Origin of the sequence: Alloalcanivorax marinus (genome assembly GCF_016906305.1) — a bacterium.
Taxonomy (GTDB): Bacteria; Pseudomonadota; Gammaproteobacteria; order Pseudomonadales; family Alcanivoracaceae; genus Alloalcanivorax; species Alloalcanivorax marinus.
The window spans coordinates 227,577-285,247 of record NZ_JADDOL010000002.1 but is presented as its reverse complement, the minus strand read 5'-3'; the positions used below and the strand labels follow the sequence as shown (position 1 = coordinate 285,247).

The following is a 57,671-nucleotide window of genomic DNA, read 5'->3' as shown; positions in this document are numbered from 1 at the left end:
GTCGATGGCGATGTCTTTTAGACTGTTTTCGTCAATATCCGACAGAGCCAAATGGCAGCCTTTTTTAGCCAGCAGCATGGCGGTCGCTCGACCTATGCCTGAACCGGCACCAGTAATCGCAGCGACTTTCCCGTAAAAACGTTTCATAATATGCTCCAACAGGTAGGCGGATCAGGCACTCAGTAACTTGCGAAATACGCTGTTCCTTCCGCGCTTGATGCTACTTCCCTCAAAACGAAGGTGGCCATCCTCGAGATTGCCATAGCGTAATGCGGGCAGGTCACGCAAATAGTCATCAAGATTCTGCCAGGGGGTCCTGCTGCCCTGACGAGGGAGGCGGTCGTTGGCGCGAAGAACATATCCGGAACGTAAATTAAGAAAGTTCATCTGGGTCTTGCTCCCTTGTCCATCGACGGGTGTGACCACCCGGGCGCCAATATCGCGCATGTGATTCAGGAGGCGGCAGACGAATTCAGAGGCGATGTCGGCCTTCAGCGTCCAAGAAGCGTTGGTGTAACCGAACACCAGGGCCATATTTGGTACCCCTTCGAGCATCAGTCCCTTGTACATCAGGGCGTCCGCCACATGAACCTCACGGCCGTCGACTTCCAACCTCGCGCCACCGAATAGCTGCAAATCAAGGCCAGTGGCTGTGATCAGAACATCAGCGTCGATATGAGCGCCGGACTTCAATTGGATCCCGGTTTCGGTGACCGCTTCGATGTGGTCGGTGACCACGGAGGCCTGGCCTTCGCGGATAACCTTGAAGAGATCACCCTTGGGAACGGCGCACATGCGTTCTTCCCAGGGATTGTAATGGGGTTGGAAATGCCGCATATCGACCTCCGGGCCGAGCTGCCGGCGCGCTGTCGCCAAAAGCAGGCGTCGCATCGCCTTGGGCTTACTCAGAGAAAGTCGATATACCGCTCTTTGCAACAGAATATTGCGGGTCCGGGCCAGCCGGTAAACGGCCATCTCCGGCAGAATGCGGCGCAGGTTCCTGGATATCAGATCCTGCTCCGGCACGGTGGCTACATAGGTGGGCGAGCGCTGCAGCATCACTACATGATCCGCCTTGTCGGCCATAGCCGGAACCAGCGTCACGGCAGTGGCGCCACTGCCAATAACCACCACCCGTTTGCCAGTGTAATCGTAGTTTTCCGGCCAGTGTTGCGGATGGATTACGTCACCGCGGAATTGGTTGATCCCCGGAATCTCCGGTGTGTAGCCGGAGTCGTATTTGTAGTATCCGGTGCAATGGAATACAAAGCCGGTGCTGAACTGGTGCTCTTCATCGGTTGCTTCGTCGATGGCTTTGACGATCCAGTGTTTTTTTTCGCTATGCCAGGATTGCGAGATCACTTTCAGACCGAACTGGATTCGGCGTTTCACATCGTATTCGCGTGCGGTGTCGTCAATATACCGACGGATAGAAGGGCCGTCGGCAAGCATCTTGGTATCGGTCCAGGGCCGAAAGTTATAACCCAGGGTAAACATGTCGGAATCGGAGCGGATGCCGGGATAGCGGAATAAATCCCAGGTGCCTCCGATCCGTTTGCGTCGTTCAACGATTCCAAAACGGACGTTGGGGCATTTTTCCTTTAAGTGACACGCCGCGCCAATTCCCGACAGGCCCGCACCGACGATCAGAACATCAAGATAAGGGTGTTTCATGGTGTTGCTCCGTAGTGGCAGTGCGGCACGATTCCGGCTCAGTGGCGGCTGGCCGTTCTTTCAGAAATTGCAGTACCGCCTCGGTAAAAACACTGTTACGGTCTCCCGCGACCATATGGCCGGCCTGTTTCAGAACGACATAACGTGCCTCTGGTATTAGAGTGAGCAGCTCTGTTGCGCCCCGGTCACTAAGAACATCGCTGTAGTAGCCACGTATCAAAAGCACCGGTACGTCCAACTGGCGGGCCGCCAGCTCCAGCCTTGCTCGGTCGAACATGCTCCCGGCTTTGGTTGGCGCGTTCGCGTGGTTGAGAAAAGCTGGGTCCCAGTGCCAGTAAAACCGGCCATTACCGTGTTGACGCAGGTTTTTGCGTAGCCCGGAGAGGTCTTTTGATGGCGGGCGGCGCGGGTTGTAGGCGGTGATAGCATCGCGTACCTGCTCCAGCGTCTCGAATCCGTCCTGATGATGACGCATGAATTCGATGATCCGGCGGACGCCCCGAGGTTCCAATCTTGGCGCCACGTCGACCAGTACCAGTGCCTCGCAATCCAGGGAGGTGTCTTCGCCAAGCGTGAGCAAAGCGGTCAGGCCACCCATGGACGCGCCGACGATAACCGGCCGGGCCGGTAGCGAGCGAATCACCGCGCTGAGGTCCGCTGCAAGGGCTCGGGCACTGTAGTCGCCTTCTCGAGACCAGTCGCTTTCGCCGTGGCCTCGTGCGTCCAGGCTAAACGCGCAGTAGCCGGCATCGGCCAGTGCGATCGCCGTGTCGGACCAGGCATGGCGGGTCTGCCCGCCGCCGTGCAGGAGCAATACGGGGGGCGCCGTGTCTTCACCATGGCGGCTGGCCCACAGATTCAACCCCTCACTGCCAGTGAATCGCACCCGAACACTGCGTCGAAGGCCGCAATGCGCGGACGATGTCGTCGTCTGAGAGTCAGTCATAGTCAACTCTTCCGGCAATACATTTGGTCGTCCAACCAATATTACAGATTGAATATATCAACGGCAATGCTTCTCCAGCCCCTTTCAGATCAGTTTGTAACGGCCGGGGTATAACACGTTAAAAATCCTTCACCGGAAGGAACGTGAAGGTCAGGTCCACTCCCAAGGGAGGTGCTTCAAGTTCAACCGACGCCAGACCGATGCCGATCAGGTCGATGTTGGCGGGAATGGTCAGCGGGTCGGGATTGGAGACCTTGAGTATCAGTCTGCCATCGTCGACGAACCGAAGCGGTCCTTCGAGAGTGACGTTGTTAACCCGTTTGCTGCGAATATCGTGCCCAAGTTCAATAATCAGCCTGGGTTCCAGTTCAGGCGCGTCTATCAACAGGTCGAAGGTGGTGCTGAACCAGGGACCGTCCTCTGTCTCGGTGATGTAGCCTTCAATAAACGGTGAATCGCCCTCGGGTAGTAAACGCAGAACCAAGGGACCTGTCTCGAGACCAATGGTGATGAGGCCTAACGCTCTGGCTTCGAGAAAGACCTCCGTGGTGGTCAGCGTAGTTGGAAAGACGGAAACACGAACAGCGCCCGTGGTCCGATCATCCGTGTCCGGGTTATCGTCAATCAGTCTACGGTTGATGGAGACGGCGGAGTCGTATTCCCGGGGGCCGGCCTGCAACGCGCCGGTACTGACGAACGCGAAGCGTTTCTCCGGACAGTCCTCGCCAATTGAGCAGCCCAGGTTGGCGTTGGTAATCACGCCCCCGGTGTCCCGCAGCTCCAACCGCAGGTGGTTGGCGGGCGCCTTGATGACACCATTGTCGTCGGTGGCACCTTGTTCTGAATTGTCGACCTGTAGATTGGCATTTACGTCGACCGTCGGTAGGGAACGCAGGGATACGAGGGTATAACGCTGATCGTCACCGGTCACGACAAAGTGGTTTACCATATCGGGACCTCCCTCGCGCGGCGCTGGAGCCGTGTCGCTGCTCTGTGACAGTTGGCGTGTTTGCAAGGCAGCACCGTCCAGTGTGCAGATGGCGTTGTTTCCGCAGTCGGGACTGGTGGGCTCCGAGCGCAACGTATAGCGATATAGCTGACCGTCTCGCCAAGGGCTGTCAGGGAAAAACTCAACCCGTTGCGCCAGCACGTCGAGGTGGCCCGGCACCGGTTGCCAATCCCCACCGGCATCGCGACGCTCGACGAAAAAAGTGTCGCCGTTGACTGTTGCCGGATCTATACGGCGGTTGAAGATGACCCGTATAGGGTACTCTCGAAAAAGCCCGACCACGGGGAACAGGGGGTCGCTTCCCTGGCCGCCCTGGCAGCGTCCGTTACGCCATTGTGATCTTTCACCGATTAGCCGGGCGTCGGTCAGAGCACAGGGGTATCCGGGGAAAACAGCGGCTACCAAGGGCGCACGAAGGCTGTCGCGGTTGTCATTCGGCAAAAACAGATCGTCAAGGCGCATATCAAGGGTGTAATCCTTGCTCAGAGGGTTGCCCGCCGTGTCCCGTAGCTGGCTGGTCAGTATGATTTCGACGTCCTGGTTGTGCTCCACGATTCCGGTGCCTTCGAGGATGACGGTGGCGCCGTCGACACGCATCGAGACGTTTTCAGGTGGTAGCGAAGTGCCGTTAACCTGGACGTTGATAGCGCCATCAAGAAACGCCGACGCGGGATCAATCGCCTTGTTAAAGTTCAGAATGACCGGATCCCCCGGGCGTGTGTTGGCCTGGAAGTCCTCACCCGGCGACCAGGATTGTAATTCCAGAGGGCGTAGATCCGGCTCAGGCATTGGCGGGTTTCGCTGCCCGGCGAAGGACTCCATGCGGAAAGATAATTGGGCACCAGCCTTTTCAAGGCCGAGAATGTCGGGGTCGACCACGGAGATCGCATCCAGCACCAGCTTGCCATCCTCGACAATGGCGAGACCGACGACCTGGATATTGAGCAGATTCTGACTGAGGGCGGCATTGGCGATGGTTCCCTCCGCGGTCATGGCCGCATCCATTCTCAGCAGTGCATAGCGAGGCGCCGTCGCCTCGGTACTGAAGGGATTGGGAATCAGATAGCCGTTGGCGTCACTGAGAAGGGTAATTTGCAGGTCGCCGGTATCGATACCGGCGGGGATTTCCCCCAGAATGTTGACATCGACCGGCGCGCCTCGCAGTACCGTGCCGGCCGGCACCCGGAGGGGGACGGCATCGGCAAAGTCTGGGACAAAGCCCAGGTCCGCGGCCAGCGAGCCCGTCAGTTCGGTAACGGCGCTGTCACCGATGATAAAGCTGTCCAATGGCACCTGATTGACCGGTCTTCCCGTCAGCTGGGATTGCAGGTCCGGCTGTTGCTCGCCTAGGGAACCGACCTTGATGACCGTGGTTTCGCGCGGCTGTGTGCCCATGGGTGTGAACTGGCGTTCGACTTCCGGAAGTAGAGAACCATCACGACTGCGGAGCCCCGATAATGCTAACGTGTATTCCACCGAGTCCAGGTCCTGGCGCGGATCCAGTATCAAATAGCGCCCCTGCAGTAGCACGGAGGCGTCGATCAGCTGGCCCTGGTCGTCGACAAGCGTGATCTGCTTGCCATAAACGGTGGTGGCCGGGTCGAGCGGCCGGTTGAAGACCATGCGTAGCGTGCTCATATCATTTATTCTGGCATCCTCGATGCCGGCCAGCAGTGGATCGGGATCCAGAGGTGTGATGCCAAGTATCTTAAAGCCGTCACTGCCGACGGCGTCGGCGAACCCCGCATGGGCGCCCATCGTGTGAAATTGAAAATTTTTGAATACGGTATCGTCGATACGCCCCAGGCCCGCCTCGCTGACACTCAGCCGATAATGCGTATTGGGCGACAGTGAAGTCCGTGGTTTCAGTACCAGCCCCCGGCCGCCATCGATCACTTCGGGGGTAAAGGGCACGGCGTTTCCGGCGTCGTCGGCGAGCCGCAGACGGTCCTCGACATCGCCGCTCACCTCGTCACTCAGTGTGGTTGAGAAACGCAGCACGACATTGCCGCTCGTCGGCACCTCCTGCTGGCCAGGGTAGGGGTAAGCGAACACCAGTGTGTCCGAAGCGCGCCATGGATTGACGACTTTGCCTTCGTCATCGCCGCACGCACTGATCAACATCAGCCCGAACACCCAAAGGGCAAACGAAACGTACCGCGGCCGAATGTTTATTTGTTTATTCATCTCTACTCTCCTGAATTCAGCTCCGCCATCGCGGTCTAGAATTTGAGTGACAGGGAACCCGAGATGACGTGTATGTCGCCATCCACGCGAACGGTCTCGTAGGGGTTGGGATTGGTTGGCGAGTTGATGGATGTGAGGTTGAACTCTCTTTCATCAAGCTGCTGGTATTGATAAGCCAGGGACATCACAAGGGGCATATTGATTATAGGCGCGCGTTTCAGGCGGTAATCGGCGCCAACACCGACCACGATACGGTCGCTGTCGAGAAAGTTGACATCCTGGGACCGGGTCGATTGAAGTGGGGAATCCTCGACGGCCACACCCCCATAAAGTTTAAGAGCGTCCGACCATGTGTAGCGGACGCCGATGCGGGGAACGGTGGTGTCATTAAAGCGCAGTCCAGCCTGGTCCCTGACCGTGTCACCGGCGAATTCACTCTCCAGATCGGACCAATACTGGCGCTCTACAGCCGCAACCAGCTCGAATTTACCTAAAGGCACCAGCAATCCGATTCCGTACACCTGGGGCTGGAACGTGTCGAGAGTCGCCAGTGCAAGATCAAGGCCCGGCTCGGGTATGACGCCAGGAATCACCACGTTGGCGTCCACGCTGACGTCGTACTCCGATTCCCCTCGATAGAACAACGCCAGCTCCGGTTTAAGCGCGAAAGGCAGGCAGGCGCTCGAACCGCACAGCGTGTCGCTCAAATTGACGTTAATGCCCAGCGAGGGCGTCAATGTCGGTTCGGCTTCCAGGGAGAGCTCTTCGGAGTCGGTATTGCCGGACAGATCGGAGACCGCTTCAAGGCGGGCCTGGGCCGCCAGCGTGAGTCTTGCCGAGGCACCGATATCAACGCCGCGCAGGACGTTGCCAACCGCACCGCCAAAAGCGAGATACAGGGGTTGCGACTCAAAACGCAGGAACTGGCCTTCCTGGCTGGTATTGGCCGCGAAAGGCAGTGCGTTGGAGGCATACTCATCCACGCCGACGTTAATACCAAGATAAATCGGTGTGTCCAAGTCCGCCGCGCCGGCGACACGGGTCTTGATACCAAGAAGCAGCAACTCCGAACTCTGGTCCGTGAGCACATCGTTTTCGCGATCGAATGGTGCGGCTCCGCCGAGTGATTCGGCACGCAACTCCTGGTCACCGTGCTGAAAGACCACTGTGAGTTCACCTTCCGGCGAGCGCGCAAGTGCCGCCGGGTTGTAGTAGGTGGCCCAAGCACCGCTGTGGAAAGCGCTGAATGCCTGGGCCGAGCCGGCGTGAATGGGGCCCAGGCCGTAGGTGCTTGCTGCATCGCCCGCTCCGGCCATTACCTCGCATGGGAGCAGCACGACTATCAGAACGGCCAAGGCACGACGGACCCGAAGACCCGCGTTGGGGAGGAAAAGATATCTGCGGGACTGATGGTGAGACCTGATTATCGTCATAGGGAATCATCCTTTTTGTTATTCGGGGGTGGCATTTGGCATGCTTTGTTTGGTCGAACAAACAATGCGCTGGACTTGTTTTTGAGGCAATACGAAAAATTTCTTATCAGTCAATGAAAATTTAAGGTTTTACGGTGTTGTCGTCGTCAGCCGCCTTCCGCTCCAGCGAAAAAGTCGCGCAGTTCGGTGCGTATGATGCGCTTCTGGCCTTGCCGGTCCCGGTGCGGGGGAAGTCCTCGTGGATCTGGGCCACTTTCGGCACCTTGGAGCTGCCCGGCCACTGGCGGCGTGATGCTCCGGTTTCGCGAGCAGCACACGGGCTCGGGACATCGCGCGGAGAGTGGTCCTTGACCGCTCTGGGGCGGCTCTTGTTCTTGCCTATCGAAGTTAAAGAAGGATAGGGTCTTGAGCAAGCGCTTGGTTAGGAAGCAACATCGCGGGGCCTCCAGTGCGCTCAAAAATACTATTTTGTTCTGTCGACTGTTGCGGTTCCGAATACGCCATCCGACAGAAACCGCCAGAGAAAATCGACTGATTGAGGAGAGACAGATGCGTGGATTAATGATGGACCGGCCTTTGATGATTTCCCAGATCATCGAGTACGCGGCCGCCAGCTATCCAGAGCAGGAGATCGTGTCCCGGACTCCGGAAGGCGGCCTGCACCGTTACAACTACGAAGATGCGGCCAAGCGTAGCCGCCAGTTGGCCAACGCGCTCAAGTCGCTGGGCGTCCAGGCCGGGGATCGCATCGCGACGGTGGCCTGGAACACCTATCGGCACTTGGAGCTGTATTACGCGGTCTCCGGCATTGGAGCGATCTGTCACACAATCAATCCGCGTCTGCCGGTCGAGCAGTTCGGCTACATCGTCAATCACGCCAAGGATCAGTACATTTTCCTTGATCTGACCTTCGTTCCATTGCTGGAGAAGTTGCAAGGTCTGTTTGAAGGCGTGAAGGGCTACGTCGTCATGACCGACCGCGCTCATATGCCCGAAACCTCGCTGCCCAACGTGATGTGCTACGAGGAATTGGTCGGCGAGCAGTCCGATGAAATGGCCTGGCCGGAGTTCGACGAGCATACCGCTTCGTCGCTCTGCTATACCTCCGGCACCACCGGCAATCCCAAGGGGGTGCTGTACTCGCACCGCTCGACGCTGCTGCACGCCTTCTCGGTGTTGACCATCCCCGGAATGAATCTGGGCGAGGAGAGTGCCGTGCTGCCGGTGGTGCCGATGTTCCACGTTAACGCCTGGGGCGTCCCCTACTTCGCGCCAATGGTGGGCGCGAAGATCGTCTTCCCGGGGCCGAAGCTCGATGGCGAGAGCCTGGCCGAGCTGATTAATAACGAGGGCGTCACCGAGGCCTGGGGCGTGCCCACCGTGTGGCTCGGGCTTCTTGGTCATATGCGTAAGACCGAGCAGAAGTTCACCTCTCTCAAGCGTGTTCTTATCGGCGGCTCGGCCGCGCCACGGGCGATGATGCGCGAATTCCAGGAGAAGTACGGCGTCGAAGGCCAGCAGGGCTGGGGCATGACCGAGATGAGTCCGATCGGCACGGTTTCGATGATCCGTCCCAAGGACGCCGATCTGCCGCTTGATCGGCAGTTCGACATCAAGGCCAAGCAGGGGCGTGCGGTGTTCGGGGTGGAGATGAAGATCGTCAACGACGACGGTCAAGCGCTGCCGCGGGACGGCAAGTCCTTCGGTGAGCTGCTGGTGCGCGGCCCGGCGATCATCAGCGGCTACTACGAAAACCCTGAAGCCAGCGCCAAGGCCTTCGACAGCGAGGGCTGGTTTCGCACCGGCGATGTTTCCAAGATCGACCCCGAAGGCTACATGGAGATCGTCGACCGCACCAAGGACGTGATCAAGTCCGGTGGCGAGTGGATCAGTTCCATCGATCTTGAGAACGAAGCGGTGGGGCATCCCGAGATCGCCGAGGCAGCGGTCATCGCGGTGCATCATCCGAAATGGGACGAGCGGCCGCTTCTGGTGGTGGTGCGCGAGCCGGACAGCCAGCTCGACAAGCAGGGCGTGATCGACTATCTGAGCCAGCGGGTCGCGAAATGGTGGCTGCCGGATGACGTGGTATTCGTCGACGAACTGCCGCACGGGGCGACCGGCAAGCTGCAGAAGGCCAAATTGCGCGAGCAGTTCAAGGACTATTCGTTCCCAGAGGTTGGCGGTTAAAAAAGGCCTCGATCCGCGCCTCGTCGGCGGAGTGAGCTCGCGGTACGCCAACCGGCGTTGGCTCAGGTCTTTGAACACAGCTGGAGTAGTGGAATGAAAAGCGTGCAAATCTCCAACTATCCCCACCGGATGGGTGGGCACTGCGGCTCGGGCGCACTGCGCGACCTGTTGGAATGGGCCGGGCTTGGCTGGGACGGGCCGCCGGGCGAGGGGCTCGTGTTCGGCCTCGGCGGCGGACTGTCCTTTATGTATATGAGAGTATCCGAACTCACGCCTCCCATCTACCTGGTAGGGCGCAACGGTGACATGGAGCTCGACTTCTGCCACCGCCTCGGCATTGAAACCGAGCGTCGCCAAACCGACGATCCGGACGAGGGTTGGCGCTGGGTCGCCGACGAAATCGACGCCGGCCGTCCCGTGATGATCTGGGCTGACATCGCCGAGCTGCCGTATCTCAGGGTACGTTTATCCAACACCCGTCATGACATCGTCGTCATCGGCTACGACGAGAGGCGCGGCGTCGCCCGGGTGGTGGACAACGATCGCGAGGAGGTGCAGGAAGTCCCCCTAAAAGCTCTGGCGCGAGCTCGTGCCTCCCATGGCTTTCCCGATCCCAATCGCCACGCGACTTACCCGATACGCTTTCCTGATCGGCTGCCTGAGCTACTGCCGGTGGCGCGCGATGCAGCGGCAAGCGCGGCGCGCAATATGCGCGGCACGGATGCGACGCTGTTCGATCCGGCGGACCTGCCCGCCGATGGTGTGGTCGCCTCCGGCCTGAAGGGCGTCAATATCTTCGTCGACGATCTGGCCACCTGGGGAGATAGCCTGACTGATGACCAGCTTAACGCATCGCTAAGGGTCTTACCGGTCTTCGTCGAGAAAGCCGGCACAGGCGGTGGCTTGTTCCGCCGCCTCGAAGCGGAATTCTGCGCCGAGGTTGCCCGCCTCACTGGCGATCGATCCTTTGCCCGTGCCGCCGACGTCCTGCTCGACTGCGCCAACGCCTGGAGCCGTCTTGCTACATATGCCGCCGCCGATCAGCTTGACTGGCGGGCGCTCGTCGTCCATGCCGAACAACTCCCGTCATCCGAGCAACGCGCGGTGCAGGCGCTGGAGGAGGCGGCAAGCCCGTAGAGTCGGCGGTGAGCGCCGGCGAGACCCGACCCGCCGCTCGCGGATGCCAGCCATGAACCACAAGGCGGTAAGGCGCAGCGAGCGCGGACTCGGTTGGGGCCAATAAGCTTGGAGGAATAGGGTAAATGATCTTACACGAACCTGAACTGATCGAGGAATACTCCGATAAAGGCTACTGGGGTGACAGAACCCTGCTGGATCGCTTTGCCGCCAATCGTGCCGCCTACCCGGACCGGGAAGCGGTGGTGGATCCACCCAATCGTGACGAGCTGGTCGGCACACCGCCCCAGCGGCTCAGCTGGGCCGAGTTTGGTCGGGCCGTGGACGCCACCGCCGCCGAGCTGGCACGCCGGGGCTTCGGCAAGGACGACCTACTGGTGGCGCAGTTGCCGAACATCTGGGAGCTGGCCATGCTCTATCTGGCGGCGGCCAAGGCCGGCGGTCTGCTTTCCGCGTTGCCCCTGCAATGGCGAAGCAAGGATGTGGGCTATGTGAAAGAGATCACCGGCGCCAGATTCTACGCCTCGGTGGAAAGCTTCCACGGCTTTGATTACCGGGCCCTGGGGCAGGAGCTGGGCTTCGAGCACTACATTGGCCTGGCGGCGCTGACCGATATCGCCCATGGAGATCCGGGCCGGGTCCCGGAGGTGCCGGTGGATGCCAATGACATCTTCACCCTGTGCTGGACTTCGGGCACTGAGTCAAACCCCAAGGGCTGCCCCATGAGCCACAACAACTGGGAGTACATGACCAACCTGGTGTTCACCACCTGTGGCCTGCGCGAGGGTGACCGTATCCTGTGTGTGGCACCGCTGGTGAACATGACGGCGGTAGGGGTGAACTACCTCCCCTGGCTGGCGGCGAGGGGCACCCTGGTGCTGCATCATCCGATTACGCCGGAAATCCTGTTGCGCCAGCTGACCGAGGAGAGTATCCAGTACACCATCTTGGTGCCGGCAATGCTGAACATGATTGTCAAGCTGCCCAACGTGGACCAGCTGGATCTCTCCAGCGTGCGAACCATCACCACCGGTTCGGCGCCCCCCTCGGCCTGGTCGATGCAGGAGTTCAAGCGCCGCTGGGGCATCGAGATCGTCAACATCTGGGGCCAGAACGAGGGCACCAGTCTGGTAGCCGGCCCGGCCGATGTGCCGGACCTGGAGATGCGGGTGGATCACCTGCCCTGGTGGGGCAAGGCAGGAGTCCAATGGCCTTCCGGCGTCAGCGGGGTCGAGCTGAAAATTCTCGGCGATGAGGATGAGGAGATAACCGAACCAGGTGGCATCGGCGAGCTTTGCTATCGCAGCCCGGGTGTGTTCGCGGGCTACTTTCAGCGCCCGGATATTACCGCGGCTTCGTTCACTTATGACGGCTTTTTCCGCACCGGCGACCTTTTCATCGTGCGGGATGACAGGCACCTAGGGTTCTATGACCGCAAGAAGGACATCGTGATTCGGGGTGGTTACAATATCTCCAGTGTGGAGGTGGAGAACGCGGTGCTGGGCTTCGGCAAGGTACGGGACGTCGCGGTCATACCCCAACCGGACGAGATCATGGGCGAGCGGATCTGTATCTGCGTGGTGCCTGTTGACGAGGATAACCCACCGACCCTGGAGGAAATCAACGACTACTTGAGGGAGCAGGGCATGAGTGTCTACAAGCTGCCGGAAAAGATGAAACTGATCAACGCCATTCCCCGCAATCCGGTGGGCAAGATTCTGAAGAAGGAATTGCGAGCCCTGTAGCCGGTTCGCCGTCATGCCTCTCATTGGGTGTCTCCAAATGACCCCGTATTGTCAAAAAATGACCTCGATAGGCTGCTGTCACACAACCATGGTCGGGAACAGATGGTGCTGCTGAAACTTCCACCGTTGCATAGACAGCCGGCTGGCCGAATTGCAACTGCGCATCCTGTGGGAGGAACTTTTAAGCGTTTCGACAACACCGGAATCGTCGACGAGTTTGAACGGGTTGCGGTCCAGCTTAGCGCGCGTCCGGTTCGGTGGAAACCACGGAAACGGGCGGGTTACCAACCCCGTCTCGCGCCTGCCATAACAACATAACACCAGCCAGGAGATCTTCGAAATGTCCGCTATAGCCCAGCTGAAAGCAATGCCCGAGGCCCGTGCGGCCCTCAGGGAGATTTTGGGCCAGTTTGGTTGGGGCGCGTTGGCGATTGGTGGCGTCCGGGCCGCGTGGCGTAGCCGGCTTAAGCGACAGGAGCTTCCGCGGCAATTCCTGCTTGCGCTATGGGAGCATTGGGGAGATCGTGAGGCGATTGTCGACGGTGATCGTCGGGTCACCTTCGGTCAATTCAGGGATCGAGTTCTCCGCCTGGCCAATGGCCTGCACCGGCTGGGTATCGGCGAAGGCGAGGCGGTGGCCGAGGTGATGCACAACGGCGCGCCATGGTTCGAATTGATGCTGGCTTGTACGCTCAGGGACAATCCCATGCCGATGCTCAATTGGCATCTTCAGCCCAAGGAGTTGGCGGAATGCATCAACAAGGCCTCGCCAAAGGCCCTGGTATTGGGGGGCGCCTTTGTGGAAGCGGTACAGTCGGTTCGTGATCAGTTGACCACCGTCGAACACTTCATCGTGGTTGATGCTGACGAGTTGCCCGAGGGTATGATCGCCTACGAGTCACTGATCCGGGACAGCCGGTCCATACTCCCAAGCGGCAAGCTGGGCATGGCCCCAAAGACCTACAGCGGCGGTACCACAGGGACGCCGAAATACATCAACATCGACCGGGACCGGCTGACATCGGATTCGGCCGAGGCGCGGCGGGGCGCCTCCAAGGAGGAGGTGACCCGGTTGGGGTTGATGCAGATATCGGCCTTTCATTTCTACAAGATCGGCAAAATCCGGGATCCGATCAGCAACAACATCCGCACGCTGATTCCGGGGCCGCTGTATCATGCCGGGGTACAGATCGCGGTGTTGCCGTTCTTTCTCGGCGGCACCGCGGTGCCCATGAGCAAGTTCGATCCCGAGCTCATGCTTAAACTTATTCAGGACGAGCGTATCAACTGGACCTTCGTCGCCCCGACCATGCTCGAGCGCATCCTGGCACTGCCCGAGGCTCTGAAGTCCCAATACGACCTTTCCAGCATGCGGGTAATCATTTGCGCGGCGGCGCCTTGTCCGCCCAAGGTCAAGCGCGAGATCAACACGCTGTTCCGCCGCCAGGGAGCGTCGGATGATGTCTTCCATGAATACTACGGCGCTTCGGAGAGCGGCCTGATCAGCGTTCTCGCCAGCGAGGACTACCAGGAGAACCCAAAGCGCTACGACAGCGTTGGCAAGCTGCGGGCGGCGGAATGCCGGATCTATGACGAGGAGACCGGCACCTGGACCCCACCCGGCAAGGAAGGGAAGGTGCTCGTGCGCTCCCCGATGGCCCTTGCGCTGAACTACGTCGGCCTCAGCGAAGAGAAGATGAAGGAGAATTATATCGGGGTCGAGGGCAAGCTCTGGTACGACGATGGTCTGATTGGTTATGTGGACGAGGATGGTTTTCTGTACCTGACTTCGCGGATCAAGGAAATGATCATCTCCGGCGGGGTGAATCTTTTCCCCAATGAGATCGAGACGGTTATCAAGCGGCATCCGGCGGTTCTTGACGTTGCCGTGGTGCGGGCGCCGGACAAGGACCTGGGCGAGGTGCCGGCGGCGGTAATTGAGCTCAAAGAGCACCAGCAGGCCACTCGCAAGGAGATCATCGAGCACTGCAAGACGGAGGGGTTGTACGGTTTCAAGCTGCCAAAGATCGTGGACTTTGGCGAGCTGCCCCGCAACTTGGCCGGCAAGCTACCGAAAAAGCAGCTTGAGGAGAAATACTGGAAAGGTGTCGCCCGGCACGGTTAGCGGGCTGTTGGAAATGCCTTGCGCGCTCTGGCTGTTACCGACCTGTCAATCTTGTATAGGATCCGGCCGGCTCCCGGCTGATCATGGAGAACGTCAACCACGGGCGCATCTATCGCGAGGTGGGGTCAACGCCAGCGGCGGCGGCCCCGGGGACTGGCGATATCGCCATCCGGCTGACGGAAGCCCGGTGACGTGAATCGCATTCAATCGAGCCCCCGCGCAATCAGCTCCTTCATGATCTCGTTGGTGCCGCCGTAGATCTTCTGTACCCGGGCGTCGGCGTACAAGCGTGCGATGGGATACTCGAGCATGTAGCCGTAGCCGCCGAAGAATTGAAGGCACTCGTCGACGATCTCGCACTGCTTTTGCGTGCACCACCATTTGGCCATTGAGGCCGTCTCCGCGTCGAGTGCGCCGGCGATCAGGCGCTGGATGCAGTGGTCGATGAACACTTGGCCGAGAGTCACTTCGGTGCGCCGCTCGGCGAGCCGGAAGCGCGTGTTCTGGAAGTCGAGCAGACGCTTGCCGAAGGCCTTGCGCTCGCGCACGTAGGCCAAGGTGTGCTCCAGGGCCGCCTCGGCGGCAGCGATGGCGCCGACGCCGATGATCAAGCGCTCGCGTGGCAGTTGGTTCATAAGTTGGTAGAAGCCCTGGCCCTCTTCGCCGCCGAGTAGGTTCTCGGCCGGCACCCGCAGATCATCGAAGAACAACTCAGCGGTGTCCTGACCTTTCTGGCCGATCTTGTGCAGAAGCCGGCCGCGGCGGAAGCCGGGCTGCTCGCCCGGCTGTTCGACGACCAGCAGCGAGACGCCCCTGGCGGCCTCGGCCGGATTGGTCTTGCAGACGACGATCAGCAGGCCGCAGTGATGGCCGTTGGAGATGAAGGTTTTCGACCCGTTGACCACATAGTTCTCGCCTTGGCGTTCGGCCCGCGTGCGCACGGCCTGTAGATCCGAGCCGGTGCCCGGCTCGGTCATGGCAATGGCCCCCACCCACTCGCCGGAGGCGAGCTTGGGAAGCCAGCGATGCTTCTGCTCCGGCGTGCCGCAGCTGACGATGTAGTGGCTGACGATCTCATGAACGCCCTTGGCCCAACTGGTATTGCCGGCACGGGCCTGCTCCTGGAGGATCACGGCCTCATGGGCGAAGCTTCCCCCCGCCCCGCCGTATTTCTCCGGCACGTCGGTGCACAGGAGGCCGGCGGCGCCTGCCCTTGTCCACAGCGTGCGCTCGACGTGCTGCTGGGAGTCCCAGTGTTCTTCGAAGGGGGTGATTTCGGTGGCGATGAACTTCCGGACGTTGTCGCGGAACAGCGTTAGTTCTTCGTCCATCCAGGGTGATTGATTAAACGTCATGGTGTCCATGGCCTCACATTGAGAACCCGCCGCCACAGAGCAGCGTCTGACCGCTGATGTAGTTCGACTCCGGAGTGCAAAACAGATAGACGGCCCCGGCGGCCTCGGCCGGCGTGCCGGCGCGACCGAGCGGCACCATGGCCTCCATGGTCTTGAGCAGATCGGGGTTGACGCCCACCTTGATCTTGCGGCCTTCCACATCGATGCTCGCATCAGAGCCTGCTTCCGCCTCTGTGAGGCGCGTTTTGATCAGTCCGAAGGCCACGCAGTTGACGTTCACCTTGAGCCTGCCCCATTCCTTGGACATCGCCTTGGTCAGGCCGATCACCGCCGCCTTGGCGGCCGAATAGTTGGCCTGTCCAGCGTTGCCGCCGGTGCCGGCGATCGAGGCGATGTTGACCACCTTACGGAATACCTCGCGCCCTTCGGCGGCTTCTTTCTTGGCCTGCACGCGGAAGTATTCGGAGGCCGCGCGCAGAATGCGAAAGGGCGCCGTGGCGTGCACGTCCATGATCGCCTGCCACTGCTCATCGCTCATTTTCTGAATCACGTTGTCCCAGGTGTAGCCGGCGTTGTTGACGATGATGTCCAGACCGCCCAGCTGTTCGATTGCCGTGTTCACAAAGCGTTCGGCAAAATCCTCCTGTGTCACGCTGCCGATGCAGGCCACGGCCCTGCCGCCGGCGTCCTTGATCGCCGCGACCGTTTCCTCCGCCGGGGCGGCATCAAGATCGTTGACTACCACGCTGGCGCCTTCGGCGGCGAGTTTGAGGGCGATTTCCCGGCCTATCCCGCGCCCTGAGCCGCTGACGATGGCCACTTTATCTTGAAGTTTCATACGCAGTCCTGCTTTGTTGGTGATGGAAAGGACGTGTTTCAGGCCAGCGCCACCAGGGCGTCGCCGGCGAGCTTGACTTCACCCTGTTTATCGACCACGCCGATCTCGAGCCGGGCCAGTGTTTCGTGGCCGTCCTCGGTGATTTCAACGATCTTGCCGGTGCAACTCAGCCGTGCGCCGACTGGCGTGATGGCGGCGAAGCGGACCGAGAACCGGCGCAGCCGGGTCTGCGGTGCCCACTGGGTCAGAAAGCGGCCCAAATAGGCCATCGGCAGCATGCCGTGCGCGAACACGTCCGGCATGCCAGAGGCCTTGGCAAAGTCGATGTCAATGTGGATCGGGTTGTGGTCACCCGAGGCGCCGGCGAACAGTGCCAGCGTCGCGCGCGTGATGGGCGGAAGCTCGAGTGGCGGAAGCGCCTGGCCGACCTTGACCTGGTCACGAGTGGGGGCGTTCATGCTGCGTTCTCCTGCGGGTTGCGGACGACGATCACGCTGCGTGCCTCGAGCACGGTCTCGCCAGTCGCGTCCTTGATCAGCGAATCCTTGACGATGAATTCGAGCGCACCGCTCTTCTTGCCGTAGATGTCGCTAATCTTTGACTCGACGCTGAGCACGTCGCCGGCACATACCGGCGCGTGATAGGTGAAGCTTTGCTCGCCGTGCAGGATGCGTCCGATCGGCACGTTCAGCGTTTCGAGCAACGTGGTCATGGTTCCGGCATCGAGGTCGGCGCCCATCAGAAAGGTTGGTGGTGCCGGCAGGCTACGGTAGCCGGCTGCCCGGGCCGCAGACTCGTCGAGGTACTCGGGCCGCGTTTCGCCGGTGGCTTTGGCGAAAAAACGTAACCGCCCCTTCTCGACCTCGAAGCTGACGGTCGGCAGGCGCAGCCCGATGTGTTTAGTGTCGATCATAGTTCGTCCTCTTCAGGTGGCCTGGTACATCGTCACCACGCAGGCGCCGCCCAGGCCGAGATTGTGTTGGAGCGCAATGCGCGCGCCTTCGACCTGGCGGTCCGCGGCCTGTCCTCGCAGCTGTTGGACCAGCTCGGTGCATTGCGCCAACCCGGTGGCGCCCAATGGATGACCCTTGGAAAGCAGCCCGCCCGAGGGGTTGGTAACCACGCGCCCACCGTGGGTGTTGTCGCCGTCCTCGACCATCTGCTCGCCGCCACCTTCCGGCGCCAGCCGTAGTGCTTCATAAGTCAGCAGCTCGTTGGTGGCGAAGCAGTCGTGCAGTTCCACGGCGTCGAGCTCCTCCGGACCGATGCCAGCGGTCTCGTAAACCTGATCGGCGGCGGTGCGCGTCATGTCATAGCCGACCAGTTGCATCATGTTGCGCGCCTCGAACGTGCTCGGTGTGTCGGTGGTCATCGCCTGCGCCAGGATGCGCACTCGGTGATCGAGAGCGTTGGCCCTGGCGAAGGCTTCGGAGCAGACGATGGCCGCCGCCGCGCCGCAGGTCGGCGGGCAGGCCATCAGGCGGGTCATTGGGCCGATCAACACCGGGGAGTCCATCACTTCCTCCACTGTCACTTCCTTGCGGAACAGCGCCACCGGGTTGCGCGCGGCATGCCGGCTCGCCTTAGCGCGTATTTTGGCGAAGGTCTCCGCCTTGGTGCCGTACTTGTCCATGTGCGCCATGCCCGCGCCGCCAAAATAGCGGATCGCCAGCGGCACCTCGGGCTGTCCCACCAGGTCCTCGCAGATCCGGTCAAAGGGTTCGAAGGGGGTCGGCCGGTCGTTGTAGTAGCTGCCCAGCGCTCCCGGCTTCATTTGCTCGAAGCCCAGGGCGATCACGCAGTCGGCGGCGCCGGACTCCACCGCCTGGCGCGCCAGGAACAGGGCGGTCGAGCCGGTGGAACAATTGTTGTTGACGTTGACCACGGGAATGCCGGTCATGCCGATTGGGTAGAGCGCTCGCTGGCCGCAGGTGGAATCGCCGTAGACATAGCCCACGTAGGCTTGCTCCACCTTGGCGTAGTCCAGCCCGGCATCGGCCAGGGCCTGACGCGCCGCCTCGGCACCCATCTGGTAGTAGGGCGCGCTGGCGCCGGGTTTCGCGAACGGCACCATGCCGACGCCGCTGATCACCGCTGTGTGTTTCATGCTTTTCTCCTTACCCTCTAGGTATCACCGTGCATTGCTTGTCGCACTGCATCCCGCACCACTTCCGGTCGCTCCATGGGCAGAAAATGGGTTGTTCCAGCCAGAACGTTCAACTCGGCGGAGGGTAGCAAGGCATGTAGGCGCCGGCGCGCCCTTGGCGAGAAGGTTGAGGCGCGTTCCGCGGCCAGTACGACCATCGGACACCGCAATCGTCGGACGGCGGGCCAGGGGTTGTGTTCGGTATGGGCAAAGGTGGTGCTTTCCCATTCCGGCGTACAGGCCAAGCGAAAACGATCATCATGGGCCACGAGGCCGTGCTCAACGTAGTTTTCCAGCCATGCTTCCGGCCAGGTTCTGAAGCCACCACGGCCACGAAAGTTCTCCAGTGCGGCGGCGCGCGAGTCAAACACCCTGCGGCGACGTGCGGCTCCGGCGGCCAGTGAAAACCGCTGTGACTGGCGTAGCAGCTTGGCCGACCACAATCGCCAGCCCTGCCAGGGATCCATGATCACCGGTTCCGCCAGGATCAAGCCCCGCACCTTGTCCGGTCGTCGGGCCGCGGCCATGATACTGGTCGTGGCACCGATCGAATGACCCGCAAGCCAGACAGGCTCATCCAGACTTTCCAGCCAAGCGACAAGGTCTTCGTAGTACGTTTCCCAACCGCGGAATGTTTTAATATCGGCCGCCTCGGCGCTGGCCCCGTGGCCCCGCATATCCCAGGCCAGCACGTTGCAATCGTCAGCCAATTCGTCGAGCAGCGAGCGGTAAACCTGGCTATGGAAGCCCGTCGCATGGGCCCAATGCAGGGTGGGGCGTTCGCGCGATCCGGGCCAGCGCCACAGCGCGATTTGCCGCCCGTCCGGGGCAGTGAATCCGTCACGCTCGATCACGTCACGCGTCTCAGTAGGATTTGGGTAAGCCAAGGACATGTTCTCCGATGTAGTTGAGCAGCATTTCGTTGTTGATTGGTGCAACCTCCATTAACCGTGCCGAAGGCCATAGCGTGATGATGTCGTAGTCCCGGTCGAAACCGTAGCCGCCGTGGGTCTGCAGGGCGGCCTCGACGGCTTTGACCGCCGCGCGAGAACCCAGCAATTTCGCCATGTTGGCATGAGAACCGGCATCGCCACCGGCGTCGAACGTCGCAGCCGCGTGGATCATCATCAGCCGTGCTGCCTCCAATTCGGCCTTGGCCTCGGCCAGCCGGTGCTGTATAGCCTGATAACCCCCGATGGGGGTGCCGAAAGGTTTGCGTTCGTTGGCGTAGGCCACTGCCTTTTTGAGAGCGTAATTGCCCAGGCCCACGGACATGGCGGTGACCAGCAGGCGCTCCGAATTCAGCGCCTCGAACATTCCGGCCAGGCCCTGTCCCGGGTTGCCGATCAAGCGACCCGCGTCGAGTTTGACGTCATCGAAAAAAACCAGGTATTGCCGCTCCGGCCAACCGACGTCGATATTCAGGGGCTGTAGTTCCACGCCGGGCGCGTCGGTATCCACCACGAACAAGGACATACCCTCAGTGCGTCGTTTGACTTCGCCGGCTTTTTGGGTGCGGGCCACGACCAGCATTCGATCGGCGTCCGCCGCACCGGAAATAAAAACCTTGCGCCCGGTCAGCCGATAGCCGTCACCATCCGGTGTCGCCAGCGTGGACATCGCGAAGCTGTTGGTCCCGGCATCCGGCTCGGTGATTGCGAAGCACAGTTTCTCGGCCCCGCTGATTGTCGGCTTGACGAACCGCTCTATTTGCCCGGGTGTGCCATTGCGGATGATCGGCACTCGCGCAAACCCAGTGAGCAACAGCATGGGCAGCACCAGCCCGGCCTCGGCCAGCGTTTCCATCAGCGCGACTAGTTCCACCTGGCCGCCGCCCGAGCCCCCCAGGTCCTCGGGAATGGTGATGCCAAGCAGCCCATATTCGCCCAGCGCTTCCCAGGCCTCCTGAGGGAATCGGTGATTATCGATGCATTCGCGCATGTATTCCCGGGAAAAGCCTTCGCTCACGACGCGGGTGGCCTCGCGAATGTCACGCATGCGTTCGGCTACGCGCGCTTGGTCGAACTGGGCTTCGGACGCGATGCTCATTATCGTCTCCCCCTTGCGCTCACCCCTCCGGGGTAAATAGGTTGCGTTTGCCATCGTGGTGCACGCGGCCCGTGCGATTGAGAAATTCCTCGTTCGTCATGGCATTGAGCAGGTCCGTGTCGGTGGGAGTGTTGGCAACAAACCGCCGGCCATCGCTCAGGCGGCCCAGCACAATACCCTGGACCGGGCGGTCGGCGCGGTCGTGCATGACAGTGTAGGTCTCGATGCGGGCCTTGCCCTGCGCCTGCTCCACCAGTTCCACGACGGGGCCGGCGTCGATCTCGGCTTGCAGCCCGGCCGGATCGATCGGCCGCCAACCGCCGACGGGCGGTCTTCCGCCGTAGAGCCCCAGCGAATGCTTGCTCATGTACCAGCCCACGCCGCTGACCAATCCGGTGGTGCTTCGGTCGGCGCGGATACGGTTCATGATCTCGGCGATGGCGTGGGTGCAATAGTTGTTGCCGGGCCCGCCATGGTAAGCCAAGCCACCCGTGACGGTCAGTGGCCGGGGATCATGCACGGAGATACCCAGCGCATCGCGCGCCATCTGTACAGCGCTGGGGAAACAGCTGTACAGGTCCAGGTGATCGATCGCGTCGATCCCGAGTCCGCTGGTCGCCGCCAGCCGCTCGCCGCAGGCGGTGATCGCCGGCGAGCGGGAAAGATCCGCCCGCTGGGAGACGAACCAATGATCGTGGCCGTTTGCCGCGGCCAGGGGGTACACCCAGCGTTCAGGGTCGATGCCCAGCCGCCGGGCCTTGGCCACGGACATCATTACCAGCGCGGCGGCCTGATCCACCGCGATGAGGGCGTTCATGTGCTTGGTGTAGGGCGCGCCGACCATGCGATTTTTGGGTGAGCGCTCGGCGATATCGGCCGCCGATAAAGGGTCGCGGCGCCAGGCTCGCGGATTGTCGACCGCGACGGCGTTGAATCGGGCATAGAATTCGCCCAGCATTCGTCGGTGCTCGGCTGGGTCAAGGCCGTAGCGACGCCGCAGCGCCTGCTCGAACAACGGATAGATCTGGATGGGCAGATTGAGCCCGTGGCGTTGTTCCGCCGAATTGGTCGGCTCGCGGTCATCGCCGAGCAGTCGCGGACCCTCGCCGGTGGCGGTGTCCAGCACTCCGGACAGGCCGGCGCCCTTGCCGCGCATCTGTGTGGCAAGCGCCTCGCCGCCCGCGATCAAGATACAATCGAGACCACCGGCGGCGATGCGATCGGCATAGTAACCGACCAGCCATTGACCCATGTTCCCGCCTATGGGTGTGTAGAAGCGCTCGCCGGGGTCGATGCCCAGATGCCGCGCCAGGGTGGACGGGGCATCGGAATAAGACGGCGCCAATATGTTGAGACACGTTAACGACTGGATCTGACCCAGAACCCCGGTCACACCGCAGTCCGCCGCCGCGGCTCGGGCAGCCTCGGCGACCAGGCCTATGGGGGTGCGCTCGGTATCCGGTTCGCGCGCGCTGATCTGGCCGGCGCCGACCAGCACCGGTGTTGTTTCCTCATGAGTCGTCATCGGCGAATAACCTCCGCAACGGTATCATCTCCGGGAAAAGGCCTGCTGTTGGACGTCAGCCTTGAGTCATCTGATAGCCATCCTGCCGGATAGGCCTTTTTGAAATGGTAATGAGCCATGGGCAGGTGTTTCGCTCGCCAAAGCATCTCGAAAGAGGTAGAAGGTCGAAGCATGGGCGCGTCGCCATGATGATCGAAGTAATAGCTGTTAGAGGCCGCGCAATTGTGGTTAAGGAACACCGTCCCTTGTTGGCGTCGTTGGATATTCCGGAAGTAGCGATCGTGCACGTCTTGACGAATCTCCACGCAAGTCGCGTCCCGCTTTCGGGCGGCCTGGATGCAGCGCGCCACGTGAATGGCGTTACCCTCGACCATTTTGAAATAGGATGAACCAATCAGCGCGTATGGACCCAGCATGATGTAGAGATTGGGGTAGCCGGGTACTGTCAGGCCCTCATAGGCCTGGTAACGGTTCCGCTCCCAGAATTCGCCCAGATCCACACCGCCGCGTCCCACGACTTCATAGGAGGGCAGATTGCCCTTTTCGAAAACCTTGTAGCCGGTCGCCAGGATCAGCACATCGATCTCGTGCTCAATGCCGTCGATGGTCTCGATGCCCTTGGGAGTGATGCGTTGGATAGGGGTGGTGATCAGATCGACGTTGCTACGGCTGAAGGTGGAAAAGTAGTTGTTGGAAAATGTCGGCCGCTTACAGCCGAAGCCATATCGCGGGGTTAATTTGCCCCATAACTCCGGGTTATCGGGCAATTGCTCGCGCATGTTGTTGACGCCGGCGCGCTGGGCCCATTGCACCAGCCAAGGAAAGCGCCGATAGTAAACCGCCGCGATGATCATCAACGATTCGGTCAGCGCATCGGTGGTGGTACGTACTCCCTGCTGGGCCAGGCTCGACCAACGAAAGACGGTGCGCATCCAGCCGGGCATACGGACATCCGGTTTCTTGAGTACCCAGATGGGCGTGCGCTGATAGACATCCAGATGCGCCACCCGCGGGGCGATTTCGGGAATCAGCTGCACCGCGGTGGCGCCGGTACCGATCACCGCCACCCGCTTGCCGGTGAGATCCACTTCGTGGTCCCAGCGCGCGGTGTGCATGCGCTCGCCCTGAAAATCCTCGACCCCTTCGATATCCGGCATCTTCGGCGAGATCAACCCGCCGGTGGCGGACACTAGGTGGCGTGCGGTGACACATCCCTTGTCGGTTGTCACCCGCCACAAGTGCTCGCCTTCATCGAACTCGGCACGCTTCACGCTGACGCCGAAACGTATGTAGGGATAGAGGCCGTATTTGCTGGCCACACGGCGGGCGTAGTTCTGCAGCTCGTCACCCGGCGCGAAGACCCGCGACCAGTTCGGATTCTGCTCGAAGGAAAAAGAGTAGACGAAAGAAGTGATGTCCACCGCCACGCCGGGGTAGCGGTTGTCGCGCCAGGTGCCGCCGACATCGGCGGCACGCTCGATGATCGATAAGGATTTCATGCCGCGGCTGAGAAGCTCGATGGCCGCGCCCATTCCGGCGAAGCCGGCGCCGATGATCAAAATCTCGTGGTCGGGTTCAGCGCTCCCGTGGCGCGGCGCCCGCTGGCCACGACGGCTTTGTTGAATCCGGTCCTCCGCGACATTCATAGTGGTCCTCCTTCCAGTTTTTAGCAGGCCGCTTAGCCGCTATGCGCGAGGCGCAGTTTCGTCCGTGCCACGGCCCGGGTGCATGCTACGGGCGCCGACAAATGCCGGCGCATAAAGCCGACTATTTCGGTAACGTCCTGGCGCGCCTCCGGCAACATGGAATGAAACACCGGCCACACATGTGGCATATTCCAGCGGGCGCGCAGGGTCACGGCCACGCCGGCCTGGCGCGCACGGTGCGCTACCCGATAGGCATCATCACGGAGGGCCTCGGATTCGCTCACAGTGAGCATAAGAGGCGGCAGGCCACGGAAATCGCCGTATATCGGTGAGACATAGGGATCCCGGGGATCATGGCCGGCCAGATACAGATCGGTGGCCATCTTGATCATGCGTGGAGTCAGCATGGCATCGCTGGCCGCGTTGGCCTGGCGCGACGGTGTATCGCCAACCGCATCGGCGCCGGGTGAGATCGACACGGCGCAGGCTGGCATGCGGGGGGAGGAATCGGGCGAGGCGGCCTGCGCATCGCGCAGCCTCAGCAGCGTGGCCAGAGTGAGGTTGCCACCCGCGGAATCTCCGATCAGGGCCAGCGGCTCGTCAGGATAGTCCTCGGCCAGCGCCCTGTAGGCATGGTGGGCATCGTCGAGGGCGGCCGGGTAGGCCGCCTCCGGCGCTAGGCGGTAGTCGATCCAGAACACGCGTGCGTTCAGTCTCTTGGCCAGCTGCCCGCAAAGCTCAGCATAAGTAGGGAAACGGCCACTGATAAAGGCGCCACCGTGGAGATACAGCACGGTGGCCGTGGGCTGACTGGGACTGACACGCACCGCCGGCACGCCGGGTGGTACGGCCGGTTCATTGCCAATGGTGGTCTTGCGCGCGGTGACTCCGGACGGCAGCCCGCCCGGCAGGCGGGCCATCGCGGCGATGCGCCGTAACCGCATCACCAACTCGTCGGGACTAGCCGGCTCGCGTTTCATCAGTAGCCGAAAACCACGGTCGGCAACTCTTGCCGAGAATGATGTCATGATTTGCCTCCTGCCGGATATCAGCCCCCGGCCAGGCGATACGCCTCGCCCAGCGCGCGAGCGTATAGCCGCGGCGCGTAGCGCTTGAACCGCCACATGAAACGCCCGTCGAACTGCGGCACCACATAAAGTTGCTTTCGATCGAGGGCGTCCAGGGTCCGGCGTGCCACCTGGTCGCTGGTGGCGAAGGTCCACTTGCGCATGGCGGCATGGGCGAAATCGCCGCGGTGCTCGGGCAGGCGCGCCTTGTCCAGAATGTTGGTGGGTACCACGGTGGGACACAGGGCCGAAACATGCACGCCGGTGCCGGTCAGCTCGGCCGCCAGAGTTTCGGAGAGTGAAAGGACCGCGGACTTGGTCACGTTATACGCACTCATCTCCGGCGCCGCGCCGAAACCGGCGGCCGAAGCCACGTTGACAATGCCGCCGTAGCCCAGTGCGCGCAGCTTGGGTGCGAAGAAGTGACAACCATGAATGACGCCCCAAAGATTGACTTTGAGGCACCAGCGCCAATCGCCAAGCGGCACTTCTCCGATGCGGCCGCCTACGCCCACCCCGGCGTTATTGACCACCAACGTCATTGGCCGTCCGAGCAGCGATTCGGCCTTGTCGGCGAGCGTGGCCATCTGCTTTTCACTACCTACGTCGCAGCGGTAGGCGACAGCCCGACCTTCGCCCAATTCCGAGAGTATGCTGGCGGTTTGCTCGGCGCGCTGGCGGTCTATATCCGCGCAGATCACTGATCCGCCACGGCGCACGATCTCATAGGCGAAGCTGCGGCCGATGCCGCTGCCCGCCCCCGTGACCAGGGCCGCCGCCCCCTCGGAGGGTTTCAGTGTTTTACGCTTGGCACCGCTCACGCCGCCGTCACTCGTTCCGCTGTTGTGTCACGCCTGTTATCGTCATGCCATTGCCGGAATGCTTGGTAAGCCTGCTGGGCATCACCGGTTTCCTCGTAGGCGCGCTTCCAGGCGTGGATGACTTCCCGGTTATCGGCGTCCCATGGATGGAAGCGGGGGGAGAGAAAAGGCAGCGTATCGATCACAAAAGCTCGGGTGAAGATTCCAGGTGCGAAGTACAACCACTTAATGGCGCGCAGTGCCGAGGGGATGTTCGTGAGCTGCCGATCTTTCCAGAGGAAATACAGCCAGTTACCGTGCACCAGAGGCAGGAAAAGGGCTGTACCCAGAGCGAGCGTCGCCATGCGGATTGCGTAAGCGCGGACGCCGCCCCCGCTTACCTCTCCGAACACGTCGAAGCTGACTGACTTGTGCTCCGTCTCCTCCACGAAGTGCCAGAACAGCATGGCGGCGACTTCCTGCCTGGTATCGTCCCACAGTTCCGGATGATCGAGCATTACCTGGGAAATCACGGCCGTGAAATGCTCGAAGTTCGCGGCCATGGCGCACTGGGTGGCGCCGCCCAGGTAGCGTTGAAGGGGCTTTCTGATCGCCTTGAACACGGCCTCCGCCCGGTCTATTGGAATGCCGTGCGCGACCATCGCTTCATTCATGGCGTCATGCTCCCGTGCATGGGAGCGTTCCTGTCGAATAAAGCTGATCGCGGCTTTGCGCACTGACGGATCGTGAAGATTCTCGAGTTGCTTACTCGTGGCCTGCATGACCCAGCGCTCGCCGTCCGGCACCGCGGCCAGGATCGCGTTCATCCAGTGAGTGATCCACGGATCGTTGTTGAACCAGTGGCGCGGCACCGTCTCCGGGCTCATGCCGAAATTCAAATCCCTGTGTTCGACTTCATCGTAACCAATCTTGCGGCTCGCGATCACCATGTCGACCTCCTGAGTAGTTCGACTGTTGAGTCACTTTATTTGGGCGATTGACCAAATGTCAAGGCCCGAAAAAAGCAGTCAGTGGATATCTTCGCGCGCCGGGAAACAGATCGCGTCAGACCGGCGGGAAAGGCCGGTCGAGATACGGTACAAAAGAAAGGAAACGGAATGCCGGAGCGTGGTACCGGACCACTAGGGGGCAGGGGGTAGAGTGTGCCGGGAACCGGCGTGCTGCCGGTACTGATCGGGCGAAAGACCGAACCAGCGCTTGAAGGCACGCCTGAAATTGGCTCCGTCATGATAGTTCATCAACGCGGCGATGGCTTCGATCGAAAGCTTGCTGTCACACAGGTAGCTGATCGCTTGCCGGGATAGGATTTCGTCACGAATTTTCCTAAAACTACTGTTTTCCTCCTTGAGCTTGCGAGCGAGAGTGCGTTTGCTCATGAAAAGGGAGGCCGCTGCTTCGTCTTCGCTGAGCGAACCGGGGGGTCTCGATAGCATCATCTTCTTAAGCCGGGTCTGGTAGCTGGGCTTGTGGTTCTGAAGCTCGGCAAGCATTGATTCACATTGCTCAAGAGCCAGGCGGTAATTTTCATGATTGGCGGAGGCGTTCGGTTCCAGGCACAGTGCCATCGGCAGTTTTAGTGTGAACTTATCGGAGCCAAAACGAATGCGACCGGGCAAGTAGTCCGAGTACATCGCGTGGTACTCAGGTGTCCGGTGGGTAAAACAAATTTCAGCCTCATGTAGTGGGCGACCGACAACGAACTCGCCGAATTCAAGCAGCACCACGATCATGGTATCCGCCAGGCAACGCTCGATATCCGCGTCCAGCGGCACTTGGAAGTCCAGTCGGCATTCCAGGTGTTCTTCAGCTTCCTGCAGGTGTAGCTCGACGATGCTTGCGCGAGTAGGTAGGAATGTCTGAATCGCCTGTAGCGCGGTGAGCAGGTCCGGACTGCTCGAGGCGGCAAAACCGATGGCGCCGTGGGTCGCCGGGGTCAGACGCTTACCCAGCCGTAAGCCGAACTCAAACTGGCCCGACAACGCCAGTGCATTGCGTAAAATCCGCACCTGGTGAGCTGGCGTGAGCAGACTGTCCTCGCCCAGAAATTGCGCGATACCGAGACCGGTACCTTGCAGCAACGAGGGTAGCTGGCTGACGGTTAAGTCCAGCTCGCGGGCAATAAGTCGTGAATAGTTCGACGGAATGCCGCCTTCCGAAGCTTTCGGTTCACCCTTCTGCTGTGTCATTGATACGGTCCGTTGATAGGCATGCCTGTCTTTAAATGACCCCAGTGTGTCAATAAATGACCTCCCCGGCAAGCGAATCAACAACCACGATGCAGTCATTAAGTTACTTGCTGGAGAAAGGTCTTGGGTAAGATTACGTTCATTGAGCATGACAGTACCGAGCACATTGCCGAGTTTGAATCTGGTTCCTCGCTGATGCAGGTTGCTGTTAATAACGCTGTGCCCGGCATCGACGGAGACTGCGGTGGGGAATGCGCCTGCGGCACCTGCCACGTGATAGTGACCGATGAATGGTTCGGAAAGACCGGGGAAATAAATGATGCTGAAGAGCAGATGTTGTCCATGACTCCGGAGCGGGCAGAAACTTCTCGGCTGGGCTGTCAGATTCGAACCACTGAGGCGATGGACGGTATGACCGTTCTGTTGCCTGAATTTCAGATGTAGCGGGAGGTCACCATGTCAACCAAGTCAGGCACGAACGATGCCATGCAAACAAAGATGATTAATGCCACATCGAGATTGGTGCCTATGCACTTACAGATCAAGGCACTCAAATCTCTGATGAAAGCGAAGAAAAAGGCACTGGGGTCAACACGCCCACAGGTCAAGTTTCTCGAACAGCCCGTGCCTGACGTCAATACCCTGGCACTTGAGGATATTGACACCAGCAACCCTTTTCTGTATCGGCAAGATCAGTGGGGTGCCTATTTCAAGCGGTTACGTGATGAGGCACCGGTGCACTTCCAGAAAAGCAGCCAGTTCGGGCCATTCTGGTCGGTGACACGCTATGAAGACATTTTGTTCGTCGATAAGAATCACGAGCTCTTTTCCTCCGAGCCACAAATCATTCTGGGTGATCCTCCGGAAGGGTTGTCGGTGGAAATGTTTATCGCCATGGATCCGCCAAAACATGATGTGCAACGCCGGGCGGTCCAAGGTGTGGTGGCACCCCAGAATCTCAAGGAAATGGAGGGGCTGATCCGGCAGCGCGCCGCCGAGGTGCTCGACAGTCTGCCCCTGGACAAGGCTTTCAACTGGGTGCCGGCAGTGTCCAAGGAGTTGACCGGGCGTATGTTGGCAACGTTGCTGGATTTCCCTTACGAGCAGCGTCACAAGCTGGTTGATTGGTCGGACCGACTGTCCGGAGCATCTTCGGCGACTGGTGGCGAGTTTACCGACGAAGACATCATGTTTGACGATGCCGCGGACATGGCCTGGTCATTCTCGAGGCTTTGGCGAGACAAGGAGGCACGACGCAAGGCTGGCGAGCCTCCGGGTTTCGACTTGATCAGCATGCTACAGAGTAACGAGGATACCCGGGATTTGATTAACCGTCCGATGGAGTTTATCGGCAACCTGGCGCTGCTGATTGTTGGCGGCAATGACACCACCCGCAACTCCATGAGCGGCGGTGTGCTGGCCCTGAATCAGTTCCCCGAGGAATTCATCAAGCTGAAGAAAAACCCGGAATTGATTCCGAACATGGTTTCGGAAATTATCCGCTGGCAAACTCCACTCGCGCACATGCGCCGGGTTGCCACGCAGGACGTGGAGCTGCGTGGTCAGACCATTAAGAAAGGGGACCGCGTGTTGATGTGGTATGCCTCCGGTAATAGAGACGAACGAAAGTTCGAAAATCCCGACCAGCTTATTATTGATCGAAAGGACGCGCGGAATCATATTTCCTTTGGCTACGGCATTCACCGTTGCATGGGCAACCGTCTGGCTGAGTTGCAATTGCGGATTTTGTGGGAAGAGTTACTCAAGCGCTTTGATAACATAGAGGTCGTGGGTGAGCCCGAGCGTGTGCAGTCCAACTTTGTGCGGGGCTATTCCAAGCTAATGGTCAAGTTGACCGCAAAAAATTGAATTCACGTCCGGAGCCGATGTCATCCGAACAGTTCGATTATGTCGTGGTTGGGGCGGGCTCGGCCGGATGCGTCGTCGCCAACCGTCTATCCGAATGCGGCCGCCATTCGGTGCTGTTGCTTGAGGCCGGTCCGGAGAGTCGCCGCAATCCGTTCGTGAATATGCCGCTGGGCTTTCTGCAGCTGATCTTCAGTCGTCGCGTTAACTGGCAGTTCAATACCGAGCCGCAACGGCACATGTATGGCCGTGCCTTATATCAGCCACGAGGCAAGATGGTCGGCGGGTCCAGCGGCATGAACGCGCAGGTCTACATTCGCGGACATGCCCGGGACTACGACGAGTGGGCACGGCTCGGTTGCGAGGGGTGGTCGTATGCCGATGTGTTGCCTTACTTCCGAAGATCCGAACATTTCGAGCCGGAGTTGGCGGCTCTTGAAACGGCGTTTCATGGTCGGGGTGGCCCGCTTAATGTTGCCGAGCGCCGCTATACCAATCCGCTAAGCACGGCGTTCGTCAAGGCGGCGATGCAGGCGGGCCACCGGCGCAACCCGGATTTCAACGGACGTGAGCAGGAAGGCGTGGGCTACTACTATGTTTATCAGAAGGACGGCGCGCGCTGTAGCAATGCGCGTGCCTATCTCGAACCCGCGGCGTTTCGGTCCAACCTGACTGTCCGCAGCGGAGCGCACGTCACGCGTGTGTTGCTCCAGGGCGGCCATGCCACCGGTGTCGAATATCGGAGCGGGAAGGGGCTGGCTCAGGTCCGTGCCCGGCGCGAAGTAGTTCTCTGCGGCGGCGCGTTTAATTCTCCGCAGCTGCTGATGCTTTCTGGAATCGGGCCGCGCGGTGAACTGTCCCGGCACGGGATTGAATTGCGTCATGAGCTGGAGGGCGTGGGACGGAATCTGCAGGATCACATCGACGTGTTCGTGCGTGTTAGAGCGCGCGACCGCCAGAGCATTTCCATGCATCCGAGCTACTGGTTCAAGGGCCTTCGGGCCCTGCTGCAGTATCTGAGCGGTCGTCGCGGTTTACTGTCGAGTAACGGCGCCGAGGCCGGTGGGTTTATTCGTTCCCGTGCGGAAGAGCCGATCCCCGACTTGCAACTGCATTTCGGGCCGATGCTGTACGCTGATCACGGGCGGGATATGAAGACCGCGATGAGCGGTTATGGTTACATCGTGATGATTTATGGGCTCCGGCCTTTGTCGCGCGGCCACGTCGGTTTGCACAGTGCCGATCCCTTCGCGGCACCGCTGATAGACCCCAATTATATGGCTGAGCCCGCCGATGTCGAGAGACTCGTTCGGGGGGTGCGTTTAGTCCGCAGGATTCTGGAGCAGCCGGCTTTCGCGTCTCACCACGAGGTCGAGATATCGCCGGGACCGACGCTGCGCAGTGACGAAGACCTCGCCAGATGGGTGAGGCGTAGCGGCGAGTCGGCCTACCACCCTGTAGGTACCTGTAAGATGGGGTTGGATCCAATGGCGGTGGTCGATCCCCGACTGCGCGTGCATGGCCTCCGGTCCCTGCGGGTGGTTGATGCTTCCGTTATGCCGACCCTGGTGGGCGGAAATACTCATCAGCCGGCGACCATGATTGGCGAGAAGGGGGCCGAGATGATTCTCGAGGATTTCAAGGTTTCCCGCGGCCGATCGCGGTATTGAGTGCGGCGTGCTCGTCCCCATGGCGTTTGTAATCGTGAAATCGGACCCCAAGGCACAGTAGAAAAGAGATAGGCTATGACGAACAATCAGAAACAAACGACGGTCATCGTTGGCGGCGGGCACGCGGCGGGAGCGCTTTTGACAACACTGTTGCAAAAGAAATATCAGCATAAAGTGATTCTGGTGGGCGAAGAGCCCCACCCACCCTATCAGCGCCCGCCTCTGTCCAAGAATTACCTGACAGGCGAAGTTGATCAGGGTTCACTGTATTTGAAGCCAAGTTCAATATATGAAAAGGCGGGTCATCAGTTGCGGCTCGGTGTGCGAGTCGTGCAAATCGATCGAAACAACAAAATCATCCGGTTGTCGGACCAGAGCACCTTGAAATACGATCAACTTGTCCTGGCCACGGGATCGCGTGTTCGGCGTTTGAATGCGCCGGGAGCGGACTTGAAAGGCATTCACTATTTGCATGATATAGCCGATGCGGATAACTTGCGCCAACAATTAGTTGCAGGGAAACGTTTGGTCATCGTGGGTGGCGGCTATATCGGTCTCGAGGTCGCCGCCAGCGCAAACAAGAGCGGCGTCGATGTCACCGTACTGGAAGCCGCTGATCGGCTTATGCAACGGGTTACTGGGCCGGAAATGTCCGCATTCTTTTACGCCAAGCATACTGACGCCGGCGTGGACGTACGTTTGAACACCGCGGTTACCGGCTTCGAAGCGGGAGAGCAAGGTTGTGTGACGGGCGTGAGATTGGCGAACGGCGGTATCGTGCCGGCCGATATCGTGCTTGTTTCCATCGGTGTTCTTCCGGAAACCGCTCTAGCCGAGGCCGCGGGCTTGCCCTGTGATGACGGTATTGTCGTTGACGAGTTTACTCGTACCGCGGATCCCGCTGTCCTGGCGATCGGCGACTGTACCCGCCACCGGAATCTGTTATTTGAAAAGATGCAACGACTTGAGTCCGTGGCGAATGCCGTCGATCAGGCTCGTACTGCGGCGGCGACGCTTATGGGTGAGCGCGTGCCCTACACAAGCGTGCCGTGGTTCTGGTCGAACCAGTTTAACGTACGCTTACAAATGGTGGGGTTATCTCAAAACCACGATCAGCGGGTGGTTCGCGGTGATCCCTCGGATGAAGCGTTTGTGGTATTCTATTTACGCGGAAGCCGGCTGGTGGCCGTTGACGCGGTAAATCTGCCCATGGCCTTCATGGTCGGGAAGAAGCTTGTATATCAAGGCAAGGACGTCGATGTTGAAGCATTGAAAGATCCGAGCACCGAATTGAAATCGTTGGTATAAGGCATGATACCGAAGCAGCATCGGCATTCGGTGCGACGCAGACCGTACACGGCCCGGACCTCCTCCCTGGCCAGCTGACCAAGGCCGGTGGTGCTTAGCCGATGACTTGTGAGAAAATCAGCGGGCCGCGCGGATCTTCGGCGTGACGAGCCATTACGGGGAAGTCGTCGGTCTGACGCAGGCAATGGACTCTCGCAATTCGGATTCGCGCCGTACCCCGAGGCCGGAGGAGAAAAACCATGAGAAAAAAGCGCCCGGCCGGTCCGGCCCGGTCTGATCGTCAGTTTGTATTGACATCCGCCGCTCGACTGTTTCGTGAGCAGGGCTATGACCGGACCACGGTGAAAGAAATCGCAAAAGCGTGTAATTTGCTGCCCGGCAGCCTTCATTACCGGTATCAGGCCAAGGAGGATATTCTTGTTGATCTGATGCGCCTTGGTTTGGAGCAAACCTCGACTGCTGTCTCCGAAGCCGTGGCCGGTGCGGCGGAACCCGTGGAGCAGTTGCGTAGAGGCATCAATGCGCACCTTCAGATGCTGGTCAGCGGCTCGGACATGGTCTATGTACTGTTGTTTGAGTGGCGTTCTCTGCGCGGCGAGGCACGTAAGGAGATGATCAAGTTGCGCGACCGTTATGAGTCCCTCTGGGCGACTATGCTCAAGTCACTGGCGGAGAAAGGGGTAATTCGAAAGGAAGTGGATCTTGATTTGCTGCGGCTTATAGGCCTCGGCGCGCTCAACTGGGTAGCCACCTGGTTTAGCGACGATGGTCGCTACACGCTAGAGGAGATAGGTGATTTTGTCTGGCGCATGATCCGGGACGCGGTGCTAAAGGAGCGCCGGCACGATGTGCGGACTGAATACGGTTGATCGGCGCCCCTATGGCTCTAACGTCAGGCCCCGGAGCATCGGCGCCTCGGTGAACCCCGCTCCGGCAAGGCGCGGTCTTTGGATTGATCACGACAGAAAGTTCGCCAGAAGTGGGTCTGGGCAAGAGGCGCCCGGTGGCGGATCATTGGCGGTTTTGAATCGGTTTCTGCTACACTCGCGCATTGGGCCAAGTCCCGCTCTGCTACCCAGCATGAAACGAAGCTCCCGCTAAACGCGGGCTTTTTATTCCGTATCCGTTCGTCGCCAGACGCTGGTCCGCCCGTCGGAGCCCCCATGATTGAAGACGCCAAACCCGCCGGTTTGCTCAAACGCTTTATGGCCCTGGTTTACGACGGCTTCCTGGTGATCGCCCTGTGGTTCGTCAGCGCCGGCCTGTTCGTGCTTCTCTATAACCATACCGGCCTGCCGGTGCAGGACATCAACGGCGTCACCCGCGCCGACCCGATGGTGCTGCGCGGCGTGCTGTTCCCGCTGCTGATCCTGGAAACCTGGGCCTTTTACGCCTGGTTCTGGCTGCACGGCGGCCAGACCCTGGGCATGCGCGCCTGGCGCCTGCAGGTGCGCGACTACCGGGGCGGCCCCATGCGTTTCTGGCAGACGGTGGCCCGTTTCGCCGCCGCCGGGCTGTCCTGGCTGACCCTCGGCGCCGGTTATCTGGTGGTGCTGGTGCACCCGCACCAGACCCTGCATGACCGCCTGTCGCTCACCGCCACCGTGGTGTTGCCCCGGCCCGGCGCCGCCGCCAAGGGCGGCGCGAAGGGCAAGAGCGGAAAAAGCGGCAAGCGGTGAGGACGGTTCCGTGCGTGTAGACGACTTCGATTTCGAGCTGCCCGATGCGCTGATCGCGCGTCATCCGCCCGCCGAGCGCCGCGACGCCCGGCTGCTGACCCTGACCGGGGACGGTTTCGGGCACCGTCGCTTCCCCGATCTGGCCGACCACCTGCGCCCCGGTGATCTGTTGGTGTTCAACGACACCCGCGTGATCCCGGCCCGATTGCACGGGCAGAAAGACAGTGGCGGCCGGGTGGAAGTGCTGGTGGAGCGGCTGCTGGAAGGCCACGAGACGCTGGCCCATGTGCGCGCCTCCAAGTCGCCCAAGCCCGGCGGCTGGCTGCATTTCGAGCAGGGCGTGGCCGCCCAGGTGCGTGGCCGGCGGGGCGAGCTGTTCCATCTGCTGTTCACCGGGTGCGAGTCGGTGCTGGACGCCCTGGAGCGCATCGGCCATGTGCCGCTGCCGCCTTATATCGACCGCCCTGACGAGGCCGCCGACCTGGAACGCTACCAGACGGTTTATGCCCGGGAGCCGGGCGCCGTGGCCGCGCCCACCGCCGGGCTGCATTTCGACGAGCCGTTCCTGGATCAGTTACGCGATCAGGGCGTGGACACCGGCTTCGTGACCCTGCACGTGGGCGCCGGCACCTTCCAGCCGGTGCGCGTGGACCGGGTCGAGGACCATCATATGCACAGCGAGCGGTTCCGGGTGCCGGCGCCGCTGGTGGAGCAGGTGGCGGCCACCCGTGCCGGTGGCGGCCGCGTGGTGGCGGTGGGCACCACCGCCCTGCGTGCCCTGGAGGCGGCCTCGGCGGACGGCGCTCTGCGCGCCGGCGAGGCGGAGACCGACATCTTTATTTACCCGGGCTATCGCTTCCGGCAGGTGGACGCCCTGGTCACCAATTTCCATTTGCCCCGCTCCACGCTGCTGATGCTGATCAGCGCCTTCGCCGGCCGTGAGCGGGTGCTGGCGGCCTACCGGGAAGCGGTGCGAGAGCAATACCGTTTCTTCAGTTATGGGGACGCCATGTTTATCGAACGCGCCGGGCACGGCGACGGGGAGGCCTGATGTCACGACTGACCTTCGACCTGCTGGGCAACGACGGCCGCGCCCGGCGTGGCCGTCTGACCTTCCCGCGCGGCACCGTGGAAACGCCGGCCTTCATGCCGGTGGGCACCTACGGCACGGTCAAGGCCATGCTGCCCCGGGACCTGGCCGACATCGGCGCGGAGATCTGTCTGGGCAACACCTTCCATCTGATGCTGCGCCCCGGCACCGAGGTGATCGGCGCCCACGGTGGTCTGCACGGCTTCATGCAGTGGGACAAACCGATCCTCACCGATTCCGGTGGCTTTCAGGTGTTCAGCCTCGGCGAGTTGCGCAAGATCTCCGAGCAGGGCGTGGTGTTCCGCAGCCCGATCAACGGCGACCGCATCGAGCTGGGTCCCGAGATCGCCATGCGCGTGCAGCGCGACCTGGGCAGCGACATCTGCATGATCTTCGACGAGTGCACCCCCTTTCCGGCCACGGAAAAGGAGGCGGCGGACTCCATGCGGCTGTCCCTGCGCTGGGCGGAGCGGTCCAAACGGGCCCATTTCGACGACCTGGGGAACGATGCGGCCTGTTTCGGCATCGTACAGGGGGGCATGTACGACGCGCTGCGCCGGGAATCACTGGCCGGCCTCACCGACATCGGCTTCGACGGCTATGCCATCGGCGGCCTCAGCGTTGGCGAGCCGCCGCAGGAGATGCTGCGTACCCTGGGCGAACTGACACCGCACATGCCCGGTGAACGGCCGCGATACCTGATGGGGGTGGGGCGGCCGGAAGACATTGTCGAGGCGGTGCGCCGCGGCGTGGACATGTTCGACTGCGTGATGCCCACGCGCAACGCGCGCAACGGCCATTTGTTCACCGCCGAAGGCGTGATCAAGATTCGCAACGCGCGCCATCGCCACGACCTGGGGCCCCTGGAAGAAGACTGTGATTGCTATACGTGCCGGCACTTCTCGCGCAGCTATCTGCACCATCTGGATCGCTGCAACGAAATGCTCGGCGCGCAGCTCAACACCATCCACAATCTGCGCTATTACCAGCGCCTGATGGCTGGATTGCGGGGGGCTATTGAAGCGGGTACATTGAGCGCCTTTATTAGTGACTTCTACGCGGCCCTGGGCCGTCCCGTACCCGCGCTTTAACGACGATAACGTGGAGTAACGTAATGAACTGGTTGATTTCTCCCGCGCACGCCCAGACCGGCGGCGCCGCACCCGGTGGTGGCGGCATCGAGCTGATCATGCTGGTGGTGATGGTGGTGGTGTTCTACTTCTTCCTGATCCGCCCGCAGCAGAAGCGCGCCAAGGAGCACAAGAACCTGGTGCAGAGCCTGAACAAAGGCGACGAAGTAATGACCAGCGGCGGCATTCTGGGCCGGGTCACCAAGGTCACCGACGACTTCGTGGTGCTCGAGATCGCCAACAATCTGGAAATCAAGCTGCAAAAACAGAGTGTCCAGGCCACGCTGCCCAAGGGCACCATCAAATCGATTTGAAGTAACGCCTTATGACCCGCTATCCGCGCTGGAAATTCTTCCTGCTGTTGGCCGTCCTTCTGGGGTGCGGCCTTTACGCCCTGCCGAACATCTTCCCGGACGTTCCCGCCGTTCAGATCAGTGCCAATGCCGCCGGCGAGGAGGTGCCCGCGTCGGTACGCCGCCAGGTGGCCGAGGCGCTGGACCAGGCCGGGGTGGAACATGGCCCCGGCGAAGCCGTCAATACTTCCTGGCTGGTACGGCTGGACAGCACCAATGACCAGCTGCGGGCGCGGCAACTGCTCAGCGATCGCCTGGGCGACGACTACGTGGTGGCGCTCAACCTGGCGCCCACCACGCCGCAATGGCTGCGCGCCGTCGGTGCCTCGCCCATGAACCTGGGCCTGGATCTGCGCGGTGGCGTGCATTTCCTGCTGCAGGTGGACATGGAAACGGTGATCCGGCAGCGCATGGAAGCCTGGTCCGGCCAGGCCAAGATGGCCCTGCGCGACGAGGGTATCCGCTACCGGGACGTGGCCATCGACGGCCAGAAGCTGGTGGCGACCTTCGACGATCAGGTGGCCGCCGACGCGGCGCGGGCGCCGCTGCGCACCGCCCTGCCGGAGTTCACCCTGAATCAGGCGGAGGAAAGCCCGCGTCTGACGCTGACCCTGAACGCGTCCACCCTGGAAGAGTTGCAGGACTACGCGGTGGAGCAGAACCGCACCGCCCTCAACAACCGGGTCAATGAACTGGGCGTCGCCGAAGCGGTGGTGCAGCGCCAGGGCGCCGACCGCATCGTGGTGCAGCTGCCGGGCGTGCAGGACGCCGCCCAGGCCCGCCGCATCCTGGGCCGCACCGCGACCCTGGAGTTCCGTCTGGTGGCGGATCAGTACTCCGCCCAGCGCGCCGCCACCGGCATCGCGCCTCCGGGCACCGAGATCTTCCCGTTCCGCGACCAGAACAACCGTCCGGTGATCCTGGAAAAATCCAAGATCGCCACCGGTGACCAGGTCACCAACGCGCAGATGGGCTTCGACCAGCAGAGCGGGTCGCCCCAGGTGAACGTGGAGCTGGACTCCACCGGCGCGCGCAGCATGCAGCGGGTCACCTCCAAGAACGTGGGCAACCCCATGGCGGTGCTGTTCATCGAGACCAAGACGGAAATGAAGACCGTCGAGGGCGAGAACGGCGAGCGCCGTCAGGTGCCGGAAAGCACCACCGACCGCTACGTCATCAATGTGGCCACCATCCAGGACACCCTGGGCAGCCGCTTCCGCATCACCGGTCTGGACAGCCCGGCGGAGGCCTCGGAGCTGGCGCTGCTGCTGCGCGCCGGTTCGCTGGCGGCGCCGGTGACCATCGTCGAGGAACGCACCATCGGCCCGAGCCTGGGGCGCGAGAACATCGAGGCGGGCCTCAAGTCCATGGTGCTGGGCATGGCCCTGGTGCTGGTGTTCATGCTGGTCTGGTACAAGGTGTTCGGCATCTTCGCCAACATCGCCCTGCTCGGTAACCTGGTGATCATCGTCGGCGTCATGTCGCTGATCCCCGGCGCCACCCTGACCCTGCCGGGCATCGCCGGCATCGTGCTGACGGTGGGCATGGCGGTGGACGCCAACGTGCTGATCTACGAACGCATCCGCGAGGAACTGCGCAACGGGCGCCGCCCCCGCGAGGCCATCGACGAAGGTTACAACCGTGCCTTCACCACCATTCTGGACGCCAACATCACCACCATGATCGTCGCGGTGATCCTGTTCTCCGCCGGTACCGGCTCGGTGCAGGGTTTCGCGGTGACGCTGTTCATCGGCATTCTCTCGTCCATGTTCACGGCCATCATCGGCACCCGCGCGATGGTGGAAATGACCTACGGTCGCGGCGCGCGCGCGCCGTCCAAACTGAGCATCTGAGGCGGTCATGTCCGGGAGCAAGACTATGTCCAACAGCAAGAAAATGATCAATTTCATGGGCGTGCGGAAGGTGCTCGGCGTGATGTCGATCTGCCTGGTGATCGCGTCCATCATTCTGCTCGCCACCCGTGGCCTGAACCTGGGGCTGGATTTCACCGGCGGCACCAACGTGGTGGTGGAAAGCCCCGCGGACATCGACATCGCCGGTGCCCGCGACACCCTGGAGCAGGCCGGCTTCGAGGACGCGGTGGTGCAGCAGTACGGCTCGTCCCGGGACCTGAGCATCCGCGTGCCGCCCCAGGACGGTATCGAGGCGGACCAGGTGGGCCAGCGGGTGTTCCAGTCCCTGGCCGGCAGCATTGACGGGCTGCAGCTCAAGCAGGTGGAGTTCGTCGGCCCGCAGGTGGGCGATGAACTGCGCGACCAGTCCGGCCTGGCGCTGCTGATGGCGCTGGGGTTGATGCTGGTGTACGTGTGGTTCCGGTTCACCAACAAGTTCGGCATCGCCACGGTGGCGGCGCTGCTGCACGACGTGATCATCGTGCTGGGGCTGTTCTCACTGCTGCGCTGGCCGTTCGATCTGACGGTGCTGGCGGCGGTGCTGGCGCTGATCGGCTACTCGCTGAACGACTCCATCGTGGTGGCCGACCGCATCCGCGAGAATTTCCGCAACACCCGGGAAACCGACCCCCATGTGATCGTCAACGGCGCCATCAACGAAACCCTGACCCGGACCATCAACACCTCCTTCACCACCATGCTGGTGTTGATCGCCCTGTTCTTCTTCGGCGGCGAGGTGATGCGCGCTTTCTCCGAGGCGCTGCTGGTGGGGATTTTCGTGGGCACCTACTCGTCCATCTACGTGGTCGCCAACCTGCTGTTCACCCTCGGCGTGTCCAAGGAAGACTTCCTGATCCCCGAGAAGGAAGAAATCGACGAAATGCCCTGAGCGGTCATGAGCCGTGGGGGCGGTCGGGCGACCGCTCCCACGGCTGTCTCTTTTTCCTCTTCACCAGTCCTGTTTTTCCATCCACGGAATAATGCGCTCGAACGCCGCCTCGATCTGGTCCAGGGAGGTGGAGTAGCTGATGCGCAGGGCGTTGGCGCAGCTGTCGCCGAAGGTTTCCCCGGCCACCGTGCATACCCCGGTCTCGCGCAGCAGTTTCAGCGCCACGTTGCCGCCGTTGACGCCGTCGGGCAGGGACGGGAACAGGTAGAAGGCGCCGTCCGGCCGGTAGCCGGTCAGGTGCGGCGTCTGCTGGACCAGGTCCACCAGCCGGTCGCGGCGGCGCTGGTATTCCGTGAGCATGTCGTCGATAAAAGTCCGGTCGCCGCGCAGGGCCGCCACGCCGGCCCACTGGCAGGGCGTGTTCGCCACCGTGGTGGTGAACATGTGGTAGCGCCGCAGCTTCTTGATCGCCCCCTGGCTGGCCATCAGCCAGCCAATGCGCATGCCCGCCATGCTGAAGGTTTTTGAGAAACTGGACACCACCATCACGTGGTCCAGGTCCGAGCAGCAGGACAGCACGCTGGGGTATTCCCGGCCGTCGTAGATCAGGTGGTCATAGACTTCGTCGCTGATCACGTAGACGCCCCGGTAGGCCGCTTCCTGGACGATGGCTTCCACGGTTTCCCGGGGATAGACGGTGCCGGTGGGATTGCTGGGGGAGTTCAGCACGATGGCGTAAGTGTTGGCGTCGATGGCGTCGATCACTTCCTGGGGATCGAGCTGATGCTGGTTCTCGGCGCGGGTGGGGATGGTCTTGACCACGCCGCCGTTCATGCGGATCAGCGGCGCGTACAGCATGAACGAGGGTTCCGGCACGATGAATTCGCGGCCCGGCGCCGAGGTGGCGGTGAGCGCCAGGTAGATGGCCTCGGTGGCGCCGGTGGTGATCATGATGTTTTCCGGCGCCAGGGTGCGGTGATAGCGCTCGCCATAATACTCGGCCAGCGCCTCCAGCAGTTCCGGCAGGCCGGCGTCCATGGTGTAGCCGGTCTGGCCCGCCTGCAGCGCGTCCACCGCCGCCTGCACCACATGCTCCGGTGGCTTCAGGTCGGGCTGGCCGATGGACAGATGGATCACATCGTCCATGGTCGCCGCCAGGTTCACCATGCGGCGGATGCCGGGCACCGGAATGGTCAGCAGGGCCGGGTTCCAGATCGGGTCCTCGGTTTCGTAGAAGTCCGTATCCAGGTTGATGTTGCTCATGGTCACGCCTCCAGGCCGGCGAGCGCCAGCTGCGGGCGCCCGGTGAACGGACGGGCCTGCTCATAGAGATGGCCGGCCTTGAGCACCAGTTCGTCCTGGAAGCGGCGGCCGACGATCTGCAGGCCCATGGGCAGGCCGTCGCCGGCCAGCCCCAGGGGCACCGACAGGGCCGGCTGACCGGTCAGGTTGAACGGGTAGGTAAAGGGCGTCCAGGTGGGCCAGCGGGTGCTGGGCCAGTCCCGGGGCACCTCCCGGTTGGTGTCGAAAGCGGTGATCGGCAGGGTGGGGGTGAGCAGCAGGTCGTACTTCTGATGGAACACGGCCATGCGTTCGGACAGCGCCATGCGCTCGTTGACCGCCGCCAGATAATCCAGCATCGACAGCTTCTCGGCTTTCTCCACCACCTGCACCAGGGCCGGGTCCATCAGGGCGCGCTTGCGCGGGCCCAGGTCCCGGCAGGCGTTGGCGGCGCCGCCGTAGAACAGATGGCCGAAGGCGGCCAGCGGGTTGCTGAAGCCCGGGTCCACTTCCACCACGGTGGCGCCCAGCTCGCGGAACACCGCCACCGCCTCGGCGGTGGCCCGTTCGATGTCCGGGTCCACGTCCACATAGCCCAGATTATTGCTGTAGGCGATGCGCAGGTCCTTGAGGTCGCCGGCCAGGGCGGCCAGATAGTCCACCTGGCGGCGCGGCGCCGCCTGGGCGTCGCGGCTGTCCGCCTCGGTGAGCACCTGCATCATCAGCGCGCAGTCCTCCACCGAGCGGGTCATGGGGCCGGCGTGGGCGAGGGTGCCGAAGGGGCTGGCCGGCCAGTGCGGCACCTCGCCGAAGGTGGGCTTATGGCCGACGATGCCGCAGAAGGCGGCGGGAATGCGGATCGAGCCGCCGGCGTCGGTGCCCAGGGCCAGCGGCGCCATGCCGGCGGACACCGCCGCCGCCGAGCCGCCGCTGGAACCGCCGGCGGTTTTCTCCGGATTCCAGGGATTGTTGGTGGGCCCGCACAGCGGGCTGTCGGTGATGCCCTTCCAGCCGAATTCCGGCGTGGTGGTCTTGCCCAGCGGCACATAGCCGTGGCGTTCCAGGGCGGCCACCGCCGGCGAGCGCTTGTTCAAGGTGCTGTCCGGGTCGATGGTGCGCGAGCCCTTGAGGGTGGGCCACATGGGGGTGAGGAACACGTCCTTCACCGCCACCGGGATGCCGTCCAGCAGGCCCCGGGGTTCCCCCTTGCGGTAGCGCGCCTCGGCGGCGCCGGCCTCGGCCAGGGTGGTGTCCCGGTCGATCAGGCACCAGGCGTTGAGGGCGTGATCGTGATGCTGCACATGGTCAAGCAGGCCGGCGGCCACCTCCACCGGCGACAGCTCGCCGCTTTCGAAGGCGCGCTTCAGCGCCGTGGCGGTGAGTGCCCTGATGTCTTCGGCCATGGCTTTCCTCCTCCTTCAACGGCGTCCGTATCCCCGCGCCGTGTCCACCGGATTGGCCAGCGGCTCGCCGAGCCGCCAGCGGTTGAAGTTGTCCACGAACTGCTCACCCAGGGCCCGGCGCCAACCGATAAAGTCGCCGGCCATATGGGCGGAAAGCATCACATTGTCGAAGCCCCACAGCGGGTGGTCCGCCGGCAGCGGCTCCTGCTCGAACACGTCCAGGGCGGCGCCGGCCAGATGGCCGTCCAGGGCATCCATCAGGGCGGCGGTGCGCACGATGGCGCCGCGCCCCACATTGATGAACACCGCCCCGGGTTTCATAAGGTGAAAATGATGGTGGTCGAACAGACCCTCGGTGTCCGGGGTCAGCGGGGCGGTGACGATCACGTAATCGGCTTCGCCGAGCAGCTCCGGCAGGTCCTCCTGGCCGTGCACCCGGGAGAACGCCGGGTCGTGATCGCGGGGCCGGCGGGCGGTGCCGACCACCTCCATGCCCACCGCGCCCAGCACGGTGGCCACCTCGCGGCCGATGGAGCCGGCCCCCACCACCAGAGCGCGGGCGCCCCGGATCAGGGCGGTTTCCCGGTGGTCCCAGCGTCGCTGCCGCTGGCGGGACAGATTGGTGAGGGTGTCCTTGGCGAACAGCAGCACCGCGCCCAGCACGTACTCGGCGATGCCCCGGTCGAACAGGCCGGCGGCATTGGTCACCGGGAAGTCGCCGTCGCGGATCGGCGGAATCATCAGGGCGTCGACGCCGGCGCTGGTGGCGTGCACCCAGCGGATCGGGCAGGGGTCCGGCCAGGCCGCCTCCAGGGCCTCCACCCGGAAGTCGGTGACCACCAGCACATCGGTGTCGGCGAGTGCCTCGGCGAGGCCGTCGTCGCCCTGCAGCTGGCGCACCCGGGCGAGCCCGTTCAGGGCCTTCAGGCCCGGCAGCGGCGGCTCGTCCGGCGCCAGCAGCACGGTCACCCGGGTGTCGCTCATGCGGTTTCCTCCAGGGCGTCGCGGAACAGGTCCACGGCGCGGTCGATTTCCTCGCGGCTGACAGTGAGCGGCGGCAGCCAGCGCACGATCTGGCCATGGGTGCCGCAGCGCAGCAGCAGCAGCCCGTTGCGTTCGGCGGCCTTGAGCACGGCGGCGGCGCGCTCGCCGTCCGGCTGGCGCGGGCCGGCGCCGATTTCCATGCCGCGCATCAGGCCCATGCCGCGCACCTCGTCGACACAGTCGTACTCGGCTTTCAGGGCGTCCAGACGTTGCGCCAGGTGGTCGCCCTCGGCGGCGGCCCGGGCCACCAGGTCTTCCTGCTCGATCACGTCCAGGGTGGCCAGGGCGGCGGCGCAGGCCACCGCGTTGGCGCCGTAGGTGCCGCCCTGGGAGCCGGGCCAGCCTTCCGCCATCAGCGCCCGGCTGCCGGCCACCGCCGACAGCGGGTAGCCGCTGGCCAGCCCCTTGGCGGTCACCAGCAGGTCCGGTTGCACGTCGAAATGCTGGTGGCTCCAGAAGCGCCCGGTGCGGCCGTAGCCGGCCTGGATCTCGTCGGCGATCAGCAGGATGCCGTGACGGTCGCAGCGCTCCCGCAGGCCCTGCATGAAGCGGGTGCCCGCCGGGTAGTAGCCGTATTCGCCCTGCACCGGCTCGACGATCATGGCGGCGGTGTCCGCCGGCAGCGTCTGGGTCAGAAACAGGTGGTCCAGCTCGCGCAGGCAGAAGTCCACGGTCTCTTCCTCGCTCCAGCCGTAGCGGTAGCTGTGCGGGAACGGGCTGAAGCAGACCCCGGCCATCAGCGGATGCCAGCCGCTGCGCACCTTGGTGGTGGAGGTGGTCATGGAGGCGGCCGCCAGGGTGCGGCCGTGGAAGCCGCCGGTGAAGGCGATCACATTGGGGCGCCCGGTGGCCTGGCGGGCCAGCCGCAGGGCGGTTTCGATGGCTTCGCTGCCGGAGTTGGCGAACGCCACCGCGTCCAGCGCGCGGGGCAGGTGTTCGTAGAGGCGATCGGTGAGCCGGAGCATGTTGGGGTGGGTCACGGTGGTGTACTGGGCGTGCACCAGGGTGGCCACCTGCCGTTGGGCGGCTTCCACCACCTTGGGGTGGCAGTGGCCGGTGGCGGTGACGCCGATGCCGGAGGTGAAGTCCAGCCAGCGACGGCCTTCACCGTCGTAGAGCCAGCTCCCTTCGCCGCGTTCCGCGCAGATCCCGCTGGATTGCACCAGCAATGGAGACAGATGATTCATGGCTTGCTCCTCCCACGTCATGAACCCGGGCGGGGAGGCCGGCCTTGCGTGAAGACCGGATCAGAGGTTCCCGCCCAGGGCGCCTTGAATCCGCACACCGATCGCGTCGGTGCCGCTGGCCGGGTGTTGGCCGGCCAGGTCCGCTGTCAGCGTCTCATGCAAATGACGCGCCGCGCCATAAAAAATCGCGTTTTTTTCACCCAGCCAGTGGAGCAGCAGCGCCAGACTGAACAGGGTGGCCCGGGGATCGGCCACGCCCTGGCCGGCGATGTCCGGCGCCGAGCCGTGGGTGGGCTCGAACAGGGCGGGCTGGTCCGGGTCGGAAGGATTGAGGTTGGCGGAGGGCGCCACGCCCAGGCCGCCGGCGAGCACCGCCGCCAGATCGGTGAGGATGTCGCCGTGCAGATTGCTGGCCACCACCACGTCGAAACGCCAGGGCGCCTGCACGAATTTCATGGCGGCGGCGTCCACCAGTTCATGGTGGGTGGCGATGTCCGGATAGTCCGCGGCCACTTCCTCGAACACCCGGTCGTAGAGGTCGCCCCAGAACGCCTGGGCGTTGCGCTTGGTGATCAGACACACCTGCGCCTCACGGGTGGCGCCGTCGGGCAGGGTGAAGGTGCGCGGGCGCTGTTCGCGGTCCCGCTCGTCGCGGCGCGCCCGGGCACGTTCGAAGGCGTGGCGGATCAGACGCTCGGTGGCGGCGTAGGTGAATACTTCCAGCTGGGTGGCGATTTCATCGCGGGTGCCGGCGCGCAGCCGGCCGCCCTGGCCGGCGTACTCGCCTTCGCTGTTTTCACGAATCACCAGCATGTCCAGGTCCCGGGCGCGGGGATCGGCCAGGTACTGGACGGTGCCGGGGTAAAAGCGGGCCGGCCGTTCGCAGGCCCACAGATTCAGGCCCTTGCGCAGGGTCAGCAGCGGCGCCAGGGAAACGCCGTCCGACAGCCGGTACCGGTCAGGATCGTTGAGGGGCCCGGGGTCGCCCAGGGCACCCAGCAGCAGGGCGTCGTAGCCACGCAGCCGCTGGAGCGCATCCTCCGGCATCATTTCCCCGTGCCGGCGGTGCCAGTCGGTGGCCGGCCAGGGCAGCACCTCGTAGTCCAGGGGCAACCGGTGGCCGTGGATCAGTGTTTTCAACACCGCCTCGGCCACCGCCATCACCTCCGGGCCGATGCCGTCGCCGGGTAACAGCGCGATGCGGTGTGAATCGGTCATAACCACTCCCGATCAGAACGCTCATCCCGCAGGGGCGGCCGGGCGGTGTTCCGCTTTGGCCGCCTTTTCGCGACTGAAGTCGCTCCTACGGTCCGGGGTTCAGCCCATGCAGAGGTATTTGATCTCGCAGTATTCCTCGAGGCCGTACTTGGAGCCTTCGCGGCCCAGGCCGGATTCCTTGACGCCGCCGAACGGCGCCGCCGCGTTGGAGATCAGGCCCTCGTTGATGCCCACCATGCCGGCTTCCAGGGCCTCGGCCACGCGCCACACCCGGTGGATGTTCTCGCTGTAGAAGTAGGAGGCCAGGCCGAACGGGGTGTCGTTGGCGAGGCGGATGCCTTCCTGTTCGTCCTTGAAGCGGATCACCGCCGCCAGCGGGCCGAAGGTTTCCTCCACGCAGAATTCCATGTCCTGGGTGGCGTCCACGATCAGGGTGGGCTGCACGAAGTTGCCGCCGCGCTCATGGGGCTCGCCGCCCAGGATCACCTTGCCGCCTTTCTCGCGGGCGTCCTTGATGTGCTCCAGCACCTTGTCCACGGCGCCCTTGTTGATCAGCGGCGCCTGGGTGACGCCGTCCTCGAAGCCGTCGCCCACCTTCAGTTTTTCGATGGCGGTCTTGAGCTTCTCCACGAAGGCATCGTGCACGCCGTCCTGCACCAGGAAGCGGTTCACGCACACGCAGGTCTGGCCGGTGTTGCGGAATTTGGAGGCGATGGCGCCTTCCACCGCCTTGTCCAGGTCGGCGTCGTCGAAGACCAGGAAGGGCGCGTTGCCGCCCAGTTCCAGGGAAATCTTCTGGATGTGTTCCGCGGATTGCGCCATCAGCTGGCTGCCCACCTCGGTGGAGCCGGTGAAGCTGACCTTGCGCACCACCGGGGAGCTGGTGATGGTCTTGGAAATGGCGGAGGCGGACCCGGTGATCACATTGATCACGCCGGCGGGGATGCCGGCGCGGGTGGCCAGCTCGCCCAGGGCCAGGGCCGAGTAGGGGGTGGCGCTGGCCGGCTTGACCACCATGGTGCAGCCGGCGGCCAGGGCGGCGCCGGCCTTGCGGGTGATCATGGAGGCCGGGAAGTTCCAGGGGGTGATGGCGGCGGTGACGCCCACCGGCTGCTTGATCACCACGATGTGCTGGCCGGGTTTGGCGGCGGGAATGGTGTCGCCGTACAGGCGGCGCGCTTCCTCGGCGAACCACTTCAGGAAGGAGGCGGCGTAGGCGATCTCGCCCTTGGATTCCGCCAGCGGTTTGCCTTGCTCCAGGGTCATGATGGCGCCCAGGTCGTCCTGGTGCTCCATCATCAGTTCGTACCAGCGGTACAGCAGCTGGGCGCGTTCGTCGGCGGTCTTGTCACGCCAGGCCGGGAAGGCGCGGTCGGCGGCGGCGATGGCCTGACGGGTGTCCGCCTCCTGCATGCGCGGCACCTGACCGATGATCTCGCCGGTGGAGGGATTGTCCACATCGATGGTGGCGCCGTCCTCGGCGTCGCACCACTGACCATTGATGTAGCACTGCTGGCGGAACAGGTCTTTGTCTTTCAGTTGAAACTGGCTCATCGGGCTCTCCTGAAGAAGCATCTTCGCGCAAACGATATCAAGGAGCCTCTGAATAACGCCTTACGTGCTCAGCGTGGCCTGAAGTGCACTGCCGTTGTGTCTTGTCTCGACGGACAGGGTGGTGCCCTTTCCAAGAGGCAAGGCGCGGCGGCAGTGCACTTCAGGCCGCGCCCTGCGGGGCTTACAGGCTGGCCCACACTCGTCGTTCCCCTTTTTCGACAGGCACCCAGCCTGCCTTCAAAAGGGCGCCTTGATTGTGGGCCAGCCTGTAAGCCTGAGTACGTAAGGCGTTATTCAGAGGCTCCTTTTAACGCTAGCAGAGCTTTACGGCCAGTCCTATCCCTTGAAGCAGGCTTTTACGTCTCTAAACGGCGTAGGAGCGGCTTTAGCCGCGATAGCGCCGCCCAATCACGGGAAGCTATCGCGGCTAAAGCCGCTCCTACGGAAGGAGGCAGGTCGGGGGCGAGCGCGGCTCAGCCGCGCTTGAGGCTGTCGGTGAGGTGCGGCTTGATCTTCTGCAGCAGGCCCTTGAACACCTTGGGGGTGCCGGCCACCAGGTTGCCACGGCTGAGGTGGTTGTGACCGCCGGCCAGGTCGCCCACCAGGCCGCCGGCTTCGGTGATCAGCAGGGTGCCCGCGGCCATGTCCCATTCCTGCAGGCCCAGCTCGAAGAAGCCGTCGGTGCGGCCGGCGGCCAGCCAGGCCAGGTCCAGGGCGGCGGCGCCGGGGCGGCGCAGGCCGGCGGCGTCCTCGGCGATGGCGCGGAACATGCCCATATAGGCATCCAGGTAGGGCATCTGATCCTTGCGGAACGGGAAGCCGGTGCCGATCAGGGCGCCTTCCAGGCTGGCCCGGCCGGTAACGCGGATGCGGCGGCCGTTGAGCGCCGCGCCGCGGCCCCGGCTGGCGGTGAATTCCTCTTCGCGCAGCGGGTCGTAGACCACGCCGTGCTCCACCCGGCCCTTGATCTTCAGGGCGATGGACACCGCGTACTGGGGAAAGCCATGGATGAAGTTGGTGGTGCCGTCGAGCGGGTCGATCACCCACAGGTAATCGGCGCCTTCACCGCGACCGGGCTGCTCGCCACCTTCCTCGGCCAGGATGCCGTGGTCCGGATAGGCTTTGCGGATCACCTCGATGATGCGTGCCTCGGCGGCTTTGTCCACCTGGGTGACGAAGTCGTTGGCGCCCTTGCGATCCACTTTCAGCGGGTCGCTGTTTTCCGCCGCGCGGCGGATCAGGGTGCCCGCCTGGCGGGCGGCTCGCAGGGCGATATTCACTTGCGGCGCGTGCATGCATTCATCCTATCGGTTTGAAAGAGCGGGCCCCACGGAGTGGCGGGGCCGGACGGGAGGCGGATTGTAACAGAGCGGAAGGAAGGAGGGCAGGCCGTTATCTGCTAGAATCCCGCCCCCACGACCGACGCGGACAACCGACATGCTCGACAAGGTGCGGATGGTGATGGTGGAAACCACCCATCCGGGAAACATCGGCGCCGCCGCCCGGGCCATGAAGACCATGGGCCTGAGCGATCTGCGCCTGGTGGCGCCGAAAATCCACCCCAGCGCCGAGGCCACCGCCCGCGCCTCCGGCGCCGGCGACGTGCTGGCCGCGGCCCGGGTTTGCGAGACCCTGGACGAGGCCCTGGAAGGCGCCACGCTGGTGATCGGCACCAGCGCCCGCCAGCGGCGCATCCCCTGGCCCTGCCTGACGCCCCGCCAGCTCACCGCGCAGCTGGCCCGGGAACCGGAGGACACCCGCATCGCGGTGCTGTTCGGCCGCGAGGACCGGGGGCTCACCAATGACGAACTGCACCGCTGCAATCTGCACGTGTCCGTGCCCACCAATCCGGACTATGGCGTGCTCAACGTGGCCTCGGCCATCCAGCTGATGGCCTATGAACTGCGTCTGGCCCTGGTGGGCGAGGACGCGGACCTGCCCGAGGCGCGCTCGCGCCGCGAGCAGATGCCGCTGCCGGAGATGTTCTGGGATGAGCCGGCGGCCAGTAACCAGGCGGTCCAGCAGTTCCTGGACCATCTGCAGCGGGTCATGGAAGACAGCGGCTTCCTGGACCCGGAGCAGCCCGGGCAGGTGATGACGCGCATGCGGCGATTGTTCCTGCGCGCCCGCCCGGACAAAATGGAGATCAGCATCCTGCGCGGTACCCTGGTGGCTTTGGAGAAGCGCCTGCGGGGCCCGGATTCGAGGTAACTATGCTCAAGCAAATCAAAGAGGACGTCGGGTCCGTCTTTCACCGCGACCCGGCGGCGCGCAACACCCTGGAGGTGCTGCTCAACTACCCGGGCCTGCACGCGGTGCTGTTCCATCGGCTGGCCCATTGGCTGTGGCGGCGCAACTTCAAGCAGCTGGCGCGGCTGATTTCCACCTTCAGCCGCTGGCTCACCGGCATCGAGATCCACCCCGGCGCGCGCATCGGCCGGCGCTTCTTCATCGACCACGGCATGGGCGTGGTGATCGGTGAAACCGCCGAGATCGGCGACGACGTCACGCTTTACCACGGCGTCACCCTGGGCGGCACCAGCTGGGACAAGGGCAAGCGCCACCCGACCCTGGAAGACGGCGTGGTGGTGGGCGCCGGCGCCAAGGTGCTGGGGCCGTTCACGGTGCACAAGAACGCCAAGATCGGCTCCAATTCCGTGGTCACCAAGGAGGTGCCGGAGGGCGCCACCGTGGTCGGCATCCCCGGCCGGGTGATCGGCCAGCCGGCCACCGAGCAGGAGAAGAACCGCAAGGAAATGGCGGACAAGATCGGCTTTCAGGCCTACGGCGTCAGCAACGACATGCCGGACCCGGTGGCGGAGGCCATCGGCGCCCTGCTGGACCATTTGCACGCGGTGGACGGCAAGCTGGACCGGGTCTGCGAGAACCTGCGCCGCCAGGGCATCCAGGGCTGCGACGAGAAACTGCCGGAACTGAGAAACGAGGACTTCGAGTCCGTGAAGGCCCGCGGCGGCGACTGACCCCGCCCGGGTCCACGGTAGGAGCGAATCTAGTCGCGATAATGGGCTTCGATAATCGCGACTGACGTCGCTCCCGCACCGTACCCCACCGAAGGCGCGGGCTCCATGGAGAGGCCACCGATGATACAAACCCTCACCCGCCTGTTCCCGCTCTGGGCGATTCTGTTCTCCGCCGTCGCGTTCGCCTTTCCCGAGCGGCTGGCGACCCTGGATTGGGCCATCGTGCCGCTGCTTATGCTGATCATGTTCGGCATGGGCATGACGCTCACCTGGGCGGACTTCGCCGACGTGGGCAAGCGTCCGGCGGTGATCGGGGCCGGGGTGGCGTTGCAGTTTCTGATCATGCCTCTGGTGGGGTTGCTGGTGGGCGTGCTGCTGGGCCTGCCGCCGGAATGGGTGCTGGGGCTGGTGCTGGTGGGTGCCTGCCCGGGCGGTACCGCCTCCAACGTGATCTGCTACCTGGCGCGGGCGGACGTGGCCCTGTCCATCGCCATGACCTCGGTGTCCACGCTGCTGGCGGTGGTGGCCACGCCCTTGCTGGTGTGGCTTTATCAGGGCCAGGCCATCGACGTGCCGGTGGCGTCCATGCTCGGTTCCCTGATCAAGATCATCCTGTTGCCGGTGGCGGCGGGCACCTTCCTGAACAGCCTGTTCAGTGCCCGGCTGGCGCCGGTGCGCAATGTCTTCCCGCTGGTGTCGGTGGTCGCCATCGTGCTGGTCATCGGCGTGATCGTGGCGTTGAACCGGGAGCGCATCGCCAACGGTGGCCTGCTGGTAATGCTGGCGGTGATATTGCACAACCTGTTGGGGCTGAGCCTGGGCTACGGCGGTGCCCGGCTGTTGCGGCTGGATCGGGCGCGGGCGCGCACCCTGGCCATCGAGGTGGGGATGCAGAATTCCGGGCTGGCGGTGGCGCTGGCGGTGAAGCATTTCTCCGCCAGCGCCGCCTTGCCCGGGGCCCTGTTCAGCGTGTGGCACAACCTGTCCGGCTCGTTGCTGGCCTGGTACTGGCGGCGCCGCAACCCGGGGGATGAACCCCGGGCCTGAGGGTCAGGCGGGCAGGTCCTTGAGCCGCTCCGGCAGGGCCGGATCAAACTGTTCCAGCGCCCCCGGTTCCACGTAACGGGTCCAGTTGTCGAACTCCTCCCGGCCGGCCAGGAAGCCCTCGAAAATGGCATGGTCGGTCTTGCGCGGCGCCTGGCAGTCGCCCACCCGGTGTACCTTGGGGTGGCGCTCCCGGAGCGCCAGGTAAAGCGCCTCCGCCGGCAAATGGCGGACCGCCAGGACCACGCTGTCGAAGTCCTCCAGGGTGTGTGTTTCCCCGGTGTAGAGCTGGTAGAGCTCGGCCTTGCCCTTCTCGAAGCTGCTCACCCAGCTGTTCAGCGTGGCCCGGAAGCGGTCCCCGGGCAGCTTGCCGTACACCACCGGCTGATCCAGGGTCTGGGCCAGTTTGTGGAACAGCGCGTTCCAGCGGGTCACCAGATGCACGTGATGACCGCGCTCCACCAGATACTCGGTGATGCCCGCGGAATAGCGGTTGCCTTCCTCGTCCAGCACCAGCACCCGTTCGCCCACTTCAGCGCCTTCCAGCACGTCCACGGCGGTCAGCACATGGGGCGCGTCGATGCCGGGAATCTTCGGCACCAGCGGGTTGATGTCGGAATAGCCGCTGCGGTCCGGGGTGGAACCGGTGGCCACGATAATGCCGTCCGGGTCCAGGGCGAGCACGCCGTCCACGTCCGCCTCGCTGCCCAGGCGCACGTCCACGCCCAGTTTTTCCAGCTGGGAGCCCAGGTCCTTGGTGATCCAGGCGAAGCTCTCACGGCGCGGCAGTTTGACGATGTGATTGACCTGACCGCCCAACTGTCCGTCCTTTTCCAGCAGGGTCACCCGGTGGCCACGGCGGGCCAGGCCCTCCGCCGCCTTCATGCCGCCGGGGCCGCCGCCGACCACCACCCAGTGGCCCGGCGTGGCCGCCGGCGTTTCGGTGTGCGGGGCGAAGCGTTCCTCGCGGCCGGTGGCCGGGTTCACCTGGCAGGTCATGGAGGTGCCGTAGAACAGCCGCGCCACGCAGCCCTGGTTGCAGCGCAGGCAGTGGTAGATGTCGTTCTCGCGGCCCTGGCGGGTCTTGTTGGCGAAGTCCGGGTCGGCGATCTGCGCCCGGGTCATGGCCACCATGTCGGCGCCGTCCCGGGCCAGGATCGCCTCCGCTTCGGCGGCGGTGGTGATGCCCGAGACCGCGAACACCGGCAGATTCACCGCTTGCTTGAGGCGTGCCGCCGGGTCGGCCAGCCAGCCGTTGGGCACGTCCGCCGGCGGCATGATGTAGCTGGCGGACTGATACACCCCGGCGGTGGTCATGATGTAGTCGATGCACCCGGTGGCTTCCACGGTGCGCGCCACCTCAATCCAGTCGTCCACCTCCAGGCCGCCGGGCACCATTTCGTCCAGCGTGAGCCGTACGCCCACCACGAAGTCGGGGCCGACCCGCTCGCGCACCGCGCGGATCACTTCCAGGGGAAAACGCAGACGGTTCTCGAAGCTGCCGCCGTACTCGTCCTGGCGCTTGTTGAACAGCGGCGAGATGAACTGGTGCAGCAGGTAGCTGTGCGCCAGATGCACCTCCACGCCGTCGAAGCCCGCCGCCTTGGCGTACTCGGCGGAGCGGGTCCAGCCTTCCACCACCTCGTCCATGTCCTGGCGTTCCATGGCCTTGGCCTGTTCGCCGAACACCGGTGACTTGATGTTGGACGACGACCACAGCACCCGGTAGTCGTCCATGGCATGGGTTTCGCCCATCACGCCGAAGTGGTTGAGCTGGGCGAAGATGCGCGCGCCGTGGTCGTGCACCGCCCGGGTCAGGGCACGGTCCCGTTCCACCATTTCGTCCCGGTAGCCGTAGGCGTAGCCCCGGCAGAAAGTGTTGGAGGTGGGATGAATCAGCCGGTTGCCGGTGATCATCAGGCCGATGCCGCCCCGGGCCCGGGCGGCGTGGTACTCGATGTCCCGGTTGGTGGTAAGGCCGTCGCGGGTGTTGAACGCCATGGCGTGGGCGGACTGCATCAGCCGGTTACGGATCTCGATGTTGCCCACGCGCAGCGGGCGGAACAGATGCGGATAACGTTCCTGAGTCATGATGTTCGGCTCCTATTGCGCCTGGGTGCCCAGCGTTTCGCGCCAGTCGTGGTCGAAGCTTTCCAGCTCGCCCTGCTCGATAAAGCGGTCCGGGTCGTCGAGCATCTCGCGGCCGGCCAGCATGCCTTCGTAGATCACGTCCTGGAGCGGGCGGGGCAGCAGCGCGTCGCCGATGCAGTGCAGATTGCTCACCCGGCCCTGCAGGGCCTGATAAAGGCTGTTCTCGGCGGCGTGGCCGGCGGCGATCACGAAGTGGTCCGCTTCCAGGGTCTGGCTGTCCCGGTCGGTAAACAGGTTGAACAGTTGCGCCCGCTCGCCGTCCACGGAACGCACCCAGCTGTTGATGGTGTATTCCAGGCCTTTCTCGAACACGTGCCGGTAGTTCACCGGCAGATCCAGGGTCAGCGCCAGATTGGGCGAGAGCGCGTTGAAGCGGCTGACCAGATGCACCTGATGGCCCCGGTCGAGCAGGAACTCGGCGGTACCCAGGGCGTAGCGGCCACCGTCCTCGTCGAACAGCACCACCCGGCGGCCCACCGCGTCCGGGTTCTCCAGCACCTCCACCACGCTCAGCACGTTGTCCTGATCCATGCCCGGCACCCGGTCCACCGCCGGCCGGGTGGACGTGAAGCCGGTTTTCAGCGGCCGCGAACCGGTGGCCACGATCACGCCGTCGGCACCGAAGGCCGCCACCTGGTCCGCGTCCAGGCGGGTATTGAGTTGGATCTCCACCCCGGCCTTGCGCAGCTGGCGCTCCAGGTCCCGGGGCAGAAAGCCGAATTTTTCCCGGCGCGGCAGCCGCGCCGCCAGGTTGAGCTGACCGCCCAGGCGCTCGTCGGCTTCCACCAGCGTGACCCGGTGGCCCCGCTGGCGCAGCACCAGGGCCGCTTTCATGCCGGCGGGGCCGCCACCGATCACCAGCCAGTGGGCGGGACTCGCCGCCGGCGTCAGGGTGTGGGCACCAAAGCGGCGCTCGCGGCCGGCGGCCGGATTGACCACGCAGGAGATGGCGTTGCCCACCATCAGCCGCGCGATGCAGGCCTGGTTACAGCGGATGCAGTGGTTAATTTCGTCCTCGCGGCCGTCGCGCAGTTTGTTGGCGAATTCCGGATCCGCGATCTGGGTACGGGTCATCGCCACCATGTCGGCGGCGCCGTGGGCCACCAGATCGTCCGCTTCCTTGGGGTCGACGATATGACCGACGATGAACATCGGGATGTCGGCCTCCTCGCGAATGGCCTGGCGCATCCGCGCGCCGTCCTTCACCAGCCAGTTTTCCGGATAGTCGCCGGGCGGAATCTGGTCCGCGTGGGCGGCATAGGTGCCGGCGGTGGCGCTCACGTAATCCACCAGACCGGTGCGCACCATCAGGCGGGTCATCTCGATGGCCTGGTCGGCGTGCATGCCGTCCACGGTGCATTCGTCCATGGACACGCGGATGCCGACCATGAAGTCCGGGCCCACCTCGTCGCGCACCCGCTGCAGGGTTTCGATGGGAAAGCGCACGATGTTTTCCAGGCTGCCGCCGTACTCGTCGGTGCGTTTGTTGTAGACGAACGACAGGAACTGCTGGTGCAGATAGCCGTGGGAGTAGTGCAACTCCACGCCGTCGAAGCCCGCTTCCTTGGAGTAGCGGGCGGTGAGCGCGAAGTGCTCCGAGACCTCGTCCATCTCCGCCTTGGTCATTTCCTTGGCCCACTCGTTATAGGCCGGCGACTTCATGGTGGAGGGCGCCCACAGCACCCGGTAGTCGTCCAGGGCGCCGCTGCGGCCCTGGGGCCCGAAGTGAATCAGCTGCGCCACGATGCGGCCGCCGTGGGCCTGCACGGCCTGGCACATTTCCCGATCCCGCTCGATGATTTCTTCCCGGTTGCCGCGGGCCAGGGTACGGCCGGGGCCGGTGGAATGCGGATGGGTGTGGCGGGCGCCGGTGACGATCAGACCGATGCCGCCCTTGGCGCGCTCCGCCTGGTAATAGATGTCGCGGTCGTTGGTCAGGCCGTTGCCGGCATGAAAGCCCTTGGCGTGGGCGGTTTGCATCAGACGGTTGCGTACCGTCACTTTGCCGATCTTCAGCGGGCTGAGCAGATGGGAATAGGTGGGGGAGTCGGTCATTGGTGATCCTTCCTTTTCTTACTGTTATTGGCGCTTGCCTCTATCGGCACCGCGACGATCACGCACGGCGCCCTTGGCCGGTGAAAGGGCAAGACACATGCCAAACCCGGTAGCGATGAATAACTGCATGAATCGTCAGGGTTTTTACGGCAAAGCCGGTTTTTCCGGGGAGCCCGGCTGTTTTCAGAGGGGAGGGTGAGCTTTCAGATTGAAGGACCAGTGAGACCCGTGGGAGCCACCGGTCGCGGCGGACCTTATGTCTTTCAGGGTGAAAGGCGCGGATTTCCGTGTGAAAAGTCCGGCGGTCCCGGGGCAAACCCGGTCGGCACCGCTGCCGGACTGAAAAAGACTTTAAAAACAAACGACTAATTCAAAAGCGGAGGCAAACAAAAAAGTTGGCACCGTGTTTGCGATAGGGAGTGGCGACCCTTCAACAAACACAACGTGCGAACAACCTATGACAAAACCACTCGAAGGCGTCCGGATTCTCGATCTGACGCACATGCTTTCCGGCCCCTACGCCGGCATGATTCTGGCCGACCTCGGCGCGGATTCCGTCAAGGTCGAGCCTTTGAAAGGCGAGGGCACCCGCAGCCTGCTTGCCAAGGACCCGAACCATTCCTACGGCGGTCAGGGCGCGTATTTTCTGACCCTGAACCGCAACAAAAAAAGCGTCTGCATCGATCTGAAAAGCGAGGCCGGTCTGAAGGTCTTCTACGACCTGGTGAAGGACGCGGACATCGTGCTGGACAACTTTTCCGCCGGCGTGCCCGCCAAGTTGAAGATCGACTTCGAGCATCTTTCCAGAATCAATCCGCGCATCATCACCTGCTCCGTCACCGGCTTCGGCCAGGCCGGCCCCAACTTTCAGCGGCCCGCTTTCGACCAGGTGGTCCAGGGCATTGGCGGTGGCATGTCGATCACCGGTCACGACCAGGATCACCCGGCCCGAGCCGGTATTCCCATCGGCGATCTGGGCGGCGGCATGTTCGCGGTGATGGGCGTGCTGTCGGCACTGCACGCCCGGGAAAAACGGGGCTACGGCCAGCACGTGGACATCTCCATGCTGGATTGCCAGATCTCCATGCTCAACTACATGGCCACCATGTATTTCCTGAGCGGCGACGACCCCAAGCCGATCGGCAACTCCCACTTCGTGCACGTGCCCTACGACGCCTTTCCCACCAGCGACGGCTTCGTGATCATCGCGGTGATCTTCGACAGCTTCTGGGACAACCTGGTGGCGCTGCTGGACATCGAAGCGCTGCGCGATCCCAAGTACAAAACCCAGCCGGGACGCTTCGCCGACAAGGACAGGATCAACGGCATTCTCAAGGAACTGCTGGTCACCAACACCACCGCCCACTGGGTGGACCTGCTGTCCAGCGCGCGCATCCCCTGCGCGCCGGTGAACAAATTCTCCGAAGCGCTCAGCGATCCCCAGGTGCTGTTCCGCAACATGGTGGTGGATATCCCGCAGCGCGACGGCGGCTCGGTGAAGGCGCCGGGTAACCCGATCAAGCTGTCGGTGGATTCCGAGGAAGCCTTCAGCACGCCCCCCGGACTCGGCCAACACACCCGTGAGGTTCTGCGCGCGCTGGGCTACAGCGAGCAGCAGGTGGAAGAGCTCATGACCCAGGGCGTGATCGGCTAGGAGGCGACCATGGATATCCGTATCAACGAGGTGGGCCTCCGCGACGGTCTGCAGAGCCAGGGCAAGACCCTGACCGTGGACGAACGGCTGGCTCTGGCGGAGGCGCTGGCCGGCGCCGGCCT

General features: G+C 63.0%; 47 protein-coding genes (2 of these 47 cut by a window edge). 20 read left to right on the top strand and 27 right to left on the bottom strand.

Annotated elements, in window-relative coordinates:
• The 5 genes from IM760_RS02820 to IM760_RS02800 all read right to left on the bottom strand — a co-directional run.
• Positions 1-147, bottom strand: the beginning of a protein-coding gene (locus IM760_RS02820) for an SDR family NAD(P)-dependent oxidoreductase (protein WP_080530901.1). 717 nt of this gene lie to the left of the window's left edge; only the first 147 of its 864 coding nucleotides appear in the window; its start codon is at positions 145-147; its stop codon lies off the left edge, out of view.
• A 24-nt stretch (positions 148-171) separates the two neighbouring features.
• Positions 172-1,674 (bottom strand): flavin-containing monooxygenase, encoded by a 1,503-nt coding sequence (locus tag IM760_RS02815; RefSeq protein ID WP_080530902.1) that lies wholly within the window; start codon positions 1,672-1,674, stop codon positions 172-174.
• Positions 1,655-2,620 (bottom strand): alpha/beta fold hydrolase, encoded by a 966-nt coding sequence (locus IM760_RS02810; RefSeq protein ID WP_202552920.1) that lies wholly within the window; start codon positions 2,618-2,620, stop codon positions 1,655-1,657. The genes IM760_RS02815 and IM760_RS02810 overlap by 20 nt, the downstream gene beginning before the upstream one ends.
• 118 nt (positions 2,621-2,738) lie before the next feature.
• On the bottom strand, positions 2,739-5,816 hold the full coding sequence (locus IM760_RS02805) for an Ig-like domain-containing domain (RefSeq protein WP_138774255.1): 3,078 nt from the start codon (positions 5,814-5,816) through the stop codon (positions 2,739-2,741).
• 35 nt (positions 5,817-5,851) lie between these two features.
• A complete protein-coding gene (locus IM760_RS02800; protein WP_239549559.1) occupies positions 5,852-7,132 on the bottom strand; it encodes an OmpP1/FadL family transporter in 1,281 nt (426 codons plus the stop codon).
• A gap of 666 nt (positions 7,133-7,798) precedes the next feature.
• On the opposite strand from IM760_RS02800, the gene IM760_RS02795 reads away from it, so the two are divergent.
• The 4 genes from IM760_RS02795 (at position 7,799) to IM760_RS02780 (ending at position 14,446) form a co-directional block, all read left to right on the top strand.
• Complete coding sequence (locus tag IM760_RS02795) at positions 7,799-9,439, top strand: 3-(methylthio)propionyl-CoA ligase (protein WP_089033106.1); 1,641 nt, start codon at positions 7,799-7,801, stop codon at positions 9,437-9,439.
• 93 nt (positions 9,440-9,532) lie between these two features.
• A complete protein-coding gene (locus tag IM760_RS02790; protein WP_089033105.1) occupies positions 9,533-10,576 on the top strand; it encodes a BtrH N-terminal domain-containing protein in 1,044 nt (347 codons plus the stop codon).
• A gap of 125 nt (positions 10,577-10,701) precedes the next feature.
• Entirely contained in the window at positions 10,702-12,321 is a 1,620-nt protein-coding gene (locus IM760_RS02785) for a class I adenylate-forming enzyme family protein (protein ID WP_204427020.1), read from the top strand.
• A 340-nt stretch (positions 12,322-12,661) separates the two neighbouring features.
• Positions 12,662-14,446, top strand: a complete 1,785-nt coding sequence (locus tag IM760_RS02780; protein ID WP_204427019.1) for an AMP-binding protein — start codon at positions 12,662-12,664, stop codon at positions 14,444-14,446.
• Between the two features lie 203 nt (positions 14,447-14,649).
• On the opposite strand, the gene IM760_RS02775 is transcribed toward IM760_RS02780, so the two are convergent.
• The 13 genes from IM760_RS02775 to IM760_RS02715 form a co-directional block, all read right to left on the bottom strand.
• Positions 14,650-15,810, bottom strand: coding sequence for an acyl-CoA dehydrogenase family protein (locus IM760_RS02775; protein WP_116028218.1), 1,161 nt, complete (start codon positions 15,808-15,810; stop codon positions 14,650-14,652).
• Between the two features lie 4 nt (positions 15,811-15,814).
• Positions 15,815-16,639: an SDR family NAD(P)-dependent oxidoreductase gene (locus tag IM760_RS02770; protein WP_116028217.1), complete on the bottom strand. Its 825-nt coding sequence runs from the start codon at positions 16,637-16,639 to the stop codon at positions 15,815-15,817.
• Positions 16,640-16,677: 38 nt separating this feature from the next.
• Complete coding sequence (locus IM760_RS02765) at positions 16,678-17,097, bottom strand: MaoC family dehydratase (RefSeq protein WP_116028216.1); 420 nt, start codon at positions 17,095-17,097, stop codon at positions 16,678-16,680.
• Positions 17,094-17,552, bottom strand: a complete 459-nt coding sequence (locus IM760_RS02760; protein ID WP_014994410.1) for a MaoC family dehydratase N-terminal domain-containing protein — start codon at positions 17,550-17,552, stop codon at positions 17,094-17,096. The genes IM760_RS02765 and IM760_RS02760 overlap by 4 nt, the downstream gene beginning before the upstream one ends.
• A 12-nt stretch (positions 17,553-17,564) precedes the next feature.
• Positions 17,565-18,746 (bottom strand): lipid-transfer protein, encoded by a 1,182-nt coding sequence (locus IM760_RS02755; RefSeq protein ID WP_204427018.1) that lies wholly within the window; start codon positions 18,744-18,746, stop codon positions 17,565-17,567.
• A 17-nt stretch (positions 18,747-18,763) separates the two neighbouring features.
• The gene (locus IM760_RS02750; protein ID WP_232802237.1) at positions 18,764-19,639 is read right to left on the bottom strand and encodes an alpha/beta fold hydrolase; all 876 of its coding nucleotides are present in this window, start codon (positions 19,637-19,639) and stop codon (positions 18,764-18,766) included.
• Between the two features lie 10 nt (positions 19,640-19,649).
• The gene (locus IM760_RS02745; protein WP_089033102.1) at positions 19,650-20,834 is read right to left on the bottom strand and encodes an acyl-CoA dehydrogenase family protein; all 1,185 of its coding nucleotides are present in this window, start codon (positions 20,832-20,834) and stop codon (positions 19,650-19,652) included.
• A 19-nt stretch (positions 20,835-20,853) separates the two neighbouring features.
• Positions 20,854-22,359 (bottom strand): acetyl-CoA acetyltransferase, encoded by a 1,506-nt coding sequence (locus tag IM760_RS02740; protein ID WP_089033101.1) that lies wholly within the window; start codon positions 22,357-22,359, stop codon positions 20,854-20,856.
• Positions 22,356-24,005: a flavin-containing monooxygenase gene (locus tag IM760_RS02735; protein ID WP_116028214.1), complete on the bottom strand. Its 1,650-nt coding sequence runs from the start codon at positions 24,003-24,005 to the stop codon at positions 22,356-22,358. Before IM760_RS02735 ends, IM760_RS02740 begins: the two co-directional genes overlap by 4 nt.
• Before the next feature lie 32 nt (positions 24,006-24,037).
• Complete coding sequence (locus IM760_RS02730) at positions 24,038-25,033, bottom strand: alpha/beta hydrolase (RefSeq protein WP_228234744.1); 996 nt, start codon at positions 25,031-25,033, stop codon at positions 24,038-24,040.
• Between the two features lie 20 nt (positions 25,034-25,053).
• Positions 25,054-25,893: an SDR family NAD(P)-dependent oxidoreductase gene (locus IM760_RS02725; RefSeq protein ID WP_116028213.1), complete on the bottom strand. Its 840-nt coding sequence runs from the start codon at positions 25,891-25,893 to the stop codon at positions 25,054-25,056.
• Entirely contained in the window at positions 25,890-26,822 is a 933-nt protein-coding gene (locus IM760_RS02720; RefSeq protein ID WP_014994418.1) for a metal-dependent hydrolase, read from the bottom strand. Before IM760_RS02720 ends, IM760_RS02725 begins: the two co-directional genes overlap by 4 nt.
• Before the next feature lie 192 nt (positions 26,823-27,014).
• On the bottom strand, positions 27,015-28,079 hold the full coding sequence (locus IM760_RS02715; RefSeq protein WP_116028212.1) for a transcriptional regulator CypR: 1,065 nt from the start codon (positions 28,077-28,079) through the stop codon (positions 27,015-27,017).
• Between the two features lie 123 nt (positions 28,080-28,202).
• Here IM760_RS02715 and IM760_RS02710 point away from each other — a divergent pair, with 123 nt between their 5' ends.
• From IM760_RS02710 to secF, 11 genes are all read left to right on the top strand, one after another.
• Entirely contained in the window at positions 28,203-28,523 is a 321-nt protein-coding gene (locus tag IM760_RS02710) for a 2Fe-2S iron-sulfur cluster-binding protein (RefSeq protein ID WP_014994420.1), read from the top strand.
• 12 nt (positions 28,524-28,535) lie between these two features.
• Positions 28,536-29,948, top strand: coding sequence for a cytochrome P450 (locus IM760_RS02705; RefSeq protein WP_116028211.1), 1,413 nt, complete (start codon positions 28,536-28,538; stop codon positions 29,946-29,948).
• A gap of 17 nt (positions 29,949-29,965) precedes the next feature.
• Positions 29,966-31,615, top strand: a complete 1,650-nt coding sequence (locus tag IM760_RS02700; protein ID WP_138774252.1) for a GMC family oxidoreductase — start codon at positions 29,966-29,968, stop codon at positions 31,613-31,615.
• 75 nt (positions 31,616-31,690) lie between these two features.
• Positions 31,691-32,923: an NAD(P)/FAD-dependent oxidoreductase gene (locus IM760_RS02695; protein ID WP_138774251.1), complete on the top strand. Its 1,233-nt coding sequence runs from the start codon at positions 31,691-31,693 to the stop codon at positions 32,921-32,923.
• Between the two features lie 239 nt (positions 32,924-33,162).
• Positions 33,163-33,792: a TetR/AcrR family transcriptional regulator gene (locus tag IM760_RS02690; protein WP_138774250.1), complete on the top strand. Its 630-nt coding sequence runs from the start codon at positions 33,163-33,165 to the stop codon at positions 33,790-33,792.
• Positions 33,793-34,086: 294 nt separating this feature from the next.
• Positions 34,087-34,602 carry an RDD family protein gene (locus tag IM760_RS02685; RefSeq protein ID WP_138774249.1) on the top strand — a complete coding sequence of 172 codons (516 nt, stop codon included), beginning with the start codon at positions 34,087-34,089 and terminating at the stop codon, positions 34,600-34,602.
• Between the two features lie 10 nt (positions 34,603-34,612).
• A complete protein-coding gene (gene queA / locus IM760_RS02680) occupies positions 34,613-35,653 on the top strand; it encodes a tRNA preQ1(34) S-adenosylmethionine ribosyltransferase-isomerase QueA (RefSeq protein ID WP_204427017.1) in 1,041 nt (346 codons plus the stop codon).
• Entirely contained in the window at positions 35,653-36,783 is a 1,131-nt protein-coding gene (gene tgt, locus IM760_RS02675) for a tRNA guanosine(34) transglycosylase Tgt (RefSeq protein WP_410306839.1), read from the top strand. The genes queA and tgt overlap by 1 nt, the downstream gene beginning before the upstream one ends.
• A 23-nt stretch (positions 36,784-36,806) precedes the next feature.
• Entirely contained in the window at positions 36,807-37,136 is a 330-nt protein-coding gene (gene yajC / locus IM760_RS02670) for a preprotein translocase subunit YajC (protein WP_204427016.1), read from the top strand.
• 11 nt (positions 37,137-37,147) lie between these two features.
• Positions 37,148-39,028 carry a protein translocase subunit SecD gene (secD, locus tag IM760_RS02665; RefSeq protein ID WP_204427015.1) on the top strand — a complete coding sequence of 627 codons (1,881 nt, stop codon included), beginning with the start codon at positions 37,148-37,150 and terminating at the stop codon, positions 39,026-39,028.
• Between the two features lie 25 nt (positions 39,029-39,053).
• Complete coding sequence (gene secF / locus IM760_RS02660; RefSeq protein WP_204427014.1) at positions 39,054-39,977, top strand: protein translocase subunit SecF; 924 nt, start codon at positions 39,054-39,056, stop codon at positions 39,975-39,977.
• A 60-nt stretch (positions 39,978-40,037) separates the two neighbouring features.
• Here secF and IM760_RS02655 read toward each other — a convergent pair whose 3' ends face one another.
• From IM760_RS02655 to suhB, 7 genes are all read right to left on the bottom strand, one after another.
• Positions 40,038-41,240, bottom strand: coding sequence for a pyridoxal phosphate-dependent aminotransferase (locus IM760_RS02655; protein WP_204427013.1), 1,203 nt, complete (start codon positions 41,238-41,240; stop codon positions 40,038-40,040).
• Between the two features lie 2 nt (positions 41,241-41,242).
• A complete protein-coding gene (locus tag IM760_RS02650; RefSeq protein ID WP_204427012.1) occupies positions 41,243-42,661 on the bottom strand; it encodes an amidase in 1,419 nt (472 codons plus the stop codon).
• A 15-nt stretch (positions 42,662-42,676) separates the two neighbouring features.
• Positions 42,677-43,645: a D-2-hydroxyacid dehydrogenase gene (locus IM760_RS02645; RefSeq protein WP_204427011.1), complete on the bottom strand. Its 969-nt coding sequence runs from the start codon at positions 43,643-43,645 to the stop codon at positions 42,677-42,679.
• Entirely contained in the window at positions 43,642-44,892 is a 1,251-nt protein-coding gene (locus IM760_RS02640; RefSeq protein ID WP_204427010.1) for an aspartate aminotransferase family protein, read from the bottom strand. Before IM760_RS02640 ends, IM760_RS02645 begins: the two co-directional genes overlap by 4 nt.
• 60 nt (positions 44,893-44,952) lie before the next feature.
• Positions 44,953-46,110, bottom strand: a complete 1,158-nt coding sequence (locus IM760_RS02635; protein ID WP_204427009.1) for an isocitrate/isopropylmalate dehydrogenase family protein — start codon at positions 46,108-46,110, stop codon at positions 44,953-44,955.
• A gap of 99 nt (positions 46,111-46,209) precedes the next feature.
• Positions 46,210-47,664 (bottom strand): NAD-dependent succinate-semialdehyde dehydrogenase, encoded by a 1,455-nt coding sequence (locus IM760_RS02630; protein WP_204427008.1) that lies wholly within the window; start codon positions 47,662-47,664, stop codon positions 46,210-46,212.
• 473 nt (positions 47,665-48,137) lie between these two features.
• Positions 48,138-48,959, bottom strand: a complete 822-nt coding sequence (suhB, locus tag IM760_RS02625) for an inositol-1-monophosphatase (protein WP_204427007.1) — start codon at positions 48,957-48,959, stop codon at positions 48,138-48,140.
• Positions 48,960-49,101: 142 nt separating this feature from the next.
• Between suhB and IM760_RS02620 the strand changes: the two genes are divergently transcribed.
• The 3 genes from IM760_RS02620 (at position 49,102) to IM760_RS02610 (ending at position 51,692) form a co-directional block, all read left to right on the top strand.
• Positions 49,102-49,875, top strand: coding sequence for an RNA methyltransferase (locus IM760_RS02620; protein WP_204427006.1), 774 nt, complete (start codon positions 49,102-49,104; stop codon positions 49,873-49,875).
• A gap of 2 nt (positions 49,876-49,877) precedes the next feature.
• Positions 49,878-50,645, top strand: coding sequence for a serine O-acetyltransferase (gene cysE, locus IM760_RS02615; RefSeq protein WP_204427005.1), 768 nt, complete (start codon positions 49,878-49,880; stop codon positions 50,643-50,645).
• A 120-nt stretch (positions 50,646-50,765) separates the two neighbouring features.
• Entirely contained in the window at positions 50,766-51,692 is a 927-nt protein-coding gene (locus tag IM760_RS02610; RefSeq protein ID WP_204427004.1) for a bile acid:sodium symporter family protein, read from the top strand.
• A gap of 3 nt (positions 51,693-51,695) precedes the next feature.
• On the opposite strand, the gene IM760_RS02605 is transcribed toward IM760_RS02610, so the two are convergent.
• Positions 51,696-53,780: an oxidoreductase gene (locus tag IM760_RS02605; RefSeq protein WP_204427003.1), complete on the bottom strand. Its 2,085-nt coding sequence runs from the start codon at positions 53,778-53,780 to the stop codon at positions 51,696-51,698.
• 12 nt (positions 53,781-53,792) lie between these two features.
• Positions 53,793-55,895, bottom strand: a complete 2,103-nt coding sequence (locus IM760_RS02600) for an oxidoreductase (RefSeq protein WP_204427002.1) — start codon at positions 55,893-55,895, stop codon at positions 53,793-53,795.
• Positions 55,896-56,352: 457 nt separating this feature from the next.
• On the opposite strand from IM760_RS02600, the gene IM760_RS02595 reads away from it, so the two are divergent.
• Together IM760_RS02595 and IM760_RS02590 are read left to right on the top strand one after the other, a co-directional pair.
• Positions 56,353-57,549 (top strand): CaiB/BaiF CoA transferase family protein, encoded by a 1,197-nt coding sequence (locus tag IM760_RS02595; RefSeq protein ID WP_204427001.1) that lies wholly within the window; start codon positions 56,353-56,355, stop codon positions 57,547-57,549.
• A 9-nt stretch (positions 57,550-57,558) separates the two neighbouring features.
• Positions 57,559-57,671: the start of a hydroxymethylglutaryl-CoA lyase gene (locus IM760_RS02590; RefSeq protein ID WP_204427000.1), read on the top strand. It continues 811 nt past the right edge of the window; the window shows 113 of its 924 coding nt (coding positions 1-113); the start codon lies at positions 57,559-57,561; its stop codon lies off the right edge, out of view.

Excerpts from the sequence above, each read along its gene's own strand:
- IM760_RS02815 (WP_080530902.1), bottom strand. The coding sequence starts at position 1,674 with ATGAAACACCCTTATCTTGATGTTCTGATCGTCGGTGCGGGCCTGTCG.
- IM760_RS02810 (WP_202552920.1), bottom strand. The coding sequence starts at position 2,620 with ATGACTGACTCTCAGACGACGACATCGTCCGCGCATTGCGGCCTTCGA.
- IM760_RS02805 (WP_138774255.1), bottom strand. The coding sequence starts at position 5,816 with ATGAATAAACAAATAAACATTCGGCCGCGGTACGTTTCGTTTGCCCTT.
- IM760_RS02800 (WP_239549559.1), bottom strand. The coding sequence starts at position 7,132 with ATGGCCGGAGCGGGCGATGCAGCAAGCACCTACGGCCTGGGCCCCATT.
- IM760_RS02795 (WP_089033106.1), top strand. The coding sequence starts at position 7,799 with ATGCGTGGATTAATGATGGACCGGCCTTTGATGATTTCCCAGATCATC.
- IM760_RS02790 (WP_089033105.1), top strand. The coding sequence starts at position 9,533 with ATGAAAAGCGTGCAAATCTCCAACTATCCCCACCGGATGGGTGGGCAC.
- IM760_RS02785 (WP_204427020.1), top strand. The coding sequence starts at position 10,702 with ATGATCTTACACGAACCTGAACTGATCGAGGAATACTCCGATAAAGGC.
- IM760_RS02780 (WP_204427019.1), top strand. The coding sequence starts at position 12,662 with ATGTCCGCTATAGCCCAGCTGAAAGCAATGCCCGAGGCCCGTGCGGCC.
- IM760_RS02775 (WP_116028218.1), bottom strand. The coding sequence starts at position 15,810 with ATGGACACCATGACGTTTAATCAATCACCCTGGATGGACGAAGAACTA.
- IM760_RS02770 (WP_116028217.1), bottom strand. The coding sequence starts at position 16,639 with ATGAAACTTCAAGATAAAGTGGCCATCGTCAGCGGCTCAGGGCGCGGG.
- IM760_RS02765 (WP_116028216.1), bottom strand. The coding sequence starts at position 17,097 with ATGAACGCCCCCACTCGTGACCAGGTCAAGGTCGGCCAGGCGCTTCCG.
- IM760_RS02760 (WP_014994410.1), bottom strand. The coding sequence starts at position 17,552 with ATGATCGACACTAAACACATCGGGCTGCGCCTGCCGACCGTCAGCTTC.
- IM760_RS02755 (WP_204427018.1), bottom strand. The coding sequence starts at position 18,746 with ATGAAACACACAGCGGTGATCAGCGGCGTCGGCATGGTGCCGTTCGCG.
- IM760_RS02745 (WP_089033102.1), bottom strand. The coding sequence starts at position 20,834 with ATGAGCATCGCGTCCGAAGCCCAGTTCGACCAAGCGCGCGTAGCCGAA.
- IM760_RS02740 (WP_089033101.1), bottom strand. The coding sequence starts at position 22,359 with ATGACGACTCATGAGGAAACAACACCGGTGCTGGTCGGCGCCGGCCAG.
- IM760_RS02735 (WP_116028214.1), bottom strand. The coding sequence starts at position 24,005 with ATGAATGTCGCGGAGGACCGGATTCAACAAAGCCGTCGTGGCCAGCGG.
- IM760_RS02730 (WP_228234744.1), bottom strand. The coding sequence starts at position 25,033 with ATGACATCATTCTCGGCAAGAGTTGCCGACCGTGGTTTTCGGCTACTG.
- IM760_RS02720 (WP_014994418.1), bottom strand. The coding sequence starts at position 26,822 with ATGGTGATCGCGAGCCGCAAGATTGGTTACGATGAAGTCGAACACAGG.
- IM760_RS02715 (WP_116028212.1), bottom strand. The coding sequence starts at position 28,079 with ATGACACAGCAGAAGGGTGAACCGAAAGCTTCGGAAGGCGGCATTCCG.
- IM760_RS02705 (WP_116028211.1), top strand. The coding sequence starts at position 28,536 with ATGTCAACCAAGTCAGGCACGAACGATGCCATGCAAACAAAGATGATT.
- IM760_RS02700 (WP_138774252.1), top strand. The coding sequence starts at position 29,966 with ATGTCATCCGAACAGTTCGATTATGTCGTGGTTGGGGCGGGCTCGGCC.
- IM760_RS02695 (WP_138774251.1), top strand. The coding sequence starts at position 31,691 with ATGACGAACAATCAGAAACAAACGACGGTCATCGTTGGCGGCGGGCAC.
- IM760_RS02690 (WP_138774250.1), top strand. The coding sequence starts at position 33,163 with ATGAGAAAAAAGCGCCCGGCCGGTCCGGCCCGGTCTGATCGTCAGTTT.
- IM760_RS02685 (WP_138774249.1), top strand. The coding sequence starts at position 34,087 with ATGATTGAAGACGCCAAACCCGCCGGTTTGCTCAAACGCTTTATGGCC.
- tgt (WP_410306839.1), top strand. The coding sequence starts at position 35,653 with ATGTCACGACTGACCTTCGACCTGCTGGGCAACGACGGCCGCGCCCGG.
- yajC (WP_204427016.1), top strand. The coding sequence starts at position 36,807 with ATGAACTGGTTGATTTCTCCCGCGCACGCCCAGACCGGCGGCGCCGCA.
- secD (WP_204427015.1), top strand. The coding sequence starts at position 37,148 with ATGACCCGCTATCCGCGCTGGAAATTCTTCCTGCTGTTGGCCGTCCTT.
- secF (WP_204427014.1), top strand. The coding sequence starts at position 39,054 with ATGTCCAACAGCAAGAAAATGATCAATTTCATGGGCGTGCGGAAGGTG.
- IM760_RS02655 (WP_204427013.1), bottom strand. The coding sequence starts at position 41,240 with ATGAGCAACATCAACCTGGATACGGACTTCTACGAAACCGAGGACCCG.
- IM760_RS02650 (WP_204427012.1), bottom strand. The coding sequence starts at position 42,661 with ATGGCCGAAGACATCAGGGCACTCACCGCCACGGCGCTGAAGCGCGCC.
- IM760_RS02645 (WP_204427011.1), bottom strand. The coding sequence starts at position 43,645 with ATGAGCGACACCCGGGTGACCGTGCTGCTGGCGCCGGACGAGCCGCCG.
- IM760_RS02640 (WP_204427010.1), bottom strand. The coding sequence starts at position 44,892 with ATGAATCATCTGTCTCCATTGCTGGTGCAATCCAGCGGGATCTGCGCG.
- IM760_RS02635 (WP_204427009.1), bottom strand. The coding sequence starts at position 46,110 with ATGACCGATTCACACCGCATCGCGCTGTTACCCGGCGACGGCATCGGC.
- IM760_RS02630 (WP_204427008.1), bottom strand. The coding sequence starts at position 47,664 with ATGAGCCAGTTTCAACTGAAAGACAAAGACCTGTTCCGCCAGCAGTGC.
- suhB (WP_204427007.1), bottom strand. The coding sequence starts at position 48,959 with ATGCACGCGCCGCAAGTGAATATCGCCCTGCGAGCCGCCCGCCAGGCG.
- IM760_RS02620 (WP_204427006.1), top strand. The coding sequence starts at position 49,102 with ATGCTCGACAAGGTGCGGATGGTGATGGTGGAAACCACCCATCCGGGA.
- cysE (WP_204427005.1), top strand. The coding sequence starts at position 49,878 with ATGCTCAAGCAAATCAAAGAGGACGTCGGGTCCGTCTTTCACCGCGAC.
- IM760_RS02610 (WP_204427004.1), top strand. The coding sequence starts at position 50,766 with ATGATACAAACCCTCACCCGCCTGTTCCCGCTCTGGGCGATTCTGTTC.
- IM760_RS02605 (WP_204427003.1), bottom strand. The coding sequence starts at position 53,780 with ATGACTCAGGAACGTTATCCGCATCTGTTCCGCCCGCTGCGCGTGGGC.
- IM760_RS02600 (WP_204427002.1), bottom strand. The coding sequence starts at position 55,895 with ATGACCGACTCCCCCACCTATTCCCATCTGCTCAGCCCGCTGAAGATC.
- IM760_RS02595 (WP_204427001.1), top strand. The coding sequence starts at position 56,353 with ATGACAAAACCACTCGAAGGCGTCCGGATTCTCGATCTGACGCACATG.